Origin of the sequence: Thermomonas sp., assembly GCF_020850895.1 — a bacterium.
Lineage (GTDB): Bacteria > Pseudomonadota > Gammaproteobacteria > Xanthomonadales > Xanthomonadaceae > Thermomonas.
This window is the reverse complement of the sequence record NZ_JADZDS010000043.1, coordinates 1-57,468: the sequence shown is the minus strand read 5'-3', so window position 1 is coordinate 57,468 and position 57,468 is coordinate 1. Positions and strand designations below refer to the sequence as shown.

The window sequence follows — 57,468 nt, the reverse complement described above, 5'->3', positions numbered from 1 at the left end:
TCCGGCGGATCGCCCTCGCCCTGGGTGCTGATGACCAGATACAGCAACGTCTCGCTGGCCAGTTCACGGGTGGCGTAGGCGTCGGTACGCAGCAGCCGCACCGGCAGTCCGGCGGCTTCCAGTTGTGCCAGCAGCGCTTCGGCGGCACGCTTGGCATTGCCGGTCTGGCTGCCGTAGAGGATCGTCGCCGGTGCAGCCGTGGCGACGGCCGGTGCCAGTGCTGCTGCGTTTGCCGGCGCCTGCCCACGCGCCAGCCCGGCCAGGAAGCCGGAGGCCCAGAGCAGGGCCGAGCCGTCGGCATCCACGGCAAAACGCTCCAGCAAGGCGTGTTGGCTGGCGCTGAGCGGTGCTGCGATCCGGTGGGCGGGGACGACGTTCGACATGGCGGGTGCTGCAAGGCTTAAGGAGTGCCGATGCAGGCTAGGTGTCGCGCCACGCGAGGGGAAAGGAATGCGGGCTATGCGTGCATACGATGGCCGCATATGCCGGAGGCGGCAGTTTTGGCCATGGGAATATGCCGGTTCGGAATGCAGCGCGGCGCGGAGGGCCCGCGCCGCGTGCTCAGGGACTTCCGATCAATTCAGCGGTTCCTGCCAGTCTTGGATAGCTGGACTGGCACCTCTTGGATGGAGTTGCTCAGACCGTCTCAAACCGAGGTTGCCGGATCAAGCCGTATCAGGTGACTGGAATTGGCGGGAGCCGGAAGGGACGCTGAATGCGCGTCCCGTGAGTCCGGATCCACGACTACTCTGATTTCCTTCAGCGATGGGGCTCGAACGTCACCGGAACCAGACCGATGGCCTGGACCGCGAGTCCGTTGCGGATCGCCGGCTGGAACAGCCAGCGCGAGAGCACTTGGGTGCGTGCAGCTTCATCCAAGTCCCGGTGCCCGCTGCTGCGTTCGATCGTCACTTGCAACGGGCGTCCGTCGGTATCGACCAGGATGCGCAGCAACACCGTGCCGCCCAAGCCCATGCGCATGGCGCTGCGCGGATAGGCCGGCGGCGGCGCGGTGCGGTAGGCCAGTTGCACGGGTGCCGGTTCGATCGCCGGGCCAATGTCGGTCGCGGTGCCCAGATCACTGGTCGCCGTGCTGTCCAGCGCCGGTGTTTCGACGGAGGTGGTGGGGATCACCGCCTCCGAACTGGCGAGCAAGGGCGCGGGGTCGCGTGGCCGGACCGCGACGTCCCGGTTGTATCTTGGCGGCGGAAGCTGCGTTTGACGGTGCTCAATCGGCACCACCTTGATTTCCTCGGGCTTGGGGATGACCCGAAGCTGCAGGGTCGGCGGCAGCATGGATGTGAGGGATGGCGGTGGTACGGAAATCGGCATCATCACGATGCCGAACAGCAGCAGGTTGAGCGCGATGGCGCTGCTGAGCGCGACGATTCGGCTGGGCTGAGGATGCGGTGCACAGGCCGGGGACGCCAATGCGAAACCGCTTGCACCGGCGTGGGAATGGGCGAGGGCTTGGATCATGGTCGACCTCCTTCCGAACTGGGTGGTGGGGACTTCTATCCATGTAACGCGCGGACGTCCGGAATGGGGTTTGCCGTGTGCCCGTGGTGCGATTCCAACCTGAGACCTGATTCCAATTCCGTCAAGCAGCGGATGTCCGTGAGTGACCGCGACTGCCGGGCGCCTGGGTGAGGGACTGAAGCGCCGCCGGTATCCACCTGTCTGCCGCACCAGCACTGGGTTCCACCCCGGAGTCGAGCGCGTGCGTGGGTCCGTGGATGTCGGTTTGGAGGGCGCCGAAGCGGCTTCCTTGGCTGAACGTATTCCGAACGGGAAGCCCATGTGCCCTCCGATGGCGGGCCGATTAGCTCCCGAGTTCGAACACCACCTCGATGTGGATGTCGAGCTCGGTTTCGCCACCGGCAATCGGCGTTGCACTCTCTGGCGGCGGCGCCGCTGCAAGCCTTGCCATCGGCATCGGCATGCTCCCGCGACTGCCGCCCTCGTTGATGCTGACGATACGACGCACCTTCACGCCCAGTGCCTCGGCGTAGGCTCGAGCCTGCTCCATCGCCGCGTGCACTGCGTTGCGACGGGCTTCTGCATACGCCGCTTCCGGGTGCTCGATGCCGAAACTGGGGCCATTGATCTGGTTGGCGCCCTGCCCGATCAGGGCATCGAGTACGCGACCGAGCCGGGCCAGGTCGTGGATCTTGACCGAGACGGAGTTGCTGGCCCGGTAGCCGACGATGGCCGGGGCCTGATTCTGTTCATAGCGATATTGCGGCTCCAGCGTGATCCGGCTGGTCCTGATGTCGCGTTCTGCAATCCCCGCGGACTTCAGGGCGGCCAACACGGCGTTCATCCGCGTCGCGTTGTCGCGCATGGCGGCATCGGCTGCCGTGGCCTGGGTGACCACGCCTGCAGAGACCGTGGCGAAATCCGGCATGCGATGGGCAGCTCCGGTGGCGGAGACAGTCAAGATGGTGCCTTGCGCCGCGGTGGAAACTTCGGCGGAGGATTGCTGGGCGGACGTGGTCATCGGCGTGAGGCTCGTGAGGGCAAGGGCAAGGGCAAGTGACGGCAAGCGCAGCGACATGGTGGACTCCGGCGTGAAGGGGGGATACAGGCACAGGAATGCAGGGGTATACGCAGCGGTGGTTCGATCGGGGTGATTCGAGCATGCACGACGGTTGGAGGCGGCATGTTGGGCAGGGGGATCGGCTGGATGCAGGGCAGGTGAAACCGTGATGGCGGACATCCGAGCAGGTCCGGCCTGAACGTAGGTTAGGTGCTGCGTGGGTCGATTGTGACCCGGTTCCGTGTGGTGAAGCCCGCTTGCCTTAGACTGCACGCATGCTGCATCTGGCCTCGCGTTCCCCGCGCCGCGCTGAACTGCTGGCCCGGCTCGGGCTGGCCTTCGGCATCCTCGACCTCGATGTTCCCGAGCAACAGGGGAGCAGCGAAACCGCGCACGACTATGTGCGACGGGTTGCCCGGGAGAAGGCCGGGGCTGGATTGCTCGAAGTCGTTGCCGTCCCCGGCGCGGTGGTGCTGGGTGCCGATACCGAGGTGATCCTCGACGGCGAGGTGTTCGGCAAGCCGACCGACGCCGATGCAGCTGCGGCGATGCTGCGGCGCCTGTCCGGACGCACGCACGAGGTCCTCACGGCCTTGTCGGTGGTGACGGCGGGGCGCGAGGCGAGGGCCGAAGCGCTCACGACGGTCGCCTTGGAACGCTTGTCGGAAGACGCGATCACGCGCTACCTGGCCAGCGACGAGTGGCGGGGCAAGGCCGGCGGCTATGCGATCCAGGGCGTATTCGAGGCACATATCGTGCGTCTGGAGGGCAGTTATTCCGGGGTGATGGGGCTGCCGCTGCGCGAAACCGCGGCATTGCTGCGCAAGTTCGGGGTGCTGACGTGAGCGAGGATCTGCTGGTCAACGTCACCCCACGTGAAACCCGCGTTGCGGTGGTGGAAAACGGAATGCTGCAGGAGCTGCACATCGAGCGTGGCAGCCAGCGCGGCGTGGTCGGCAATATCTACAAGGGCAAGGTGCAGCGGGTGATGCCTGGCATGCAGGCCGCGTTCGTCGACATCGGGCTGGATCGCGCGGCCTTCCTGCATGCCAATGACATCTACCGGGCGGTATCGCTCGAGACGGCCGAAACGGGTGTGGAAGGCATGCCGACGCCGCCGATCACCGAATTGTTGCGCGACGGCGCCGAGATCGTGGTGCAGGTCGTGAAGGACCCGATCGGCAGCAAGGGCGCCCGCCTGACCACGGAAATCAGCATCCCCTCGCGCTACATGGTCTTGCTTCCGCGCACCAAGGTGGTCGGTGTGTCGGCGCGGATCGAGGACGAGGACGAGCGCACGCGGCTGCGCGATCAGGTTGCCGGGCTGGCCAGCGGTACCGGCCATGGCTACATCGTGCGTACCAATGCCGAAGGCCAGCCGGCCGAGGCCTTGGCGGAGGATGTCGCCTATCTCGGGCGCGTGTGGGCATTGATCGAACGATCCTCGGAAGGTGCCGGTGTCGGCAGCTGCATCTACGAGGACCTGAGCCTGCCGCTGCGTGCGGTGCGTGACCTGATCCGCCGTGACGTCGACAAGGTCAAGGTCGATTCGCGTGAAACCTGCGAGCGCCTGCGCGAGTTCGCCGCCCGCTACATGCCGGCGTTGGCCGACAAGATCGAGCATTACTCCGGTTCGCGACCGATCTTCGACATGTTTGGCGTCGAGGACGAAATCCAGCGCGCGCTGGACAAGGAGGTGCCGTTGAAATCCGGTGGCTACATGGTGATCGACCAAACCGAGGCGATGACCACGGTGGACGTGAACACCGGCAGTTTCCTCGGCCAGCGCAACCTCGAAGAGACCGTGTTCCGCACCAATCTGGAAGCGGCGCAGGCGGTGGCGCGGCAGCTGCGGCTCAGGAACCTCGGCGGCATCATCATCATCGACTTCATCGACATGCAGGACGCCGAGCACCGCCGGCAGGTGCTGCGCACGCTGGAGAAATCGCTGACCAAGGATCACGCCAAGACCACCGTGCACGATTTCTCGCCGCTGGGGCTGGTCGAAATGACCCGCAAGCGCACCGTCGAAAGCCTGGAGCGCCGCCTGTGCGAGCCCTGCCACGAATGCGGCGGTCGCGGCATGGTGCGCACTGCGGAAACGGTCACCTACGAAATCTTCCGCGAGATCGTGCGCGCGGTACGCCAGTTCGACGCAGCGCGGTTGCTGGTGATCGCTTCGCCCAAGGTGGTGACGCGGATCACCGAGGAGGAGTCCAGCGCGGTTGCCGAACTCGAGGAATTCCTCGGCAAGTCGATCCGCTTCCAGTCCGATGCGCAGTACCTGCAGGAGCAGTTCGATGTGGTGCTGCTCTGAAGTGAAAGTCTACGGCGGTCTTTCCCGCGTTGCGGGCCGGAATCCTCCGCGGACGGAATCGGCAACGTGCGCATGAGGCCTTGGCGCGAATGGCTGTCCGGGTTGCGCCGCCATGGCGTGCATGCTCTGGCCACGTTGCTGGCGCTGCTGGCGCTGGTGAATGGCCTCGGCATGCTGTTGCTTCCGGTGGTCGAGCGCCATCCGCAACGGGTCGCGGAATGGCTCAGCGCACGCGCCGGGCGACCGGTGGCTTTCGACAGCCTGAGTACACGCTGGACCCGGCGCGGGCCATTGCTGCGCGTGGAAGGCCTTCGCGTCGGTGACCCGCGAGACCCGGTGCATATCGGTGCCGCTGAAATCCAGATTGCGCAGTACAGCGGACTCTTGCCCGACCATTCGTTCACCGAGGTCCGGCTACGTGGCTTGGACCTGACCCTGCAGCGCGCTGCCAACGGCCAGTGGCGGGTGCGCGGTTTGCCGGGTCAGCAGGTGGGCGATGATCCGCTGGCTGCGCTGGAGCATTTGGGCGAACTGCAGTTGGTCCAAGCGCGCTTGCGCATACTCGCCACCGAATTGGGCATCGATTTGCGCGTGCCGAAGATCGACATGCGCATGCGGGTCAATGGGTCGCGGCTGCGCCTCGGTGCGCAGGCCTGGCTTCGCGATGACGCGCGGCCGGTGTCGGTCGCGGTGGATTTCGATCGTGGTTCAGGCGATGGCCGGGTGTATGTGGGCACCTATCAGGCAGACCTGCGTGTCCTTGCCGGGACGATCGCCATTGCCGGGGTCGCGCCAGCCGAAGGGGTGGGGAGATTGCGCACCTGGGGCCTGCTGCGCGGGTATCGCATCGTCGGGATTCGGGTCGATGCCGCCCTCCGTGACGTGGTATTGCGCGGTGCTGGCCTTGCCAATGCGCCTGCGGTGACGCGTCGGTGGCCAATGCTGCAGCTTGATGCTGCCTGGTCGGGAACCGTCGATGACTGGCAGTTGCGGGTTCCCGCACTGCGGATCGATGACGGCAGGAAATGGACGCTCGACGGAATCGCCGTGGCCGGTGGACGTCATTTCGCGTTGCGCGCTCGAAGCCTGCAGGCTGCCCCCCTGTTGCAGCTAGCCGCCTTGAGCAATGCGCTTCCACCGGGCATGCGGCGCTGGCTGCGGACAGCGGCACCGGATGCCCTGCTGGAGTCTGTCGATGTCCGCGGAACCCTTGGTGCCAGCTTGCGCGCCAGCGCGCGCATCCGTGGCTTCAGGTTCGATCCAGTCGGGCATGACCCTGGCATGCGCGGGGTTTCCGGCTGGTTGCAGGGCGATCAGGACGGTTTGCGGATGCGCTTCGACCGCACTGCATTGGCCGCGTTCGACTGGCCGGCAGGGTTCGGCGTCGTGCACGAATTCCACATGGATGGCGAGGCCGTGCTGTGGCGCGATGCCGAGGGCTGGACTGTCCGAACGCCTGGGTTGCGGATCGATGGCGGACCTTTGCAGGCGCGTGCGCGTGGCGGGATCAGCTTCCGCAGCGACCGTGGTTCACCGCACTTGGATATCTCCGCCGACATTGGCGACACGCCCATCGCGCTGGCGCATGGCTTCTGGATCCACCACCTGATGCCCAAGTCCACGGTCGCATGGTTGGATGCGGCGTTGCGGGGCGGCACCTTGCGCCGGGTCCACGCGGTCGTCGCCGGAGACCTTGGCGATTGGCCGTTCCGCAACGAGCCGGGCATGGCCGGTGCCGGCGTATTCCGCGCCGAAGCGCAGATCGATAACGGCACGGTGAAATTCCGGCCGGATTGGCCCGCTGTCGAGCACATGGATGCCAACCTCAGCTTCATTGCCGATGGCTTCACGGTCGACGGGCGTGCGCAACTGGCGGGCGTTGGTGTCAGTGCGCTGAAGGCAGGCATCCAGCGATTCAGTGCTTCGGAGCTCAAGGTGGACGCGACGACTGCGGGTGATGCGTCGCGCTACCTCGCGCTGCTGACCGCCAGTCCGCTGCACGAGGACTATGGCGAGGTCATGGATCAACTGCGTGCGGAAGGACCAGCGCGGGCGCGCTTCGGGATGACGCTGCCGCTGGGTCGTGACCAGCCGAATGTCGCCAAGGTCGATGGCGCTGTCGCCTTGGATGGCGTGCGTTTGCGCGAACAACGCTGGAACCTCGATTTCCAGCAAGTTCACGGTGAGGCACGCTATGACCAGGGTGGGTTCATCGCCAACGGGCTGCAGGTTCGCAGCGAAGGGGCCCCTGCGCTGCTGACCCTGCGTGCGGGGCCGCATGTGCAGGATCCGGCGCAGGCATTCGAAGCACAGTTGCAAGCCAAGGCCAATATCGATGGAATGCTGCAGCGCGCCGGAGGCTTGGATTGGCTGAAGCCGTACCTGCGCGGAAGTTCGACGTGGACCACCACGATCGCGGTGCCGCGCGGGTCGGGGGCGCCGGGAAGCCCGGCCGCACCTTCCTTCCTGCGGCTGAGATCTGACCTGGTGGGGACCGAGTTCAACCTGCCCATGCCGTTGCGCAAGCCGGCTGCGCAGGCGCTGGCTGCCGACATCGCCATTCGCCTGCCGTTCGAGCAGGGTGAGGTCGATGCACGCCTGGGTGATCTGCTTGCGCTGCACGCACGCATCCGAGGCGACAAGACTGGACTGCGGATTGAACTGGGAGGTGCCCCGGCTGGGGAGGCTCCGCACCACGGGTTGTTGGTGGGGGGCAAGACCGGTCAGCTTGATGTGCTGGGCTGGACGGGGGCATTGGCCGGAATGAAGAGCGTGGGCAGCATGCCGTTGCTCGGGGCAAACGTCGCGGCCCAGCACCTGCGCCTGCTGGGCGCGGATTTCCCCGATGCACACCTGCGGGCCGAAACCGCAGGTCGCAGCACCCGGGTCACCGTGCAGTCGCCTGGAATCAATGGCGTCCTGCTGGTTCCGGAGCAGGACGGTGCGGTGGTGTCAGGTCGTTTCGATCGCCTGCACCTGCCCGCTCCGGTGGCTGCCAGCCTGTCCCCGCGGGCGGCGAATCCGAATTCCGTGGCCAAGGAAGATGAAACGGCGCAGTTCGATCCGGCGACGATCCCCCCGCTGGCGATCGACGTGGATGAGCTGCGGATCGGCTCGACGCCATTGGGACGTGCACGCTTTCGCAGCTCGCCGACGGCAAGTGGTTTTCGGCTCGATGAGTTCACGACAACGGAAGGCAAGCAGCGGATCAAGGCCAGTGGATCCTGGATCGGTCGCGGGCAGGCTGCGCGCAGCGACCTGAAACTCGATGTGTCAAGCGACGACATCGGCGCATTGCTTGCCGGCCTGGGACTGGGAGGTCAGGTGGCCGGCGGAAAGGGAACCCTGGGCGTGGTGGCGAATTGGCGGGGCGGTCCCGAGCAGTTCGATCTGTTGGGGGTGAACGCGACATTGACCCTCGATGCTCGTGACGGCCGCTTGCTGGAGGTCGAGCCGGGTGCCGGGCGTTTGCTCGGCCTGCTGGGCGTTACCCAACTGCGACGGCGCTTGACGCTGGATTTCAGCGACATCTTCGCGAAGGGGTTTGCCTTCGATCGCATCCAGGGGCAGGCCAGTCTCGCCAACGGTCTGATGCGGACCGACGACCTGAAGGTCCGGGCCCCCGCTGCGGACATGACGGTGCGCGGAAGCACCGATTTGCGCAATCAGCGTTTTGACCAGACGGTGGAAGTCAAACCCCACCCGGGCGGCCTGCTGACGGCCGTGGGCGCACTTGCCGGAGGACCTATGGGGGCCGCCGTCGGGGCCGTGGCCAACGCGGTCCTTGACAGGCCGATGGGCGGGATCGGCGCCAAGACCTATCGTGTCACTGGCCCATGGTCGAAACCAACGGTCGAAGTCCTGCCCCGCGCGGAGCCGACACCCGGGCCAGCGGACGCGCCCGATCCTGCGGCAGCCGAGACGGAAGCGATCGATGCCGAAAAAAGCTGATCATCCTCGACCCGGGATGGCCGCCAAACAGCCGATGACAATGATGAACCCATTACTCCTTGCGCAATCCCGACTCCTCGATCCCACCGGGCTGGGTTTCCCGGATGTCGATCGTGCGTTTTCAGCGCTGCTCGGCCCGGGAGTCGATTGCGGCGACCTGTATTTCCAGCATTCCCGCGGCGAGGCGTGGAGCATGGAAGACGGCATCGTCAAATCCGGATCCCACAGCATCGAGCAGGGCGTCGGTGTTCGCGCGATGTCCGGGGAAAAGACCGGCTTTGCCTATTCCGATGCGTTGGACGCACACGCCCTGATCGCATCAGCGCAGTCCGCGCGCGCCATTGCCCGCGCCGGCCGTAGCCAGCAGCCAAGGGCGCTGGCGCCTTCGACTGCGCGCAGCCTGTATGTCCCATTGGATCCGGTCGATGGGTTGGACAATGCCGCCAAGGTCGAGGCCTTGCGGCGCGTGGATGGCCTGCTGCGTGCGCTGGATCCGCGTGTGCAACAGGTGATGGTGGGTCTCAGCGGCGGCGTCGACACCGTGCTGGTGGCGCGCAGCGATGGCGTGCTGGCGGGTGATGTGCGCCCGCTGGTGCGGATGAACGTGCAGGTGATCGTGGAGCAGGGCGGCCGCCGCGAATCGGGCTATGCCGGCTTCGGTGGGCGCTATTCGTACGCGGAGTTGCTGGCCGAAGGCAAGCCGGAGAAATTCGCCCGCGAAGCCCTGCGCCAGGCACTGGTGAACCTCGAAGCGATCGATGCACCCGCTGGCGTGATGCCGGTGGTGCTCGGCCACGGTTGGCCCGGCGTGCTGCTGCACGAGGCGGTCGGCCATGGACTGGAGGGTGACTTCAATCGCAAGGGCACTAGCACGTTCTCCGGCAGGATCGGCCAGCGCGTGGCCTCACCGGGCGTCACCATCGTCGATGACGGCACCCTCGATGGCCGCCGCGGTTCACTCAACATCGATGACGAAGGCACGCCAACGGCGTGCACCACGCTGATCGAGGATGGCGTGTTGGTCGGCTACATGCAGGACACCCTCAACGCCCGGCTGATGGGGATGGCGCCGACCGGCAACGGCCGCCGTGAGTCGTTCGCGCACCTGGTGATGCCGCGCATGACCAATACCTACATGCGTGCGGGCAGCCACGATCCGGAGGAGATGATCCGGTCGGTCAAGCGCGGCCTGTACGCGGTGAATTTCGGCGGTGGCCAGGTCGACATCACCAGCGGCAAGTACGTGTTCTCGGCCACCGAGGCCTATCTGATCGAGGATGGGAAGGTCACCGCGCCGGTGAAGGGTGCCACCTTGATTGGAAATGGGCCCGAGACCATGCAGAAGGTGGCGATGATCGGCCATGACCTCGCCCTGGATGACGGCGTCGGGATCTGCGGCAAGGACGGACAGAGTGTGCCGGTGGGCGTGGGCCAGCCGTCGTTGCTGATTTCGGAATTGACGGTGGGCGGAACGCAGGCGTGATGTTTCCTTCTCCCTTCGGGAGAAGGTGGCACGTCGCGCCGGATGAGGGTGCGGCGAAACGGTGGAAAGAAAATTGCAGAGAGATTGGAATATTCTTGGACGTTCAAGCGCCCCCGCTTCGCCAAACCCTCACCCCAACCCCTCTCCCGAGGGGAGAGGGGCTATGCCATGTCGCCATTGAATGCGTCGTCCCCATCCTCACTGCCATTCGCCAACAACTCCCGCAACTCCCGATACAGTTCACGGAATGCCCGTGGCGGTTTGTGCTTCGCCTTTTCCTCGCGCGCATTGCGCACCAATTGCCGCAACTTCTGGCGGTTGGCCTGCGGGAACTCCGCAAGCAGCGCCGTGAGCGCATCGTCACCGGCATCGCCGAGCAGGTGATCGCGCAGGGCTTCAGCGCGGTGCATGGCGGCGACCTCGCGCCGCGCGGTTTCGCCGTCCTTGCGCATCGCATCGCGCAGGGCATCCAGCACGGCGCTGTCCAGCTTGCGCATCTGCTTGGCCAGGAACGCCAGTTGCCGTTTGCGCGCGCCATGCGAGGGGATCTTGCGGGTGTCCTCGATGTGCGCGAGCAGCCCTTCCGGTACCGGCAGCAGGGCCAGTTGCGCCTCGCTCAGCGCCACCAATTGTGCGCCCAACTCCAGCACGTCCAGCGCCGCGCGCCGCTGCGCGCTCCGGCTGGGACTGAAGAATTCTCCGGTGTCTTCGTCACGTCCTCGCATTGCGACAGGATAAGCCATTGAACACACAGCAGGCCGATGTGATTGCCACCGCCGTTACCGATGACAGCCGTGCCCGCCAGCAGCACCTGGCTGCCATTGCGCAACAACAGCTGGAGCTTGCCCGCACCGCCGGTGCCAGCCAAGCGGAGGTCACCTGCAGCGAGGACGCCGGGCTTGCGGTCAACGTGCGCATGGGCGAGGTGGAAACGGTGGAAGCCACCCGCGACCGCAGCGTGTCCATCACCGTGTACTTCGGCCAACGCAAGGGCAGCGCCAGCACCGCCGACCTGCGCGAGGACAGCCTGGCTGCCACCGTCGCGCAGGCGTGTGCGATCGCCCGCTACACCGAGGACGATCCGGCGTCCGGCTTGGCCGATGCCGGACTGATGGCCACAACGCTGCACGAATTCGACAGTTGGCACCCGCAGGCGCTCGATGCCGAACGGGCCGTGGATACCGCGCTGGCGGCGGAATCCGCGGGCAGGTCGGTGGATGCGCGGATCGGGAATTCCGATGGTGCGTCGATGAATTCCAATGCGTCGATCAGCGTGTACGCCAATTCCCACGGCTTCCTCGGTGCCGAACGCAGCACCTCCTACAGCATCGGCTGCGCGCTGATTGCGGGCACCGGCGAAGCCATGCAGCGCGATGGCTGGTACAGCGTGGCGCTGGCGCAGGGTGACCTGGAGACGCCCGACGCCGTGGGCCGCAGGGCCGCGCAGCGCACGTTGGATCGACTGGATCCGCGCACCCTGCCCACTGGGCAGGTGCCGGTGCTGTTCTGTGCCGAAATGGCGCGCTCGCTGATCGGCAGCTTCCTCGGTGCGGTCTCGGGCGGAGCGTTGTACCGCCGTGCCAGCTTCCTGCTGGACAGTGCGGGCACACAGGTGTTCCCCGGCTGGTTCACGATCGAGGAAGATCCTTTCCTGCCGCGCGGCTTCCGTTCGGCCTCCTTCGATGCCGAGGGTGTGGCCACGCGTCGCTCGCTGCTGGTCGACGGTGGCGTGGTGCAGCGCTACCTGCTGGGTAGTTACTCGGCGCGCAAGCTGGGACTGCAGAGCACCGGCAACGCAGGCGGCGCGCACAACCTGCAAGTGAGGGCCAATGCCGGCGGCCTCGAGGCCCTGCTGCGCGGCATGGGCACAGGCCTGCTGGTGACTGAGTTGATGGGGCAGGGCGTGAATGCGATCACCGGCGACTACTCGCGCGGCGCGGCCGGCTTCTGGATCGAAAACGGCGAAGTTGCCTATCCGGTGGACGGCATCACCATCGCCGGAAACCTCAAGGCCATGTTCGCAGGCATCGAGGCGGTGGGTGATGACATCGACCCACGCTCGCATGTGCGCACGGGATCGATCCTGGTCGGCCGAATGACGGTGGCTGGCACCGGCTGATGCGCTTGCTCGGCTGATGCCCGGCCTGTCAACCGATGGCAGGACTTGTTCGTTGTCGATCCTGTTCCCGATGGAGCAAGGCCATGACGATCCAGCAGGCCAGTGCCGCCGCCAACCGTTTCGGGCTGGGTGCGCGCGCGGGTGAACTGTCCGCCATCAATGGCGATCCGCGCGGTTGGTTGCTGGCACAACTGGGGTCGCCGCCGCGCATCGCGGCTTTCGACGGGCTGACCGACAGCCCCGGTTATCTGGCGCTGTACGCGCAGGTTCAGCAGCAGCGTCGCGATGCCCGAATGCGGAGGGCGGATGCGCCTGCTGCAGGTGCGGATCGCGGCACGCCGCCGCGGGCGGGTAGGCGCGATGGCCTGCGCCGGGCGCTGATGAACGAACTGCTCGTGCGCCAGGGCGTGGCGGTGGCCAGCAGCGACAGCTTCCGCGAGCGGCTGGTGCGGTTCTGGTCGAACCATTTCGCGATTTCAGTCGACAAGCGTATTGCCTCGCTGTTCGCGGCACCGATGGAGCGCGAGGCGATCCGTCCAAACGCGACCGGACGTTTTGCCGACCTGCTGCTGGCGGTGGAGCGACATCCCGGGATGCTGCTTTATCTGGACAACCAGCGATCGATCGGCGACGACTCGCGGATTGCGATGGGTGCGGCCCGACGTTCCAACCGGCCGCAGCAGGCGCGTCGGCTCGGCCTGAACGAAAACCTGGCCCGCGAGATCATGGAATTGCACACACTGGGCGTGAACGCTGGCTACAGCCAAACCGACGTCGTCGAGTTCGCCAAGGCGATCACCGGCTGGAGCGTGCTGCGCCCAAGGGATCGCATTGGTGCGGGTGGCGGGCTGGGTTTCGTGTTCAGGGCGGCTGCCCACGAACCCGGTGGGCGCAAGGTGTTCGGGAAAACGTATCGTCAGCAGGGAGAAGCGCAGGGGGTGGCGATCCTGCACGACCTTGCCGTCCACCCCGCCACTGCGCATCACCTGTCGTTGAAGTTGGCGCGGCACTTCGTGGCCGACGATCCTCCCGCGGTCCTGGTGGAGCGCATGGCGCGCACCTGGTTGGCCAGCGGCGGGGACATCGCGGATGTCTGCCGTACCCTGCTGGCATCCGACGAAGCGTGGTCGGACCAGGCGCGCAAGTTCAAGACGCCGGATGACTTCATCATTTCCTCCCTGCGCGCTTGCCGACTCGATGACCGGGCCGACATCACCCTGGCCCTGCAGCTTCAGGCACGCTTGGGCCAACCTCCGTTCCAACCGCGATCACCGGCTGGGTTTGGCGACGTCGCCGCCGATTGGGGCGGGCCCGATGCCCTGTACAAGCGCGTGCAGGCTGCGCAGGAGATGGCCGACCGCTTGCCTGCGATGGCAGGGAGCACGCCGCTCCAACTTGGCCAGGCCGTTCTGGGCGGTGCGCTGGACGGGCAGACCGCCACTGCGTTGCGGCGTGCCGAATCGGTGCAACAGGGCGTGGCTTTGCTGTTGGCGAGCCCTGCGTTCCAGTGGAGGGCGTGAGATGCAACTTGATCGACGTGGTTTCCTGAAATTCGGTTCCGGCGCGCTGGCGCTGGCGATACTTCCCAAATTCGCCTTGGCAGCGACTTCGGCGACGGACTCCCGATTCTTGCTGGTGTTGTTGCGCGGCGGACTGGACGGCATGCACCTGTTGCAGGCCCAGGGGGATCCAGCGTTTGCGGCATTGCGTGGCACTTTCGTGCATGCCCAGGGACAGCCTGCAGCGTTGCCTCTGGATGGCGATTTCTCCCTGCACGGCAGTCTGGCTTTCTCCGCCAGCCTGTTCGCACAACGGCAGCTGCTACCGGTGGTGGCGGTGGCGCCGCCGTATCGCCAGCGTTCGCACTTCGAAGCCCAGGATTGCGTGGAGAACGGCACTGCAGGCACCGGCGGCACCTCCGGCTGGCTCAACCGTTGCGTGGCTTCCATGCCGGACAGCAAGGGCTTGGCGCTGTCGGCGGTGATGCCGCTGGCGATGCGCGGCAGTGGCGATGTCTCGACTTGGTCGCCCCCGCTGGCGACCGGAGTGGACCCGATCCTGTGGCAGCAGCTGCAGATGTTGTACGCGGCTGATCCCGCCTTGGCGCCCACCTTTGCAGCAATCGATACCGGGATGGAGGGCACCCCGGCCGGACGTGGCCAGGGAGGACTGCGATTGCCACAGGCGATGGCGGCGGCCGCGAAATTCATGTCCGCCGCCACCGGGCCGCGGATCGGATTCGTCGAGGACACAGGCTGGGACACCCACGGCAATGAACTGGCGGTGCTGAACCGCAAACTCGCCGAGTTGGACGAGGGCTTGAAGGCGTTTCACGGCGGTGCGCAGCCGATCTGGAGGAACACCGTGGTGGCAGTGGTGACGGAATTCGGGCGCACCGCAGCGATCAACGGCACCGGTGGCACCGACCACGGCACCGGCGGTACGGCGCTGCTGGTCGGTGGTGCGGTCAAGGGCGGGCGCATCGCCGGCGATTGGCCGGGGCTGGGTCAATCACAGCTCAACGAAGGGCGTGACCTGCGGACCACCACTGACTTGCGGGCAATGTTCAAGGGCGTGCTACGCGACCACCTCGGGGTTGCCGGCGACGTGCTGGCTGGTCGGGTGTTTCCGGACAGCGTGGGATTGCCGCCCCTGTCGGGTCTGGTCTGATCCATCGATGCAGCTGCAGTAGAGCGAGGGTCGGGCCCGAATCCGCCTTCTGGCTCACGCGGATCAATCACTTCGGTGATCGATCCGCGGCCAACCATCCCTGGTCGGCAGGCAATGCCGACTCAATCAGCGTTGCCCTGGATGCTGAAATTGGCCTGCATTTTTCCGGATTCGCGTTATGCTGTTTGGGCGCGGGCCTGCGCCGACATCGGGGAAACAAACAATGAATGAGACCACTGCACCTTCTGAAGACCGTTCGCTGGCAATGCTGACCCACCTGTCCGGCATCCTGCTGGGCTTCATCGTCCCCCTGATCATCTGGCTGACCAACAAGGACAAGGCCGAGAAAGCGTGGCTGATCGAACAGTCCAAGGAAGCATTGAACTTCCAGATCATGATCGCGATTGCCTATGTCGCCTGCATGATCCTGGCGATCATCATCATCGGCGGCTTGTTGATGCCGGTTGTGTGGCTGGTCAACCTCGTCTTCTGCATCCTTGCCGGCGTCGCCGTCAACAAGGGCGAAAACTATCGCTACCCATTCTCGCTGCGTCTGATCAAGTAAGCGTTCCGATCCGGTCGTGCCGGAACAGCGCCGACGGCCGCGAGGCTGTCGGCGTTGTCGTTGGTGCGGGAGGGAGGGGCACTGCACGCAGGCCTGGCGGAGAATCGGGCAGCGGTTTGCATGGGAGCGCGGTGACCCGGGTTTCATGGCGATCGCACCAGGTCGATCAGGCAGCCGCGGGTGTCGCAGGGTCAATTCGGCCGGATCATCGTCGCCCCCGTTCCTCGTGGATGCGTTCCGGAAGGTGGGGCTTGCCGCCCCTCGTGCATCCCATCAGGATCGGTTGGTGCCGAAATGAATCCGGCCGCGGGTGAGCGGCCGGATTCGATCCTTCAACCTGCCGGAGTCAACGATCGAGATAGGCCTGCAGGTCCTTGTAACCACTCTTGTCCAAGGCATCCAGCCGCTTGTCCAGCGAGGGATGGGTCTTGTACAGCCCGGCCATGCGTGGCGAGGAGGAGCCCTCCGAAGCCATCTTCTGCAGCACGACGTACAGTTCCAGTGGGTTGAAACCGCCACGGGCGAGGTAGATGCCGGCCGCTTGGTCGGCGCGGTATTCAGCGTTTCGGTCGAGTTGGGTCATCATGATCGCCGCGCCATTGCGCTCGATGAAGTCGCGCGCAAGGCTGCCGGCCAAGCCGCCGCCGGTGTTGACCTGACTCATCACCACCTCGCGCCCGGCCGCCTGGAGTTCCTGCTTGCGGATCACTTCGTAATGATCGCGCTGGACGACGTGGCCGAGTTCGTGGCCCAGCACTGCGGCCACCTCTGCGTCGCTTGACAGCAGGTCGTATAGGCCGCGCGTGATCAGGATGTAGCCGCCGGGTGCGGCGAATGCATTGATTTCACCATCATCGATCACGCCGAACGTCCACGGCAGGTCCGGCCGGCTGGTCTGGGAAGCCAGCCAGCGGCCAATCAGGTTGACACGATGCTGGATGGCCCGATCGTTGACCAATGGCGCCGCGCCCAAGACCCGCCCGGCGATCAACGGCCCGAGCTCGAGTTCTTCCTGCAGGACCTCGGCATCGGATTTGCCGACGATGGCGTCGCTGTGGTTCGAGGCTGCCCTTGCCGCGCTACCGGAACTGCCCGGAAGGAAGGACGAGAGTGCCCCTCCGAGGGCGCGCAGGCCGGTACGGGCGCCGCTGCGCGACGTTTGGCTGCTGGCCTGGTTCTGGCTCGGCTTGAACTCGCTGGCGTACGGCACCGACGTGGCCACCCAATGGTTGCGCGCCGCCGCGCTGTTGGCTTCATCGATCGAGACGCGGTAGGACTCCATGAGCGCGAGTTGTTCGGCATCGAAGTTGGCTGCCTTCAGCTTGCTTTCGTCGAGGCCGCGCACGCTCGCGGTTTCGGCCGTTCGGCCGCCGCCGGATCGGCCGGAGAACAACGCCGCCGCACTGCCGCCGCTGTCGTTCCTGCCGTAGGCAATCCGGATTTCATTGACGCGCACGTAGCCGGTTTGGCCATCGGCGAGGGCCAGTTTGAACCACAGGCCTTCCTGGCCGATGACGTTGACACTGGCCCTGTTGTTGAGGGTGGTGACGGTGGGTGCGCTGAAGGAGGCGGTTGCGTGGACGTCAACCTTGGGCTTGACCACGGTGGCCGGGGAACCGGCCTGTGCAGCCATCAGTACTCCGGACACTGCGAGCGTGACGCTGGCGAGGACCATGCGTGCGATTGCGTGTTTCATGGATCTTCCTTGTCTCGTGGCGGTTCGAGGTCGAAATCGAGTGTGTGTGCCGACTTGATGGTGAGGGCGTTGTCGGCGACCAGCGGGTATTCGTCGTTGTTGTTCAGGTCTTGGCCGAGGAGTTCGCGCAGGCGCAGGCGCTCGCCTCGGCTGGTGCTGTCATCATCATCGTCTATCTCTGCAACGGAAATACATACCAGAACCCGGCCATAGTCTTCCAGTCGCAAGTCACCCCCATTCAGGTGGCGATGCAACTTGTCCAGCTCGAGCTTGGCCTCGGCCAGGGCATCCTTGGTGGTGTCTCCGGTCCAGATCAGGACCATGAGGTCGTCGAGGATGGCGTGCAGCCAACTCTTGCGCTCGACGATGCCCTCGACCATCACTGCCTTGCTGCCGGAGTAGATCATGCGCCGCAGCAGGCGGCGGTATTCGCGCCGTCCGCGCAGCGCGGCGAAGGCATCCAGATCCGGATTGGCGACGAAGCGCAGTCGCGCCATCGACAGGCTGGCGTGTTTCTGCGGGTCGTATTCATCGCGGTAGTCGTTGTTGCCGACCGCGTGGCCGCGTTGCACCGAAGCATACGAGCGGCACAGCCCGAAACAGAGGCTGATGAAGCCGATGGAGGCGAAAACGTCGAGGAAAATGCCGAAATAGGTCAATCCGATGCAGGCGACCAGCAGGATCAGCAGGTTCACGGCGAAGAAGATCGCATCCATGTCCTCATGCGGCTCGCCGCGCCAAAATGCATAGCAGGTCAGGATCACCAACAGAGCGGCCAGCATGTATTTGAACGAAGGCGGCGGCATCCAGATCGCGCTGTCATGGATCAGGGCGTCGGTGGCCTCGGCCCACACTTCGACCCCAGGCATGGAGGAATTCAGCGGCGTCGGCTTGCTGTCGCTGATCCCGGAAGCGGTGTAGCCCACCAGTGCGACGGTGCCGCGCAGGTTCGGAGGTGCCTGCGTCCTGTCGCCACAGACGCGTTCGCCGGCAAGCAGGTTGGCAGCGCTGATGTAGGGGATCTTGGAATGTTCGCGCCAGTTCACCCGTACCGAGGCGGGATAGCTGTCTGCGGGCCGGTGCTGCAGGCGGGTGGCGATCCGCAGCGGCAGTGTGGGCAGGCCCCAGTCCCCGATCTCAGCGCGCAAGGGCACGTCGCGCAGGATGCCGTCTTCGCCGCGATTGACGTTGGTCAGCGCAGAGTTGCGGGTCATGGCCGCGCCGTAGGGCAGCAGGATTGCGACCTTGGGCCCGGGCGCAGTTGCCTCCGGGGTGAGCCGAAACGCGCCCGGGACCTGTGCGGCATGGAGTGGGGAGACTGGGTCAAAAGCCTCGTTTTGGCGTGCGGACGCGAACATGAACCGCCCGTTGCTCCCGGCTGCGATGGCGTCCAGCATGCCGTCGCCGTCCGGGTCGGCAGGGTTGCGGTCGATGAACTGCACGTCGACCCCGATCGCCTTGACCCCGGCACGGTCCAGTGCGTCCAGCAGGTCGGCATGGACCGACCGCGGCCACGGCCAGACCCCGATGCCCTGCGCGCGCGTCCATTCCAGCGAACAATCGTCAATCTCGACAACCACGGTCTGGTTGGACGGCTTTGGCTCAGCCGGACGCCAGCGGAGAATGGTGTCGAAGACGCTGTCCTCGGCAGAGTTCAGGTTGCGGTTATTCCCGTAGTCCCATCCCAGCCAGCCGATTGCGGCGAACGCGAGCAGTGGATAGAACGCGAACTTCAGGCGCAGGGCGAGGCGCGTCAGCGGACGCCGGTAGCCGCGTTCGACCCGCGACCAGGTTTCCATGAACCACACCGCCAACGACGCGATGGAGGCGTCGAAGCTGTCCTGCAGGTGGCGGATGCGTTTCTTCTGCGCCATGGTTTCAGTCCATCAGTGGCTGCGTTCGACCACCTGTCGTGCCAGTTTGGACAGGGCGGTGGCCTGGATGCCGGCGTCCGAGAGCGACTGCTGCATCACTGCCAGCAGGTGCACGAGGCGGTCGCGGCTGGCATGGATCCCCAGCAATGCGGGAAAGGTTTCCTTGCCTTGGGCAACGTCCTTGCCGGCGGTCTTGCCCAGCAGGTCGCTGTCCCCTTCGACGTCGAGCAGGTCGTCGCGGATCTGGAAAGCCAGGCCCAGCGCGTCGGCGTAGCGATCCAAGCTGTCGCGGGTGGCGGCGTCAACGCCTGCGGCGAGTGCGCCGAGTCGGATCCCGCAGCGCAGCAGCGCTCCGGTTTTCAGTGCGTGCATGTGCTCCAGTGCGGCCAGTCGCTGGGTGGATGGCGACCCAGGGTCCGCAGGGGGCTTCGGTTCATGGCCGCCGGTCGCGTCGATGTCCAGCGCTTGTCCACCACACATGCCGCCTGCGCCTGCGGCCTGCGCGAGTTCGGCCAGCATGGCGCAGCGCCGCTCTGAAGGGAGGGGTGCGCTGGCGAGCGTTTCGAAGGCCAGCGCCTGCAGGGCGTCGCCGGCCAGGATTGCGGTGGCCACGCCGTAGGCGACGTGCACGGTTGGGCGGCCGCGGCGCAGTGTGTCATCGTCCATCGACGGCAGGTCGTCGTGGACCAGCGAGTAGCAATGGATGAGTTCGACAGCCGCGGCGACGTGGTCCAGATCCGCTTCGGCCATATCGAAGGCTGTTCCGGTGGCATAGACCAGCAGCGGACGCACGCGCTTGCCGCCGGCGAGGGTTGCGTGCCGCATCGCGGCATGCAGGCGTTGCGGCGTGTGTCCCGGGGCGTCGAGGAGGCGTCCGAGCGTCGCTTCGATCCGGTTGCCCCAGCGCTCGAGGGAGCCTTCAGCCATCGCGGCCGGGATCGAAGTTGCGGGCGTCTTCGGGTGCAGCAGGATCGGCCAGCGTGCGCACGCGCTGTTCCGCTTGTTCCAGCGCCGCCTGCAGGCGCCGGTAGAGTTGTACGCCGCACTCGTAGGCGGCAAGCGATTCTTCCAAAGTCATGCCGCCGGTTTCCATTTTCCCGACCAAGTCCTCCAATGCCTGCATCGAGGCTTCGAAATCGGCAACTGGGGACGGTTCGGGATGGGAGCGCTTGGCCATGATTGGATTCTAATACGTCCGTCGGCTTGGTCAGGCGCGCTGCCATCGGATTCGTGCGGGGCTCTCCGGGTCAGCACCGAGCATGCGCGCCAGTCGATCCGAGACCAACTGGTCGCCAGCGGCAAGGATTTCACCGTCGGCAGCGACCAGGAGGGGCAGCCTGGCGCGCGCCCACGGCGGAAGCTGGAGTGCCTGCAGCAGGTGTTTCAGGCTGCTCGAATGTGTGCGTCCGGGCAGGCGAATGCGTTCCCCCCCGTGCCGCGTGCGGATCTGGATCGGGGCATCGAGTGCCGTGTTCCCTTCCAGGATGAGTTGACTGCCGTCCGGTAGCGTCAACGGGCAGCGACCGTCCCAGGCAAGTGTCCAGGCAACCGGCGCGGACGATTGCGCACTGCCTGCGTGCAGGCTGTCGCACCAGCGGGAAATTGTCGCGCCGTGCCAGGTGTAGCTGGGTTGGCGATCGCGCGGGCCAGGGACCACTTCTCGGAGCACGCGCGCCACGCCGTTGTCGGACAGCGGTGGCAGGCCCAGCTCGTGCATCCACAGGCGCAGTACACGGGCCTGCGCTTCGGGCCCAAGCGCGAGCAGTTCCGGGATCGCGATGCGATCAGGCGCGGTGGGCCGGACTTGGGCAAGGTTGGCGTGATCCAATGCCAGCAGGAGCCGACTGGCGTTGCCGCTGTGATGCGCACTTCGCGCCAGGGCGGCGTCAGCGTGCGGCCAGCGCTCGCGAAGCAGCGGCAGCACACGGTGGCGCAGGAAGTTGCGGTCATGGCGGTCATCCGCATTGCTGGAATCCTCGATCCAGCGCAAGCCATGCTCCTGGGCGTAGGCGCGCAGGGCGGTGCCGGCGGTGTCCAGCAGCGGGCGCCACAGGTGGCCTCGGTGGAAGGGTCGCCATTGTTGCATTGCGCCAAGCCCATCCGTGCCGGCGCCTCGCAGGGCGCGGAGCATGAAGGTTTCCGCCTGATCGTCGCGATGGTGGGCGAGGGCGAGGATGGCAGCAATGTCCAGCGCCGCGGCAAATGCACGTTGTCTGGCCGCGCGCGCTGCCCCTTCTAGACCGAGGCCGGATGAACGGTCCACTTCGACCCGAACGACCTGCAACGGCACGCCCAACGCAGTGCATGCGCGCAGGCAGTGGTCTGCCCACGCGTCTGCCGCAGCGTGCAGGCCGTGGTGGACGTGGATCGCGCCGAGGCCGGTTGCGCGGATCCCTGGATCCGTGGCGAGCAGATGCAGGAGGACCGTGGAGTCCATCCCGCCGCTGAAGCCCAGCAGGATCGGTGCACGTCTCGGGGGCTCGGGCAATCGCATGGTGAAAGTGTAAGCGCGGGTTTCGACCCGCCACGTCATGCCGCCTTCAGGATGCGATGTCGTAGGCGCCGTAGCCGCGCAGGCGCCGGTAGCGACGCTCCAGCAGGGTATCGACCGGGGTGCTTGCAAGGGCGTCGAGTTCGTTCAGCAGCACCGCCTTGAGTCGACGCGCCATCTGCACCGGGTTGCGGTGGGCACCGCCAATGGGTTCGCGCACCACCTTGTCGATCAGCCCCAGCGCGTGGAGGCGCTGGGCAGTCATGCCGAGTTGTTCGGCAGCTTCCTTGGCCCGTCCGGCATCGCGCCACAGGATCGAGGCGCAGCCTTCCGGTGTGATGACCGAGTAGGTGCTGTATTCCAGCATCAGGGTGCGGTCGCCCACCCCGATGGCCAACGCGCCGCCGCTGCCACCTTCGCCGATCACCGTGCACACGATCGGCACGCGCAATTCCGCCATCTCCAGCAGGTTGCGGGCGATCGCCTCGGACTGGCCGCGTTCTTCGGCATCGATGCCGGGCCACGCGCCCATGGTGTCGATGAAGGTCAGCAGGGGCAGCCCGAACCGTTCCGCAAGCTTCATCAGGCGCAGCGCCTTGCGATAGCCCTCGGGCTTGGGCATGCCGAAGTTGCGTTTGACCTTGGTCTTGTTGTCGCGGCCTTTTTCATGGCCGATGACCACGACCGGGCTTCCATCGATCCGGGCCAGGCCACCGACGATGGCATTGTCATCGGCAAACGCGCGGTCGCCGGCCAGTTCCTGGAATTCGTCGCACATCACCCGCAGGTAGTCCAGCGTATAGGGGCGCTGCGGGTGGCGGGAAAGCTGCGAGATCTGCCACGGGGTCAGGTCGCGGAAGATCGCCGCAGTGCGCTTGCGCAGCTTTTCCTGCAGGGCGTGGACTTCGGCATCGACATTGACTGCGGTGCCACTGCCGGCAAGTCGCAATTCCTGGATCTTGGTTTCCAGGTCGGCGATGGGCTGCTCGAAGTCGAGGTAATTCGGGTTCATGGCAGGATTTTACCAGTCACCCGCAATGCAGCGCCTGCCTGGCGTGCGGGTTGGTTTGGCAGGGGTCCCGGGTCAGCCAGCGTCGGCCCATGGCCTCGTAAAATGCAAACTGACCTTGTCGACGCCTGGGAGGTCGCGAAGGATGGCCGGGAGGGATTCGTCCATGCACAGCCCATGGCCGGCGTCGAGCCTAAGCCTGCCGATGCCGGCGTTGGTCATGGCCTCGATCAGGACCGGGGTGGTGCCGGCGTGGCCCGCCAGGATCCGTTCGAGTCCCTTCAGCGACTGGGGTTGACGCAAATCGATGCGGATCGCCACCCGTTGGGCGTGGCCTTTGCACAGTTGCGAGAAATCCCAGCAATGGCTGGCACGGAGAGCATAGCCTTCGTTGAAGCTGTCTTCGCGGAGTCCGCCTTCCACGACCAGGATGCGATCGCGCGTCAGCAGTGGCGCGTACTGCGTCCAGGCCTCGTCGATGAACGTGCACTCCACCCGTCCCCGGCCGTCCTCCAATTGCACGGCGGTTTCCGTTTCGCCGCGCTTTCGGATCGCGATCACTTGCCCGGCGACGTGGGTGTGCACCGATGGCCGCCGGTTGCGCCCCTCGTTCTGGCGGAAGCCCTGTGCGCCGCGCTCCCACAGGGCTTCCAGCGCGGACAGGTCATGGCCCACCAGTTTCACCAGATCCTCGTGATAGGGATCCATCGGATGGCCGCTGAGGAAATGCCCCAGCGTGTCGCGCTCACGTGCCAGCTTTTGCGCCAACGGCCATTCGCCGGTCTCCGGCAAATCGATGTGGATGTCGCTGCCGCCACCGCCACCGAACATGTCGAACATGCCGCTGTTCCTGTTTCGCGCCATCTGTTCGGTGGCTTTCAGCACTTCGGGCAGTTGCAGCATCAGCGAGGCACGGTTGGCGGCCAGAGCATCCATCGCCCCGGCATGGATCAGCGCCTCCAGCGTGCGCTTGTTCATGCCGCCGGCGGAAACGCGCTGGCAGAAATCGGATAGGTCACGGAATGGCCCGCCGTCCTTGCGTGCGCTGGAAATCGCATCGCACACGCCATGGCCCACGCCCTTCACCGCGCCCAGGCCATAGCGGATCGTGGCCTCGTCGATGGCCTCGAACATGTAGCCGGAGGCGTTCACATCCGGTGGCAGCAGGGTCAAGCCGAGCATGCGCGTCTCGTCGACGAAGCCCACCACCTTGTCGGTCTTGTCCATGTCCGAGGACAGCGTGGCCGCCATGAACTCGGCTGGAAAGTGCTTCTTCAGCCACGCCGTCTGGTAGGCGACCAGCGAGTAGGCGGCAGCGTGCGATTTGTTGAAACCGTAACCTGCGAACTTTTCCATCAGGTCGAAGATTTCGTCGGCCTTTGCTGCGCTGACCCCGCCCTTGGCCGCGCCCTCGCGGAAGATCTCGCGGTGCTTGGCCATCTCGGCCGGCACTTTCTTGCCCATCGCGCGGCGCAGCAGGTCGGCGCCGCCCAGCGTGTATCCGCCGACGATCTGCGCCATCTGCATGACCTGTTCCTGGTAGACCATGATGCCGTAGGTCTCCTGGAGCATGGCCCGGGTCCGTGGATCCGGGTACTCGAACTCCTCGCGCCCGTGCTTGCGCGCCACGAACGACGGAATCATGTCCATCGGGCCGGGGCGGTACAGCGCGTTCAGTGCAATCAGGTCTTCGAAGCGGTCGGGCTTGGCGTCCTTCAGCGCGCGCCGCATGCCGTGGGATTCGAACTGGAACACCGAGCCGGTATTGCCGTTGGCGAACACGTTGCGATAGACGCTGGCATCGTCCAGCGGAATGGTGGTGATGTCGATGTGTGCGGCACCGTCCTTGGCGCGACGTGCGTTGATCGCCTTCACCGCCCAATCGATGATGGTCAGCGTGCGCAGGCCGAGGAAGTCGAACTTCACCAGCCCGACCGCTTCGACGTCGTCCTTGTCGAATTGGGTGACTGGATTCTTGCCCAGGGTGCCTCGGTCGTGTTCAGCGTACAGCGGGCAGAAATCGGACAAGGACGAGGGCGCGATCACCACGCCGCCGGCATGCTTGCCGGCGTTGCGGGTCAGGGCTTCCAGTTGCAGTGCAAGGTCGATCAGGTCGCGGACTTCTTCCTCGTCCTGATAGCGTCGGATCAGTTCGAGCGAGGCTCGCTCGGGATCCATGCCATCCTTGCCTTCGCCCATCGCATCCTTCAGCGTGATGCCGAGGACGTTGGGAATGAGCTTGGCGATGCCATCGACCATGCCGTAGCCGAGGCCGAGCACGCGGCCACAGTCGCGTAGCACCGCTTTCGCCGCCATCGTGCCGTAGGTGATGATTTGCGACACGCGGTCGCGGCCGTACTTGCGCGCGACGTAGTCGATGACTTCATCGCGCCGATCCATGCAGAAATCGATGTCGAAGTCGGGCATCGACACGCGTTCCGGGTTGAGGAAGCGTTCGAACAGCAGGTTGTAGGGCAGCGGGTCGAGGTCGGTGATCTGCAGCGCCCACGCGACCAGCGAGCCGGCACCGGAGCCGCGGCCGGGGCCGATCGGGATGCCCTGGTGCTTGCCCCACTGGATGAAGTCGGCCACGATCAGGAAGTAGCCGGGGAAGCCCATCTTGATGATCGTGTCCAGCTCGAAGTCCAGTCGTGCGATGTAATCCTCGCGGGTCTTGCCGGGAGCCAGTGGATTCTTTTGCAGGCGGGCTTCAAGGCCAGCGTGTGCTTCGCTGCGGATCCAGCTTTCCAGGGTTTCATCCGACGGCACCGGATAGGCGGGCAGGAAGTAGGTGCCCAGCTTCAACTGCAGATTGCAGCGCTGCGCCAATGCCACCGTATTGTCCAGCGCATCTGGCACGTCGGCGAACAGTTCGACCATGGCCTCGGTCGAGCGCAGGTTTTGCTGCGGGCTGTAATCGCGCGGCCGTCGTGGATCGTCCAGTACGCGCCCGGTCGAAATGCAGACACGGGCCTCGTGCGCATCGAAGCCGGCGGCATCGAGGAAGCGCACGTCATTGCTGGCGACCACCGGCAGGCCGAGCTTGCCGGAAGCGTGCAGGGCGAATTGGTTGAACGCCTCTTCCCCTTCGCGGCCGGTGCGTGTGAGTTCCAGATGCAGGTCCTCGCCGAACACGCTCCGCCAATGCCCGAGTTGTGCCTCGGCCAGGTCGTCTCGACCTGACAAGGCCAGACGCCCGGCCAGGCTGTTGCGTCCTGCGATCGCGAACAAGCCGGCATGATCACCCTGCAGCCAATCCGGATCGATCGCCACGCAGTCGCCATGTTGGCCTTCCAGCCAGGCGCGGCTGAGCAGGCGCGACAGGCTCAGATAACCCGATTGATCGCGGCAGAGCAGGGTCAGCATGGACGGCGCATCGCCACCGTTGGCCACCAGCACATCGGCGCCGGCGATCGGCTTGATGCCCACGTTCTCGGCCGCCTTGTAGAACTTGACCAGGGCGAACAGGTTGTTGCGATCGGTGACGGCCAGCGCAGGCAGCTGCAATTCGACCGCGCGGCTCAGCAGGTTGGGGCGATCACCGGCCTTTTCCGGGCGCGCGTCGTCGGGCTTCTCGGGCACGCGGATGGTGGAATCCACGAGCGAGAACTCGGTGTGCAGATGCAGGTGGACGAAACGTGCGGGCATCGCGTCGGCGCGTGTTGAACCCGCAGAGTAGGGCGCGGGGACGGACCGGGCAAGGCTTGACAGTGGCGTGAAGTGCAGCCGGGTCAGTCGGGCAAGGGCAATCCCGGCAAGACGCCCTGTGTGGGCCGGGTCGCCATTGCCGCGCGCACCGGCGCGAAGCTGCGCCGATGCTGCGGACAGGGGCCAAATTCGCGCAGGGCAGCAAGGTGGGCCGGGCTGGGGTAGCCCTTGTGACGGTCGAAGCCGTACTGCGGGTAGTGTGCGTGCAGTTCGCACATACGGGCGTCGCGCGTCACTTTGGCGAGGATCGAGGCGGCCATGATGCTGCGGTCGCGCGCATCACCACCCACCCAGGCTTCGGCTGGACAGGGCAAGTCCTTCGGCAACTTGTTGCCGTCGATGCGTGCGCAGTCGGCGACATGGGCGACGCCGAGCAAGGCTTCGCGCATGCCGTGCATCGTCGCCTGAAAAATATTGCGACGGTCGATTTCGTCCGCCTCCACGAACACGATCTTCCACGCCAGTGCGCGTTCGAGGATGCGCGGATACAGGGCCTCGCGTTGTTTCTCACTCAGGACCTTGGAATCATCCAGCCCGTTCACCGGGGTGCGTCCGGCTGCGAAGACCACGGCAGCCACCACCACCGGCCCGGCCAACGGCCCGCGCCCGGCTTCGTCGATACCTGCAATGAAGCCCCTCTCCCCCGGGGAGAGGGGTTGGGGTGAGGGTCGGGACTGGCTGTGATCAACCACGGCTCAGAAAACTCAGCTCGACTTGCCGACCAGCAGTTCCGTCACGGCCTCCGCCGCCCGTTGCGAGGCATCGCAGCGCAGCTGTTCGTGCAGGGCAAGAAAGCGCGGCTGCAGCGCGGCAACCGCCTGCGGGTCGCGAAACCAATGCAGCAGCGCGGCGTGCAGATTTTCCGGCGTGCACGTGTCCTGCAGCAATTCCGGAACCAGGGCTTCGCCTGCCAGCACATTGGGCAGACTGACATGCGTGGACTTGAGCAGTCCGAACAGTTTGACGATGCGGTAGGTCAGTGCGGAAATGCGATGGCCAATCACCATCGGGCGTTTGCACAGCATTGCCTCCAGCGCGGCGGTGCCCGATGCCAGCAGCACGCAATCGCTGGCGATCATGCTCTGCTGCGCCTGTCCGTCGATGATCCGGAACGATGCCGCATCGCCAAGGATGGTGTCGATGGCGGCACGGCACTGTGCATTCGCGGCAGGCACCAGCACGCGCAGGCCGGGTATGTCAGCTGCGAGACGACGCGCTGCTTCGGCGAAGTCCGGCAACATGCGGCGGATTTCGCCCAGCCTGCTGCCGGGCAGCAGGGCGAGGATCGGTGTGTCGGTTTCTTCACCCAATGCAGCGCGCGCGGCCGAGCGGTCCGGCTGCAAGGGGATCGCATCAGCCAGCGGATGGCCGATGAAACGGGCATCCACACCATGTCGCGCATAGATCGGTGGCTCCATCGGGAACAGGCAGAGCACGCGGTCGGCGCTTTGCCCGATCTTCGCGGCACGGCCCTTCCGCCAAGCCCAGATCGACGGGCTGACGTCATGCACGGTGCGCACGCCGCGCTGCTTCAGCCAGCGTTCGACGCCGAGGTTGAAGTCGGGTGCGTCAATGCCGATGTAGACGTCGGGTTTCCAGTCGAGGACGCGTTGGCGAAACTGCTTGCGCAGACGCAGCAGGCGCGGCAAATGCGCCAGCACTTCGGCCAAGCCCATCACCGCAAGCGCGCTGGCATCAAACCAGGTCTCCATGCCGGCGGCACGCATACCGGGGCCGCCGATGCCGGCGAATTGCGCATCGGGGAATCGCATGCGCAGTGCGTCGATCAATCCTGCGCCAAGTTGGTCGCCCGAGGTTTCACCGGCGCAGAGAGCGAAGCGCCTGGGTTCGGGATTGGGAATTGGGAATTGGGGATTCGAAGAAGATGGATTCACGTCATTCCTGCCTTTCCGAATCCCCAATCCCGCATCCCCAATCCCGGCTTCACCGCAGCAACGGCCGTTCGCTGGCGTCGATGAAATCGAGGAAGGCACGCACATCGTCGCTGCCTGCGGCGATTTCGGCCAGTTCGGCCTTGGCCTCGTCGAGCTTGGCCTCTCCCATGTACAGCGCACGGTAGGCGCGTTTGATCGCGGCGATGCGCTGCGCATCGAAGCCACGCCGCTTCAGGCCTTCGGCATTGATCCCGCGCGGGCGTGCGTATTTTTCCTGCGCGACCATCAGGAATGGAGGCACGTCGCCATTGACGAAGGCGCCCATGCCGATGAAGGCGTGGTCACCGATCCGACAGAACTGATGGACGCCGGTGAAGCCGCTGAGAATGACATGGTTGCCGACCACCACGTGCCCGGCGAGGGTGGCGTTGTTGGAGAACACGCAGTCATCGCCGACGATGCAGTCGTGGGCGATGTGGCTATAGGCGAGGATCCAGTTGCGGTGACCGATGCGGGTGATACCGCCACCGTCGCCGGTACCACGGTTGATGGTGACGAATTCGCGGATCGAATTGCCGTCGCCGATTTCCAGCTCGACCCGCTCGCCACGGTATTTCTTGTCCTGCGGTTCGCCGCCGATCGCGGCGTGGCCGTGGAAGATGTTGTCGCGACCGATCCGGGTCGGGCCTTCGATCGTGCAGTGCGGGCCGATGCGGGTGTTGTCCCCGATGGCGACCTCCTGCCCGATCACCGCGAACGCACCCACCTGCACGCCATTGCCCAGGCGTGCATCGGCCGCGATCACGGCGCTGGGGTGGATGCGACTGGTGGTCATGGCAGGCGCAGGCTCAACCGCGCGCCGCGGCGCACAGGATTTCCGCGCAGGCCACTTGCTGGCCATCCACGCGGGCGATGCCGACGTACTGGGCCATGTTGCGGATCCGCCGCTTCAGTTCGACATCGAGTTCAAGACGATCGCCTGGCACCACCATCCGGCTGAACTTGGCATTGTCCACCTTGACCAGATAGAAGGTCTCGGTCAGCGGATCGGAGGGATTGCGCGACAGTTGCGAGAGCAGACCACCGGCTTGGGCCAGCGCCTCGATCACCAGCACGCCCGGCATCACCGGCTTGCCGGGGAAATGGCCCTGAAAGAAGGGCTCGTTGCAGCTGACGTTCTTGTAGGCCAGCACGCGCTTCTCCGGCTCCAGTTCGACCACGCGATCGACCAGCAGGAAGGGATAGCGGTGCGGCAGCAGGTATTCGATGGCGGCGGTGCCAAGCGGAAGCGACAGATCGGGAGTCGTGCTCATTCGTGGTCCTTGGCATCGCCCGCCCGTCGGCGGGCGATGCGGTCGAGTTGTCGGAACCGCGCGGCATTCTTGCGCCAGCTGCGGTTGTCCATCAGTGGGGTCCCGGAGGAATACTCACCAGGGACGTTGATCGAGTGGGTGACCAGCGACATGGCCGTGATGACCACGCCATCGCACAGTTCAAGATGGCCCAGGATGCCGGCACCACCGCCGATCAGGCAACGGCGACCAATGCGGGCACTGCCGGCCACCGCCGAGCAGCCGGCCATCGCGGTATGCGCGCCGATATGGACGTTGTGGCCGATCTGGATCTGGTTGTCGAGGCGCACGTCCTGTTCCAGCACGGTGTCGTCCAAGGCGCCGCGGTCGATGGTGGTGTTGGCGCCGATTTCGCAATCGTCCCCTACCACCACGCCGCCCAATTGCGGCACCTTGATCCAGCGCCCGGCATCCATCGCAAGGCCGAAGCCGTCGGCGCCGAGCACGGCGCCGGGATGGATCAGGACGCGCTGGCCCAGCCGTACGCGCGTGACCAGGGTCGCACGCGCCACCAACAGACACCCATCGCCGACCTCGCAATCCGGGCCGATCACGCAGCCAGGCCCAATCGTCGCGCCAGCGCCGATCCGGCTACGCGCACCGACAGTCGCATGCGGGCCAATGCTGGCGGTGGGGTCGATCACTGCCGTAGCGTCGATCACTGCGGTCGGATGGATGCCGGGAATCGATTCCTGCCCCGGGGCGAACAGGGCGGAGATCTTCGCAAAGGCGACATAGGGATTTTCGGTCAGCAGGGCAGTCCCTGCAAACACATCCGCGTCTGTTGCGCACAGCACGACGGTGCCGGCGTGGGTGTGCGCAAGCTGGGCCCGGTAGCGTGGATTGGCCAGGAAGGACAGCTGTTCCGGGGTCGCGCTGGCCAAGGCGGCAACCCCGGTGATGGTCCGGTCCGCGCCGCGCAAGGTGAGCCCGAAGCGCTCGGCCAGGGCGGCTGCGGTCAGCGCCGGTGGTTTCATCTCGGCAGGTCGTTCAGAGCTGGGAGCCCGCATAGGTGAACTGCAGGCGTTCGAGCTGGTCGCCGGGGCGTGTGCGCACCGGGATCGCGTAGCTGATCGACAACGGCCCCATCGGGGAGCGCCAGAGCATGGAGATGCCGACCGAAGCGCGCAGGTCGTTGGCGCGGAAATTCCTCCAGCCGTCGTACACGTTGCCGAAATCGAGGAACGCGGAGAACCGGGCCGAAGGGCTGTCGATGAGCTTCGGGAAGATGGCTTCGATCGAGCCTGCGAACAACATCGAACCACCCAGCGGCTGCCGGTAGCCGGTTGCGGCGACGTAGGCCGGCCCAAGGGTGTTGTCCATGAAGCCACGGACGCGCCCGCTGGAATTGATGCCGCCCGCGTAGAAATTCTCGAAGAACGGCAGGCCAGCGGCGACGGCCACGCGCTTGAAATCCGGTGACGTCGTCAGACAGGGATTGCTCGGCGGTGGTGGAGCAGGCGGTGGCGGTGGGTTCGGATTGTCCGGGGTTGGCGGCGTCGGTGGCGTCGGCAGCGTGTAGCAGACGTTGCGGGCGTAATCCCTGCCGTAGGAGTCGCCGAATCCCACCGTCATGGCGGTACGAAGCACCAGGTTCGGGTTCAGCGGCCAGTATCTGGCGAAGTCGTACTGGATCTTGTAATAGCCGACCGTCGATCCCGGCAAGGTGAGCTCCGCAGTCAACGCATGGGAACTTCCGGTCACCGGCATCAGGTAATTGTTGCGGGTGTCGCGGGACCACGATCCTTGCATGCGGAAGGAGCGGAACGTGCGTTCGCCGATCGCAAACAGGTAGTCCATGATGGGCTGGGGCGTGGTACCGGCGAAGGCGTCGATCTGGTTGGTGTCCGCGCCGATCATCAGCGACACCGTGTCGCTCTCGCTCAGCGGGATGCCCAGCAGCACTTGGAATGCGCCGCTGTTCGAGGAGTACTGGGCGACGTTGTAGTTTGAATAGTCAAACTCCCGCCACCAGATGTTGTAGCCGAGCGAGAGGCCATCGTCCGTGAAGTAGGGATTCATGAACGAAAAGTCGTAGCGCTTCTGGTAGGCGCTGGTCGAGATGGCGACCGACAGCATGTTGCCGGTGCCCAGGAAGTTCTTTTCGGACAACTGCAGGGACAGGTTGACGCCGGAGAGCTGGGAATAGCCGAATCCGGCCGAAATGGTGCCGGAATTGGTTTCCTTGACCGTGTAGACGACGTCGACCTGGTCAGTGGTTCCCGGGACAACGGTCTTCTCGACGCTGACTTCCTCGAAGTAGCCCAGTCGGTCCAAGCGCACCTTGCCGCGGTCGATGGCTGCCTGCGAATACCAGCTACCTTCGAACTGGCGCATCTCGCGGCGCAGCACCGGGTCGGCGGTGCGGGTGTTGCCCTTGAACACGATCCGGCGCACCGTCACCCGCGGGCCGGGCTGGATCTGGAAATCGACGGCCACGGTGCGCTTGTCACGATCGATGCGCGGAACCGGATTGACCTGGGCGAAGGCGTAGCCGATGTTGGCAAGGCGGAGGGAAATCGTCTTGGTGGCAAACTCCAGCTGCGCGCGCGAGAAGGTCCCGCCCGGGCGGATGTATCCGACCATCGATTCGATTTCTTCCTTCGGGAGGATGGTGTTCCCGGAGACGGTGATCTCGCCGAAGTTGTAGACCTCGCCTTCGGTGATCCCGGCAGTGATGTACATGTCGTTGCGGTCGCCGCTGATCGCGACCTGGGCCGAATCGAGGTTGAAGTCCACGTAGCCGCGGTTCAGGTACCAAGACGTGAGCCGTTCGATGTCGCCGGAGAGTTTTTCGCGCGAATACTGGTCGTCGCGCTTGTACCAACTCAGCCAGTTCGAGGTATGGGACTCCCAGCTCTCCGTGATCTCTTCCTGCGGGAACGTGTCGTTGCCGATCAGGTTGATGTGGCGGATGCGCGCCGCCTTGCCTTCCTTGACCGTGATGGTCAGGTTGATGCGGTTGCGGTCGAGGCGTTCGATCGTTGGCGTGATCTCGACGTTGTACTTGCCGCGGTTGTTGTACTGGCGATTGAGTTCCTGGGTCAGGCGGTCGAGGTTGAGCAGGTTGAAGGTTTCACCCTCGGAGAGGCCGATTTCCTTGAGGCCCTTGAGCAGGTCCTCGGTCTTGATGTCCTTGTTGCCGGTCAGGGTCAGCTTGTTGATCGCAGGCCGTTCGATCACCGTGACCACCAAGATGTTTCCCTGGCGATCAAGCCGGACATCCTCGAAGAACCCGGTCTTGTACAGGGCGCGCAGTGCCTCTGCTGCCTTGGCCTGGTCAATGGTGTCGCCGCGCTCGACCGGAAGATAGGTGAACACGGCGCCGGCGCCGATCCGCTGCAGGCCGTCGATGCGGATGTCCTGGACCGTGAACGGCGAGAACGGCACATTCGGCGTCGGCGTTGGTGCCGCGGGCGCCGGTGGCGTGGACGTCGTCTGGGCCCAGGCAGGAATCGAAAGCGCCGAGGCCAGTGCAATGGCCAGGAGACGGCGGGATGGGGCTCGGGTCATTCGAAACGTCCTGTTTGGTGCAGCTATGTTCGGGGAGGCCACGCGGTGCGGGGCGTCGGGTGAATGGATCACGACATCATGCTCAGGATGTCATTGTAGAAGGCCAGTCCCATCAATCCTGCGATCAGCACAAGACCGATGTACTGGCCCATGGCCTGGGCGCGTTCGCCCAATGGGCGGCCCTTGGCAAGCTCGATAAGGTAATACAGCAGGTGCCCCCCGTCCAAGACCGGGATCGGCAGGAGGTTGAGCAGGCCGAGGCTGACCGAGAGCAGGGCGAGGAATTCGAGGAACCATGCCGGGCCGCGGGCGGCGAAATCATTGGCCGCGCGGGCAATCGTGACTGGTCCTGAAACGGTGTTCCGCACCGCAATCTGGCCGCTGACCGCGCGGCTGATCATTTCCACGATCAGCGCACTCTGGAAGACGGTTTCGCGGGCCGCGGCCGGAATTGCGGCAATCGGCCCGAGGCGCAGCACGGCGTCGTGCGGCATCTCGACCGGTACGCTGCTGAGAATCCCGAGGTACCAGCGAGCCTTCCCGGAAGCGTCCACCCCGCGTTGCGGGGTCAGCTCCAGGGCAAGCCGCTGGCCGTCGCGTTCGACCTCGATCATTCCTGGGCCGCCGCGCAGTCCAAGCCGCTCGACCTGGGGGGCAATGTCCTCGTAGCTGGAGATCGGCGTGCCGTCGATCGCGGTGATCCTGTCACCTTCCGCCAGCACGCCCCAAGCTGGGGTGCTCTCTTTCACGCGGCCAATGATGGCCGGCATCAGCAGATGCCGCGGAAGCAGGCCGATCTTTGCCAACGCCTGGGTTTCATCCATCTGTGCCGGCAGGTCCTGCAATGCCAGTTGGCGTGTCGTGTCGAGGCCGCCCGGTGTGCGGATGGCCAAGGTCACGGGCTTGCGGTCGAGCGCAGCGACCGACAGGGCGATGCCCAACTCGCTCCAGGTCGGCGTTTGCCGTTCCCCTACCGCCGTGATGCGATCTCCCGGGTGCAAGCCTGCTTGGGCGGCGATGCCCTTGGCGTATCCCACCACCGGCGCGTAATCCGGACGACCGACGACCAGCATCGCCCAGAGCAGCAGGAAGGCCAGCAGCAGGTTCGCCAACGGGCCGGCCGCAGCGATCGCGATCCGTTGCCAGACCGGCTTGCGGTTGAATGCCAGGGCAACCTCCGATTCGGCAACATCGTCCTCGCGCTCGTCCAGCATGCGCACATAGCCGCCGAGTGGAATCGCGGCGATCACATATTCGGTGCCATCGCGCCCGCGGCGCGACCACAGCGGCTTGCCGAAGCCGACCGAGAAGCGCAAGACCTTCACCCCGCAGCGGCGTGCCACCCAGAAATGACCGAATTCATGGAAGGTCACCAGCACGCCCAAGGCAACCAGCAGCCACCAGACCGAGCCAAAGAACTCATTCATGCCCGTCGCCTCGCATGGATGCGCGAACGGGCAATCGATCGCGCCGCACGGTCGGCGTCGAGCAGGGGATCCAGGGTGTTGGCACGGGCGGGTGGAAGGGCGTCCAAGACTGCGGAAATGGTATCGGGAATGTCCAGAAAACCGATGTCGCCCTGAAGGAAGGCTGAAACGGCTTCCTCATTGGCGGCGTTGAGCACCGCCGGGGCCGTGCCACCCGCTGCCAGCGCGGTTGTTGCCAGCCGCAGGCAGGGGAACGCGTCGAGGTCGGGTTGCTCGAAGTCCAGCCGCCCGCCCTGGCTGAGCAGGTCGAGCGCGGACACGCCGGAGCTGATGCGCTGCGGCCAACCCAAACCCACCGCCAGCGCGGTGCGCATGTCGGGCAGGCCCAGTTGCGCCAGCGTGCTGCCGTCGGCGAAATCCACCATGGCGTGGACCAGTGACTGCGGGTGCACCAGCACGCGGATGGCGGCACCCGGGATCCGGAACAGGTGGTGGGCTTCGATGACTTCGAGGCCCTTGTTCATCAGCGTGGCCGAATCCACCGAGATCTTCGGCCCCATCGACCACTTCGGGTGGGCCACGGCTTGCGCCGGTGTGACCTTGGCCAAGGCATCGCGGGTCCAGCCCCGGAACGGACCGCCCGAGGCGGTCAGGGTGATCCGCGTCGGTGTCGACGTGCCGTCGCCCAAGCACTGGAACACGGCGTTGTGCTCGCTGTCGATCGGCACGATGGTGGCGCCCGCGGCCTCGGCTGTGCGCATCAGCAGTTCACCGGCGAGGACCAGCGATTCCTTGTTGGCCAGCAGCAACCGTTTGCCAGCGCGTGCAGCCGCCAAGGTCGATGACAGGCCGACCGCGCCGACGATCGCGGCCACCACGATGTCGCAGGCGGCACCTGCCGCAAGTGCGGCAATGGCGGCGTCGCCGGCATGCGCCTCGGTCGCGAGTCCGGCGTCGCGCAGGCCGTCGCGCAAGCAGGCGTAAAGGCGAGGATCGGCGATGACTGCATGCTCGGGCCGGTGCGTGCGGCACAGCGCGAGCAATGCGTCCACCCGCGTGCCGGCCGCGAGCACGCTGGCGCGCACGCTGTCCGGGTGACGGGCGATCACATCCAGCGCGGACGCGCCGATCGAACCGGTGGCACCGAGCACGGCAACCTTGCGCATCATCAGAATCCGAGCCAGGCCTTGCCGACCGCGAACACGGGGAGTGCCGCGAGCAGGCTGTCGACGCGATCGAGGATGCCACCATGCCCGGGGATCAGGGTGCCGGAATCCTTCACCCCGGCGTGGCGCTTGAGCAGGCTTTCGAACAGGTCGCCGGCGACCGAGAACAGCACCGTCACCATGGCAATCAGGATGACGCCCGCCAACTTGCGGGTCGGAACCTCCAGCAGCAGGGCCCCGGCAACGGCGACCAAGGCCGCCAGCACGAGGCCGCCAACCAAGCCTTCCAGCGACTTGTTCGGGCTGATGCGTGGCGCCAGCTTGCGGCCGCCGAACCATTGGCCACTGAAGCGCCGGCCGGCGAAATACGCGCCGCTGTCCGCGGCCCAGACCAGCAGCAGCGCCAGCAGCAGCCAAGCGTGACCATGGGGTGTCCCGGCGTGGATCAGCGCCAGTGCGCACCAGGCCGGGACCACGGCTGCGGTGGCGGCAACCAGTTTGAAGACGCGAGCCTGGCTTCCGGCTCGCGAAGCGAAGTCATAGTGAAGCATCCACAGCAGGGACAGCAGCCACCAGATGACGCCGAGCATGGCGGTCAATTCGAACAAGGGCAGCGCGCTGGTCCGCGACGAGCGCGAAGCCCAGACCAGGGCCACCATCAGTGCCAGGTTGCAGGCCAGCAGGACGGTGCGGGCGAGGGTGTCCTCGATGTTGACCAGCTTCAGCCATTCCCACAGCGCCAGCAGGCACAGCAGCGCACTGAGCAGCATCAGCCAGGCGGTGGGTAACAGCAGGACAGCTGTAATGGCCGCCGGGGCCATCACCAGTGCGGCGAGGACGCGGGTTTTCGTCATGGCGCCTTCGCTCCGTCTTTGGCCTGGATCTGTTCGCTGGTCAGGCCGAATCGACGTTCACGCGCCGCGTAAGCGTCGAGTGCCGACTGCAGCAGGACAGCATCGACATCAGGCCACAGGACTTCGGTGAACCACAGTTCGGTGTAGGCCAGCTGCCAGAGCAGGAAATTGCTGATTCGCAGTTCGCCACCCGTACGGATGAACAGGTCGGGCGGTGGCAGGTCGGCGAGTGCCATGCGCGACGACAGCGCCGTCGCATCGATCTGTTCCGGCTGCAGCCGGCCTGCGGCGACTTCGCTGGCCAATTCGCGTGCCGCGCGTGCGATGTCCTGCTGGCCGCCGTAGCTCGCCGCGATGTTCAGGTGCAGGCGCGCGTTGCCGGCGGTCCGGATTTCGGTGGAATGCATGCGCTCACGGATTCCGGTGGGAAAACGTTCGCGTTCGCCGATGAAGCGCAGCCGTACGCCAAGGCGTGCCAATTCGTCAACCTCACGATCGAGTGCGCCGATGAACAGCCTCATCAAGCCGCTGACTTCATCGCTCGGACGGTCCCAGTTTTCGCTGGAGAACGCGAACAGAGTCAAGGCGCCGATCCCGCGCTGGAGACAGAACTCCACGCAGCGCTTGACCGCGCGGGCCCCGGCGCGATGGCCGATCAGACGTGGGCGATGCCGTGCCTGCGCCCAGCGGCCGTTGCCGTCCATGATGATGGCGATGTGCTGTGGCACCGCGCCGCTCGCCCGATCGCCCGACGGTATGGTTCCCGGCGCGGCCAACGCGTCAGTCAAGGAAACACTCCCGTCGAAGGCAAGGCTGCAACGCTTTCACGGATCACCAATCCCGAATCCCGAATCCCCAATCCCGGCTCCTCTCAGACCGACATCAACTCGGTTTCCTTGCCCTTGATCACGTCATCCACCTCCTTGATCGCGGCGTCGGTGATCTTCTGGATCTCGACCTCGGCGCGCGCGCTGTCGTCTTCGCTGATCTGCTTGTCCTTCAGCAATTCCTTGACGTGGTGGTTGGCATCGCGGCGGATGTTGCGGATCGCGACCTTGGCGTCCTCGCCTTCACCATGCACGACCTTGGTCAGGTCGCGGCGGCGCTCTTCGGTCAGGGCCGGGATGTTCAGGCGGATGGTGGTGCCGGCGGTGTTCGGGGTCAGTCCGAGGTCGGAGGCCAGGATCGCCTTTTCGACCGCCCCGACCATCTGCTTTTCCCATGGCACGATCATGATCGTGCGCGCGTCCCCGATCGAGACGCTGGCGACCTGCGACAGTGGCACGTCCGAGCCGTAGTAGTTGACCTTGATGCTGTCGACCAGGCCGGTGTTCGCACGCCCGGTACGGACCTTGACGAGGTTATGGCGCAGGGTTTCGATGCTCTTGCCCATGCGCGACTGGGCGTCTTTCTTGATCTCGTTCAGCATGGCCGCGTTCTCCGAAGTTCCGCAAACGGGCCATTATAGGCGGGCTTGGGCGAACTCAGCCCGGGCCACCCACCAGAGTGCCGATGTGTTCACCGCGCAGGATGCGCAACAGCACGCCGGGCTGGGCCATGTCGAAGATCCGCAGGGGCAGCTTGGCGTCACGGCAGAGCGCGAAGGCGGCGGTGTCCATCACCCGCAGGTCGTGGCGGATCACATCGTCGTAGCTCAGGTTATCGAGTTTGACCGCGTCCGCGTGTTTTTCCGGGTCCTTGTCATAGACCCCGTCGACCTTGGTGGCCTTGAGCAGCAGGTCGGCGCCAATCTCGATCGCGCGCAGCGCCGCGCCGGAGTCGGTGGTGAAGAACGGGTTGCCGGTGCCAGCGGCGAAGATCGTGATGCGGCCCTTTTCCAGATGCCGAATGGCGCGGCGGCGGATGTAATCCTCGCAGACGTCGTTGATCTTGAGCGCGCTCATCACCCGGCACTTGGCGCCGGCCTTCTCCAGTGCATCCTGCATCGCCAGCGCATTGATCACCGTGGCCAGCATGCCCATCTGGTCGCCGGTGACACGATCCATGCCGCCGGCGGCCAGCCCGGCGCCGCGGAAGATGTTGCCGCCACCGATCACCAGCGCGATCTCGGCGCCTGCGTCACGGGCCTCGATGACCTCGCGCGCCAGTCGGCCCAGCACCTTGGGATCGATGCCGTAATCCTCGTCCCCCATCAACGCCTCGCCGGAGAGTTTCAACAGCACGCGGCGATAGGCGAGTTCGGACATGGGGCACCGGACGGACGAAAGGAAGGCGCGCGAATTCTAACGGAAAGGCCGCGCTCGCGATGGCGCGACAGCGCGGCGCGCTTCTAACCCAGCAGGATCCATGCCGTGATCAAGGCCAGCAACGCAAGCGGATACAGGCTGGCACGGTCGAACAATTTCGCGGCGCGGCGGCCTTCATGGGAACGCAGCAGTTGCACGCCGGGGATCAGCAGCAGGACCACGCCGATCGCCAGCATCCCGAGCTGGAAGCGCAGTCCCAGCCCGAGTTCGGGCGCAGCCATCCGCGGCAGGAGCCAGCCCAGCGCCAGCGTGGCCAGCAGGGCGACCACCACCACCCGGCCGGCCACCTTCTCACCGAACACCAGCGGGATCGTGCGCGCACCGACGCGGCGGTCTTCCTCGACATCGTTCCAGTCGGCGGGCACGTTCTGGCCGCCGATTTCCCAAGCCATCAGCCAGGCCACCATCAGCCCCAACAGGGCCGGGTCCGGGCGTGGCACCACCGCCAGCACTGCCGCCACCGGGCCCAGCGATTTCACCACGCCGCTGACCAGCACCCGCCACCAGCTGACCTTGAACAGCAGGCAGTAGACGGTTTCCAGGATCGGCGCGGCCAGCACCACCCAGACCAGCAGCGGGTTGAGCCAGTACGCGCCGATCAGGGCGATCACAAACCAGGCCGAGAACCAGGCGATCCCCTTGCCGAGGCTGAGCTTGCCCTGGGCGATGGGGTAGCGCAGGTCGGAGGCTTCCACCGAATAACCGGCGTTGGGGCCGGCACCGGCGAATTTCTCGCGGTCGACCTTGACCCCGATGATGTCGTTCAGCGCGTACAGCGCGGTGTAGCCGGCCAGCGCGGTCAGCAGCGCCACCAGCAGCACCGGCCAGCGCGGGAAGTGGCCAAGCCACAACAGCGCGGCGAAGCCCGGCATGGCGATATCGAGCACGCCGTGGGTGGAGCGCGACAGGGCGAGGAAGCTGCGCATCCGGCTCAGGCCTGCTTGACGTAGCTCATCATGTAGTTCACGTCTTCCTTGCCTTCGGCCACCTTGAAGCGCTTGTTCAGCGGATTGAACATCAAGCTGGCGCTGCGCAGGTGGGTGAGGCCGGCGGCCTGCGCCCATTGCCGCAGTTCGCTGGGGCGAATCAGTTTTTCGTACTGGTGGGTGCCTTTCGGCAGGATCCGCATCACGTATTCGCCGCCAACGATGGCGAACAGCCAGGCCTTGAAGCTGCGATTGATTGTCGAGAAGATCACGTGGCCGCCGGGCTTGAGCAGGCGCGCGCAGGCGTCGATGATCGCGGCCGGATCGGGCACGTGTTCAAGCATTTCCAGGCAAGTGACGACGTCAAACGTGCCGGCTTCCAGTTCGACCAGCTCCTCGACCCGCTGCAGCCGGTAGTCGATCGACAAGCCGCTTTTCTCGGCGTGCTGGCGGGCCACCGCGAGGCTCATCTCGGATTGGTCGATGCCGATCACCTGCGCGCCGGCCTTGGCCAGGGTTTCGGTCAGGATGCCGCCGCCGCAGCCGACGTCGACCGCCTTCGCGCCTTGGATGTTCTCCACATGATCGAAGGTGAACTGGCTGCGCAGCGGGTTGATGACGTGCAGCATGCCCATCTTGCCGGTGGGGTCCCACCAGAGTTGGGCGACGCGGTCGAACTTGCTGACTTCGGAACTATCGACGTTCGCAGCTTGATTCATGGTTGACCTGGAGGCGGGTGTGCAGGGCCGGCACCGTGGCTTCGAGCTCGTGGCGGGCGATATCGTTGAGGAAGGTGCAACTGCCGATGCCGTTGGGCACCGGCACGCGCTGCAAGCCATTGCGGTGCTCGATGCGGTCGAGCAGGGAGCGCCACATCACCTCGGCATCGAGGACGCCGGGGTCGAGGTCGATGCCCAGGCTTGCGACCAGCCCGAACACGCGCTCAGCCTGGCGTTGCCCCAGCAGGCCGCGGCTCAGCGCGAGTTCGGTCGAGACCAGCACGTCGAGCAGCACCGCCTCGCCGTGCAGCAGGTGCTGCTCGTGACGCGTCTCCAGCCCGTAGCTGAAGCTGTGGCCGAAGTCGACCTTGCGCGCCAGCTGGTCCTCGTGCAGGTTCGGTTCCAGTTCGGTGAGCATGCCCTGGATCGCGGCGTCGAGGATGGCGTCGCCGGCGGTATCCAGGAACGCGGTTTCGATGCAGCGCGCGCCGTCACGTTCGAGCCGGGTGAACAGGTCTGCGTCGCAGACCACCGCCAGCTTGACGATCTCGCACACGCCGTTGCGCAGGTGGCGGGCGGGGAGCGTGCGCAGGAAGTGCTTGTCGAGCAGGACCGCAGCGGGCGGCTCGAAGCTGCCCAGGCGGTTCTTGTTGCCGTTGAAGTTGATCCCGGCCTTGATCCCGAGCGCCGCGTCGATGTAGCCCATCAGTGTGGTGGGCACCTTGATGTGCGGGATGCCGCGGCGGTAGGTGGCGGCGACGAAGGCGACCACGTCGGTCAGCACGCCGCCGCCGATGGCGATGATGGGCTCGTCGCGGCGGTGGATCGGGAAGCCGTCGAGCTCGCGCAGGATGTCCTGGTAGAGGTCGATCGTTTTGTGTTCTTCGCCGCCCGGGAACACCACGACACGCGCTTCGATGCCGTGGTGCGCGAACCAGTCGCGGATCGCCTTGCCATGCAGGCGGTCCACATTGGCATCGACCACCACGAAGCGGCGACCGCCGTCGCTGCGACCGTAGTCGAGCAGGCGGCGATTGTCGGCATCGAACAGGCCCGCCGCCTTGATCACGTCATAGGCGATCGGGCGCTGGGTGCGCACCTGCCAGCGGTCGGCGCGGGTAATCATGCGGCGTCCAGCCAGTGTGCGCGGCGGGCGAGGATTTCCCGCGCCACCCGCTGCGCATCGGCAAGGCTGTGATTGCGCCAGTGGCCGCATTGTTCGATGTTGGCGTAGGGCACGGCCGTGGCCGCCTGCATCTCCTCGAGAATGCGCGCGAGGCAGGCGCACAGCACTTCGCTGCGGCCCTCGTTGACGAAGCCGAGGTAGAAGCCGGTCTGGCAACCCATCAGGCCGACCGAGACGAAGTGCTCGGGCAGCAGGCGCTGGAAGCCTTCGAGCAGGAAATGTTCGACCGAATGCAGCTCGGTCGAGGTGAGGAAGGCATCGGCATTCGGCAGGCGAATGCGCAGGTCGACGCAGTAGAGCGCGTCCCCGTGCTCGCCCAGCCGCGCCGAGCGCAGCTTGACGCTGGGCGCCTTGAACCGGCGGTGGTCGAGTTCACCGACCAGCCCTTCTGGCCAGCCGAGGGAGGCAACGTCGATCATGGTTCGCCCTCAGCGCCCACCATTGATCGCCGCGAGATGGCGGTAGCTGTCGTCCAGCGCTTTCTGCCAGCCTTCGACGTGGTGGTACAGCTCGACCGAGCCGTAGCCTTGGAAACCGCCGGCCTCCAGCGCCCGGAAGCTGCCGGCCAGATCCAGCGTGCCTTCGCCCGGGATCTCGTGGAAATGCACGATGCCGGTGAGGGTATTGGCCACCATCCTGTCGATCAGGACCGGGCCTTTCACGCCGCGCAGGTGGCCGAGCACCGGACGGGCGCGCTCCAGCACGTCGTAGCTCAGGCCGGGCATCGAGATCAGGTAGGTGAACAGCTCGTCATCCAGCGGCGAGGCGCCGGCATACAGGCTGGAATAGGGCACGACCTGCAGGTCGGCGCTGACGCCAGCGCGTTGCAGCAGGGCGTCGATCCGGGCCTTGCGGGCCACCGACGGGGCTTCGAGCGGGAAATGGATCGGATGCGTGCGATCCAGCAACAGGAAATCGGCCGTGTCCGGGAAATGCACCAGCGTGCTGGCGAAATTCAAATCGGGAGCAAGCGCGTCGTGGTCGTGGACGATCTTCAGGTTGTAGCCTTTGCGGGCGTCGGAGATGTGCAGGTAGCGCGCCTGCGGCGCGGCGGCACGCAGCGCACCGATGTAGTCGGTTTCCGAACAATAGGCGTGGCAGATGTCGATATGCAGCTTGAACTTCTCCGAGCCGACTTTTTCCAGCAGATCGAGGCCCTGCGCCATGGTCTCGATGTACATGCCGGGCTCCGGCTCGATCAGCAGGGTGATGTCCTCGTCATCGCGGATTTCGCGCAGGCATTCGCGAATGGAATCCACCAGCAGCGCGGTCGGGTCCACCTCCGGATGCGCGACGTGGTCGTCGCGGATGAAGCCGCTGCCGAAGGTGACCAGGTTCACGCCCAGCTTGCGGGCGACGTGGATGCCGCGCTTGACGAGGTCGATCCGGCGCATCCGCGCGGCCTTCTCCAGCGCCATCAGCGACGGCTCGTGGGGGCGGTGCGGGTCGAAGAAGTGCGAAGCGGTGGCCACGCAGCAGGCCTGGACCCGGCGTGCGTCCAGCCGTTGCTTCACGACATCGAGATAGGCGTCGTCGATGTCGAACGGGTTGAACTGGTCGCGATGGAACGAGATTTCGATCCCGGCGTAACCGGCGCGATCCACCGCATCGATCGCGTCGAGGAAGTCGAGGTTGGTCAAACCGAAGGTGCTGTAGCTGAGCTGGATCGCAGACATGACGAATCCTGATCAAGGCCGCCCATTTTATACGGTCGCGCCGGGGCGTGCTTTGACGTGGGACAGGCGTGGCCGGGGCGCTGGGGCTGCCCTGGACGCTGGGCCGCTCATGCCATTCAGCCATGTCGCCAGACAGCGGCAAGTCCGCCGCGGGGCGCCGGCTTGCTGTACAGTCGCAGATTGATGCTGCAGTGCGCCATCCGGCGTGCCGGCGACCCGTGACGCCTCCCCCTGAACGTGAATACCTTCGGCCAGCTGCTGCGCGTCACCACCTTCGGCGAATCGCACGGGCCGGCGATCGGCTGTGTGCTGGACGGCTGCCCGCCGGGGATCGCCATTGCGCCGGAAGATTTCGTCCATGACCTGGCGCGGCGTGCCACCGGCAAGAGCCGCCACACCTCGGCGCGGCATGAGGCCGACGCGGTCGAAATCCTGTCCGGCGTGTACGAGGGCATCACCACCGGCACCCCGATCGCGCTGCTGATCCGCAATACCGATGCCCGCAGCCGCGATTACGCGAAGATCGCTGACCAATTCCGGCCCGGTCACGCCGACTACACCTATTGGCAGAAGTACGGCATCCGCGACCCGCGCGGTGGCGGCCGCAGCAGCGCACGCGAGACCACGATGCGGGTGGCGGCGGCGGTGATTGCCAAGAAATGGCTGGCGCCGCGTGGCGTGACGGTGCGCGGCTGGCTATCGCAGATCGGCCAGATCGTGCCGACCGGGTTTGATGCCAATGCGATCGAGTCCAACCCGTTCTTCTGGCCGGATTCCGCGCAGGTGCCGGAGCTCGAAACCTATATGGACGCGCTGCGCAAATCCGGCGATTCGGTCGGCGCGCGGGTGACGGTGGTGGCCGATGGCGTGCCGCCGGGCTGGGGCGAGCCGATCTACGGCAAGCTCGATGCAGAACTGGCGGCGGCGATGATGTCGATCAACGCGGTCAAGGGCGTGGAGATCGGCGACGGGTTTGCCGCCGTGGCGCAAACAGGCAGCGAACACCGGGACGTGATGACCACGATGGGCTTCCTGTCCAACCATGCCGGCGGCATCCTCGGCGGCATCTCCAGCGGCCAGCAGATCAGTGTGTCGGTGGCGTTCAAGCCCACCTCCAGCCTGCGCCTGCCAGTGGCCGGGCTGGACGTGGACGGCAACGCGGTCGAGATCGTCACCACCGGCCGCCACGACCCCTGCGTCGGCATCCGCGCCACCCCGATTTGCGAGGCGATGCTGGCCTTGGTGCTGATGGATCAGGCACTGCGCCACCGCGCCCAGTGCGGGGATGTCGGCGAGATCACGCCGAGGATTCCAGCCGCCAGCGCGATGCCCGACCCCAAACGATAGCGGCGCATCGCCAAGCAGGCCCATTGGGCAGCGACGCGCCGCAAGGATTGTGTGAACACCCTGACATGCAGGCGCGGTCTGCGCCGCAACTACAAGGCAAACAATCAGATGAGCAAGCAATACAAGGTAGCCGTGGTCGGCGCGACCGGCGCGGTGGGTGAAACGATGTTGTCGATCCTCGCCGAGCGCAAGTTCCCCGCCAGTGCCGTGGTGGCGGTGGCCAGCGAGCGTTCGGCCGGCAGCCGGGTGGCCTTTGGTGACGATGAGCTGGTGGTGCAGGATTTGGCCACGTTTGATCCGTCGTCGATTGATATCGCGCTGTTCTCCGCCGGCGGCGCGATCAGCAAGGAGTACGCGCCGAAATTCGCCGCCGAGGGCGCGGTGGTGATCGACAATTCCTCCACCTTCCGCTACGACGACGACGTCCCACTGGTGGTGTCGGAAGTGAACCCGGATGCGGCCAAGGCGCGTCCACGCGGGATCATCGCCAATCCCAATTGTTCGACCATGCAGCTGATGGTGGCGCTGGCGCCGATCCACCGCGCCTACGGCATCGAGCGGATCAATATCGCCACCTACCAATCGGCATCGGGCGCGGGTCGGTCCGGCATGGAGGAATTGGGCCGGCAGACAGCCCAGTTGCTGAGTTTCCAGGACATCGAGCCGAAGAAATTCCAGGTCCAGATCGCCTTCAATCTGATCCCCCAGATCGACGACTTCCAGGACAACGGCTTCACCAAGGAAGAGATGAAGCTGGTCTGGGAAACCCGCAAGATCCTGGACGACCCGACCATCGGCGTGAACCCGACCGTGGTGCGGGTGCCGGTGTTCTACGGGCATTCCGAGGCGGTGCATATCGAGACCCGCGAAAAGATCACCGCCGACGCAGCGCACGCGCTGCTGGCGAAGTCGCCGGGCGTGGAAGTGGTCGATGAGCGCAAGCCGGGCGGCTATCCGACCCCGGTCACCCACGCTTCCGGCAAGGATGCGGTGTTCGTCGGTCGCATCCGCGAGGACTTGTCGCATCCGCGTGGGCTTGACCTGTGGGTGGTGTCCGACAACATCCGCAAGGGTGCGGCGCTCAATGCCGTGCAGATCGCCGAGTTGCTGGTGGCCGACGGGCTGGCGCCGAAGGCCGACGCCTCCTGAGCCACGAACAATCGCCCTTGCGTGCCGCTGCCGATGGGCTGCGGCGCGGATCGGGCGATGCGTGCGTGCGGTCATGCGTGCGATCATCGAACAGCAATGGATTCGTGACGGCCATTGCATCGATGGACTGGACCTGTGTCGGGAATGCGCGACAATCTGCTAGAGTCGACGCGCAGCCGCAATGACGGAGCCTATGTGATCGGATTTTTGCGCAAAACAGCGATCGCCGCGCTGTTGATGGCGGCGGCCGGCAATGTCTGGGCATTGGGTCTGGGCCAGATCCAGGTCAAGTCGAAGCGCAATCAGCCACTGGTGGCTGAAATCCCGATCATTTCCACCACACCAGGTGAACTGGCCGCTCTGCGGGCACGCATGGCCTCGCCCGAGACCTTCCGGCGGATCGGCCTGCCGCCCCCCACCGGCGCTGCGGCGGATCTCCAGTTCAGCCTTGGCAGCGATGCCCACGGCCGGCCGGTGATTCGTGTCACCAGCATCCGGCCTGTGGATCAGGCGGTGCTGAATTTCCTGATCGAGGTCGATTGGGGCGAAGGCAAGCTGGTTCGCGAATATTCGGCCTTGGTCGATGCGCCGAACACCACCAGCGCACTTCCGCAGGCGAATGTGCAGATGGCGACGGTCGCACCGTCCAACCTCGTGCAGCGCCCGGACCTGCCGGCTGCCGCAGCGACTGCATCTGAGCAAGCGCCAGTGCAATCGGAACCGGCACAGCAACCGGAGCCGGTTGCGAGCACGCCGCCAGCACCGACACCCGCCAGTGCGGAGGGGGCTGAAGGGCAGGCAAATGCCGTGGACGTGGCGCCACCTGCGGAGGCACCGCCGCCACCTGCGCCGATGCCAGCTGTGCCGGTGGAGGCGGCTCCCGCTCCACCGGTTGCAGCGGCGAGTTCGGACGCCAGCCAGTACGGTCCGGTCAAGCGCGGCGAAACCCTTTCGACAATTGCCAGCGGCCTCGGCCTGCGGGCCACCTACAGCCTCGACCAAACCATGTTGGCCCTGCTGCAAGCCAATCCGGATGCGTTCGTTGGCGACAACATCAACCGCCTGCGTCGTGGTTCGGTGCTGCGGATCCCCGAGGGCGGGGAGGTGGCGAGGATCACGGCTGACGAGGCCACTGCGGTGGTCCATCAGCAGATGCAGGCCTGGCGCCAGGCGCAGCGAACCGTGTTGCAGCCCGAGTCGACTCCCGGCCTGACCGCCGGCAACCAGCCATCAACTGCGGCCGCAACTGCCGCGAGCGCTGCTGCAGCCCCGTCCGGACGAATCGCGAGCCCCGCTGGGCGCCCGGCGTCGGCTCCGTCAAGGCGAAGCGAGGCGCGTCTGCATATCGTTCCGCCGTCGGGCAACCAGCCTGCGACGGGGGCAAATACTGGAACCGGCAATGGCGGTGGGGGAAGCATGTTGCAACAGGAGTTGGCCCAGCGTGACGAAGAGATTGCCGCTAAAACCGCTGAAGTCAGCGAGTTGAAGGAGCGCGTCGCCGAATTGGAACGGATTCGCAACGAGCAGCGGCAGTTGCTGGCGATGAAGGACACCGAGCTTGCGGCCGCCCAGCATCGACTGGCCGCCGCGAACCAGGCAACGGCAAATCCGGCGACGGCAGCGGCACAAGCCCCGGCGGGAGAACATTCCGACAACGGGATGTATTACCTGGGTGGAGGCATTGGTGGCGCGCTGTTGGTGGGTGCGCTGGTCTGGTTCATGCTCAGGCGACAAAAGCCTGGAGAGCCGGCACCGGTTCGGCGTCGTGGCCTGGATCACGAAGCGCTGGCGGCGAGCATGCGGCAGATCGACAGCAAGCGGTCCAGTGCGCGCCCGCAAGATTCCACCCCGGCGTCCTCCGGGGAGAAGGCGGCAACGCCAACGCCAACTGCGCCCGTGCCCCCTGCGCCAACCTCTGGAGGGCGCACCGATGCCCCTGCGTGGCATTCCGGCTGGGTGATGAAGGAGCCCGCCTCCCGACAGGGCGGTGCGGGCCAGAATCCGGCAGCGGGAGAGGAGCCAAAGGCAACACCCGCTGTTTCGACAGCGCAGGCGACAGCACACGGTTCGGGTGAAGGCGGCAGTGAACCCCCGGCACGCGCCAGTGCCGAACAGCGCTTCAAGCTGGTCGACGCCTTCCTCGACATGGGCGATCGCACGTCTGCCGAACAGTTGCTCGCCGAATTGCTGAACGACGAAGACGACGCGGTGAGCGAAAAGGCCGGCAAGATGCTTGCACGGATCATGGGCTGACCGCGCACGGGCGAGTATGCGGTACGCGCTGGGGATCGAATACGACGGCAGTGGGTTTTCGGGCTGGCAACGGTTGAGCCAGCCCGGAAGCGCGGAGCCTGATGGCAGCCTGCAGAACGCGTTGGAATCTGCATTGTCTCGGGTGGCCGATGCCCCGGTGACGACCGTTTGCGCCGGCCGCACCGATGCCGGCGTGCATGCGCGTTGCCAGGTGGTGCATTTCGACAGCGACGCCCAGCGCACACAGCGCAGTTGGATCCTTGGCACCACCGCCAACCTGCCGCCGACGTTGGCAGTGCGCTGGTGCGTGCCGGTGGACGCCGAGTTCAATGCGCGGTTCTCCGCACGCGCACGCCGCTATCGCTATCGCATCCTCAACCGCAGCGCGCGGCCGGGCCTTGCGCGCCAGTTCCTGGGCTGGGAGCCCTTGCCACTGGATGCCGATGCCATGCACGCCGCAGCGCAGGCCTTGCTCGGCGAACGGGATTTCTCCGCGTTCCGCAGCACCCAATGCCAAGCCACCCACGCGCGCCGCAACCTGCAACACATCAATGTGGTCCGCATGGACGACGAGGTGGTGGTCGAAGTGCAGGCCAATGCCTTCCTGCATCACATGGTGCGCAACCTCGTGGGTTCGCTGTTGCTCATCGGGCGCGGCGAACGCCCGGTCGACTGGATGGCAGAGGTGCTGGACGGGCGTGATCGCACTGCCGCTGGCCCCACCGCGCCGTCGGCCGGATTGTTGTTCCTCGGGCCGCGCTATCCGGTCGCGTGCGGCCTGCCGGCCGAGGTCACGCTGTGAGCCGGACTCGGATCAAGCTGTGTGGCATGACCCGCGCCGAGGACGTGGCGCTGGCGGTTGCGTTGGAGGTCGATTTCATCGGGTTGATCTTCGCCGAACGCAGCCCACGCCGTGTGGCGCTTGAACAAGCAGCGGCCCTGCGCGCCCTGCTGCCATCGACCACAGCGGTGGTGGCGCTGTTGATGGACAACCCGCGCGCCGACGTCGACGCGGTTGTTTCGCGCGTGCGACCGGACGTGCTGCAGTTCCACGGCGGCGAGGACAATGGGTTTTGCACGAGCTTCGGCCTGCCGTTCTGGAAGGCCATCGCGATGGGCGAGGGTGGCGACCCCTTGCCCGCGATGGCGCGCCATCCCGCTGCCGATGGATTCGTGCTCGATGGCCATGCTGCCGGCGAGGCAGGAGGCAGTGGGCGGCGCTTCGACTGGGACCGTTTGCCGCGGGATGCCGAGCGCCCGATCCTGCTCGCGGGTGGATTGACGGCAGGCAATGTCGGCGTTGCGGTCAGGGCAGCCCGGCCCTGGGGGGTGGATGTCGCCAGCGGGATTGAATGTGCACCCGGGATCAAGGACCCGGAGGCGATGCGACGCTTCGTCGCCGCGGTGCGCGCCGCCGATGTTGGCGCGGCTGACCCGACGATCGGGTAGGCTATGCGGGTGAAGTCCTCCCATCGCCCACGCGCACCCTTCGGCCGCTCGCTGCGGCGTTGGCGGCGCGTGCCTGCGGCGGCCGTCAGATAAGCAGCGAACGGGCGTTCGCCCAAGCACTGCCTGCGCGAGCGCGTTCGCCGCACTCGCAACCCGTCTGAATGACGCTTCCGGAGTCACCACATGACCGTCCTGCCTGACCAGTCCGCGCCCGCCGCGGCGATCGACTACCACGCCTATCCCGACGCCGCCGGTCATTTCGGCCGCCACGGCGGCCGCTTCGTCGCCGAAACCCTGATCGGCCCCTTGCAGGAACTGGCAGCCGCCTACGATGCCGCGCGGGTCGATCCGACCTTCATCGCCGCGTTCGATCACGACCTCAAGCACTATGTCGGTCGGCCCAGCCCGATCTACCACGCCCAGCGCCTGTCACGCGAGGTCGGCGGCGCGCAGATCCTGTTCAAGCGCGAAGACCTGAACCACACCGGCGCACACAAGATCAACAACACCATCGGCCAGGCCCTGCTCGCCAGTCGAATGGGCAAGACCCGGATCATCGCCGAGACCGGTGCCGGCCAGCATGGTGTGGCCAGCGCCACCGTGGCCACCCGGCTGGGGCTGGAATGCGTGGTCTACATGGGTGTGACCGACATCGAGCGGCAGAAGATCAATGTCCATCGGATGAAATTGCTGGGTGCGACGGTCGTCCCGGTCACCAGCGGCAGCGCCACCCTCAAGGACGCGCTCAACGAGGCGATGCGCGACTGGGTGACGAACGTGCGCGACACCTTCTACATCATCGGCACCGTCGCCGGCCCTGACCCGTACCCGCGCATGGTGCGCGATTTCAACGCGGTGGTTGGGCGCGAGGCGCGCGCGCAGATGCTGGCCGACTACGGCCGCCTGCCGGACGTCATCACCGCCTGCGTCGGCGGCGGCAGCAATGCCATCGGCCTGTTCCATGCCTTCCTCAATGACCCCGACGTGCGCATCGTCGGTGCCGAGGCGGCCGGTGACGGCATCGAGACCGGGCGTCATGCCGCCTCGCTTGCCGCTGGCCGGGTCGGGGTTTTGCACGGCAATCGGACCTATGTGATTTGCGATGACGATGGCCAGATCATCGAGACCCATTCGATTTCCGCAGGTCTCGACTATCCCGGCGTTGGCCCCGAACACGCCTTCCTGAAGGACACGGGACGTGCCGAGTACATTGGCGTCACCGACGCCGAGGCGCTGGCCGCCTTCCATCGTCTGACCCGCAGCGAGGGGATTCTGCCGGCGCTGGAATCCAGCCACGCGGTGGCGCAGGCGATCAAGCTGGCGGAAGGCCTGCCCAAGGACGCGCTGGTGCTTTGCAATCTGTCCGGCCGCGGCGACAAGGACGTGCACACGATTGCTGCGCGCGAGGGGCTTGCGTTGTAGCAGGTAGGTCGGACGTCGGATTTGGACCTCGAAGGGAATTGCGCGACAATGCGCGATTCCCCACCGCACATCCAGCAGGAGCCGGCCATGGCCGAAGACACTCAGGCGCAGCCCGCCAATGCGGCTCAAGCCGCACAACAAAACAACAATGGCACGATCGACCCGGCGTTCATCGATGCCGTGAATGAATATCTCACCGTCGCCGACGCCCAAGCCCAGAAAGTGGGCCCGGGAGGCCCCGGACTGGCGATCCAGTTCGCCGCCGCACGATTCAACGCCCATCACTTCCTGATGGCCGTCAAGCCGATGTATGCAGCGCAGGAGCGCAAGAACTTCCTCGACCAGACGACCGAGGTCTTCCGCAAGATGCTCAACCAGCATCTGGATGGGATCGGGGAGGAACGCGGCATCGACGTCGGGGAGTCCGAATTGGCGGCTGAATACGCGGCCGCAGGGCTCAAGGTCGGGCGTGAGAAAGACAGCGCTGCGAAAACCCCCGCGGAGGGCTATGTCGCTGCAGCCCGGCCTACGCCACCTGCCGCCAACGCAGAATGACCCGACTTGGGCAACGACTTGGCGCGCTGCGTGCGTCCGGTCGCAAGGCGCTGGTGCCGTTCATCACGGCAGGCGACCCTTCGCTCGAAGCAACGGTATCGGTCTTGCATGCCTTGGCCGATGCCGGTGCGGATGTGATCGAGTTGGGCGTGCCGTTCTCCGACCCGATGGCTGATGGCCCGGTGATCCAGCGCAGCTCCGAGCGTGCGCTGACGCGTGGCGCCGGACTGGGCTACGTGCTGGGCTGTGTGCGCGAATTCAGGCAGCGCGACCGGGACACCCCGATCGTGCTGATGGGCTACCTCAATCCGGTCGAGGTCCACGGCGTGGATGCATGCGCGGCCGAGGCATCGGAAGCGGGCGTCGACGGCATGCTGCTGGTCGATCTCCCGCAGGAAGAGGCAGGAGCCTATCGAGCTGCTTTTTCTGCACACCGATTGGAACTGATTACCCTGGTCGCGCCGACAACGCCCCGGGATCGTCTGGAACGCCTGTGTGAACAGGCGGAGGGCTATCTCTATTACGTCAGTTATGCCGGCGTCACCGGAGCCGCAAGGCCGGACGCCAGCGAAATCGGGCAGCATCTCGAGGCGATGCGCGAATGGGCACGGGTTCCGGTGCTGGTCGGGTTCGGGATCCGTGATGCCGAAAGCGCGTCGGCGATTGCGGCCCGTGCCGACGGCGTGGTGGTGGGCAGTGCACTTGTTTCGGCCTTGGCCATGGCCTCACCTGGGTCGGAAGGCGTGGTGGCCGCGGAATTCCTGCGTCCCCTCCGCGCAGCGCTCGACAACGTCGCGCGCTAGACTTCCGAACGCCCGACCGAAACCGAGACTGGTCGAATTCGATGAGTTGGCTCAAGAAACTGATGCCTAGCACCGGCATCCGCACCGAGGCAGGCGGCGAGCGCAAGCGCAATGTCCCCGAGGGCCTGTGGGAAAAGTGCGCCAACTGTGGCGTGGCGCTGTACCGGCCAGAGCTCGAAGAACACCTCGAGGTGTGCCCCAAGTGCGGGTTTCACATGGCGATTCGCGCGCGCACACGGCTTGCGGCATTGCTGGACGAAGGCGAGGTGCGGGAAATCGGCGCCAGCCTCGGCCCGATCGACGTGCTCAAGTTCAAGGATCAGAAAAAATATGCGGACCGCATCAAGGCGGCGCAGAAATCCACCGGCGAGCGCGATGCCTTGGTTGTCCTCGAGGGCAAGCTGGCTGGCCATGACCTGATTGCAGCAGCGTTTGATTTTGCCTACATGGGTGGATCGATGGGTTCGGTGGTCGGAGAGCGCTTCACCTTAGGCGCCGAGCGTGCGCTGGAGTTGCGCTGTCCGTTTGTCTGCTTTACCGCCAGCGGTGGAGCGCGCATGCAGGAAAGCCTGCTGTCACTGTTGCAAATGGCCAAGACCTCGGCGGCATTGGGCCGATTGCGTGCCGCGGGCCTGCCGTTCATTTCCGTGTTGACCCATCCGACCACCGGCGGAGTATCCGCCAGCTTCGCAATGCTGGGCGATCTCAATATTGCCGAGCCTGGCGCCTTGATCGGGTTTGCCGGCCAGCGCGTGATCGAGCAAACCGTGCGCGAAAAACTCCCGGACGGCTTCCAGCGCAGTGAATTCCTGCTCCGGCACGGCACGGTAGACCAGATCGTCGACCGACGTGAACTGCGCAATCGCCTGTCGCGGTTGTTGGCATTGCTGATGAAGCAGCCTGTCCCAAACGGAGGGGCAGCATGAGCCAGCGTAGGTATTTCGGGACCGACGGCATCCGCGGAAGGGTTGGCGAAGCGCCGATTTCGGCAGATTTCGTACTTCGCCTTGGCAATGCCTACGGCCATGCACTTGTCGCCGAGGCGCGCTCACTTCCGGAATGGCGCAAGCCCATGGTGGTGATCGGCAAGGACACGCGCATCTCGAATTACATGTTCGAAGCTGCGCTGGAAGCCGGCCTGGTGGCTGCCGGGGTGGACGTGCAGCTGATGGGGCCGATGCCGACCCCGGCGGTTGCGCACCTGACCCGTTCGATGCGCGCCGACGGTGGCATCGTGATTTCCGCCTCGCACAATCCACACCACGACAACGGCATCAAGTTCTTTTCCTCGCTCGGTGAAAAACTCGATGATGCCACCGAATTGGCCATCGAAGCCGCGCTCGAGCAGCCGTTCTCCACCGTTCCCTCGGAGCAGTTGGGCAAGGCCGTACGCACCCGCGATGCAGTGGGACGTTACGTCGAGGCCTGCAAGAATTCGGTACCCAAGGATTTCCATCTCAACGGCCTGCGGATCGTCGTGGATTGTGCGAATGGCGCGACCTACCAACTCGCGCCCTTGGTGTTGCGCGAACTGGGTGCACACGTCGATGCAATCGGCATCGAACCCAACGGACTGAACATCAACGATGGCGTCGGGTCGACGCATCCCGAATTGCTTGCCCTGCGGGTGCAGGAAACCGGTGCTGACCTGGGCATTGCCTTTGACGGCGATGGTGATCGCGTGCTGCTGGTCGACGGCAATGGACAGGTACGCGATGGTGACGGAATTCTCTACCTGCTGGCTTGCGATTGGCAGGACTCCGGTCGCCTGCGTGGGCCGGTGGTCGGCACGCTGATGACCAATTTCGGTTTGGAACAGGCGTTGGCCGCTCGCGGAATTCCCTTCCTGCGCGCCAAGGTCGGTGATCGCCATGTCCACCAGCAGCTGCTGGTGCACGGCGGCGTGCTGGGTGGCGAAGCCAGTGGGCACATCCTGTGTCTGGATCGCGCCAGCACGGGCGATGGCATCGTCAGCGCACTGCAGGTGCTGGACGTCCTGCAAAGGTGCGGTTCGGATCTTTCGACGGCACTGGCAGGCCTGCGCAAGGTGCCGCAGAAAACCGTCAATGTGCGATATGACGGCAAATGCCAGCCGACCGAGACGGACAGTGTCAAGCTTGCGCTGGCGCAGGCCCAAGGCATGGTCGAGGGCAGGGGGCGTGCGTTCCTGCGCCCATCGGGGACGGAGCCGGTGGTGCGGGTCACGGTGGAAGCCGATGATGTCGCATTGGTCGATTCCACCTTGCTGGCGCTCGCGGAGAGTGTGCGGGCGGCCGTTGCATGAGTGATGCACCGCCCCCCATGGCGCGGGGGCTTGGCAGAGGATGACATGCCCATGACTTCACCAATCCCAACCTTTGATATTCGCCGTTTCAGCCATCCCTCCAGCCCTTCCGAACGCCAGGCGTTCGTGGACGCGTTGGGCGCGGCCTACCGAGAATGGGGTTTTGCCGGCATTCGCAACCACGGTATCCCGCAGGCACGGATCGATGCCGCCTATGCCGCGTTCCGCGAATTCTTCGCCTTGCCCGTCGACACCAAGATGCGTTACCACCTTGCCGGCAGTGGAGGCGCCCGCGGTTACACCCCGTTCGGCGTTGAAACAGCAAAGGATTCCAACCACTTCGACCTCAAGGAGTTCTGGCACATCGGTCGGGACATTACGGATGACTCGCAGTATTGCGACGTGATGCCGAAGAACCTGTGGCCCGATGAAGTCCCGGCGTTCCGGAGTGAGGGCTACCGCCTTTACCGGGACTTGGACGCATTGGGATCAAAGGTGCTCTCCGCGCTGGCGCTGCATATCGGCCTGCCAGCCGACTGGTTCGCAGACAAGACCAACTGCGGTAATTCGATCCTGCGTCCGCTGCACTATCCGCCAATCCCGGAAGGCGACATTCCCAACATCCGTTCCGGCGCCCACGAGGACATCAACCTGATTACCCTGCTGGTCGGCGCCAGCGCTGAAGGCTTGCAGGTGTTGTCACGTCAGGGCGAATGGGTGCCGTTTACGGCCGATGCCGACACCATCGTCGTCAACATCGGCGATATGCTCCAGCGCTTGACCAACCATGTCTATCCCTCGACCACCCACCGCGTGGTCAATCCCCTGGGGCCGAAAGCGCGCGAGCCGCGCTATTCGGTGCCGTTCTTCCTGCACCCGAACCCGGACTTCCTGATCGACGTGCTGCCTTCGTGCATCACGCCGGACACTCCCAAGCGCTACCCTGAGCCAATCACTGCGCAGGCGTATCTGGAACAACGCCTCCGCGAAATCAAGCTGATCTAACCAGAGCGCGCCGCGGACACCGGATCGGTTGTGGCGGCGTCAACCCGCGCCGAGTCGGCTGTGCCGCGCAGGCTCTGTGCGGTCGGCATCGGCCGCCGAGTGGGACTTTGTCGTGGCGTCTCTTCCACGCGGCGCGGTCCCGTCAGGGGCGTCCTCGCGTGGGCATCCCCGCGTCCACCGGCAGGCTGCCGCAGTCGGCGGTGGCGCAATGGATCATGGCTGCATTGTCGACCAGCAGGCGATTGAGCCAGTTCGACACCCGCCCGTCATTGGACCCCTGCAGTCGAGGTACGGTTCGACTTGCGGTCGGGCAATGCAAGCAATATCGGGAATGGGTGGTCGACGCCGGAAATATGCACATCGACCTGACGGTTGATAGACTCATGATTTGAGCGCCGAAGGATACCCATGCGTCGCACGATCGTCGCCGGAAACTGGAAGCTGAACGGCACCCGCGCTTTTGCTGCGGCACTCGTGACAGAGATAGCAGCCGCCGCAGATTCGGTAGGGGCGGTTGAGCTGGTGATCCTGCCGCCCTTCCCTTACATCGGGAAGCTGGTTGCCAGATTTGCCGGGTCTGCCCTGTCATTTGGAGCACAGGACGTGAGTGAGCACGCAGAGGGCGCGTTCACCGGCGAAGTCTCAGCAGCGATGCTGGCGGATATCGGTGCACGCCATGTCCTGGTCGGGCATTCAGAGCGACGCCAATACCATGCCGAATCAAGTGAGCTGGTGGCTCGCAAGTTCGAAGCAGCACAGCATGCCGGTCTGGTCCCGATCCTATGCGTAGGCGAAAGTTTGGAACAGCGGGAATCTGGCCAAACCGAATCCGTGATCGCGGGACAGTTGCAGCCGATCTTGGATCGTGTCGGAACCATCGCGTTTGCCCGAGCCGTGGTGGCTTACGAGCCGGTCTGGGCAATTGGTACCGGCCGTACCGCCAGCCCGGAGCAGGCGCAGGACGTCCATGCATTCATTCGTGGCCAGATCGCGGCTGGAGATGCTACAATCGCCGGCTCGCTGCCAATCCTGTACGGGGGCAGCGTCAAGCCCGGCAATGCGTCCAGCCTGTTCGCGCAGGCCGATGTCGATGGTGGCCTGATCGGCGGCGCCTCACTGGTGGCTGCTGATTTCCTGGCCATTGCCCGGGCTGCCTGACCCGAAGGAAACGTTTCATGCTGATGCAGTTGGTCAACATCCTGTTCGTGCTGATCGCCATTGCGATCATTGCCCTTGTATTGCTGCAGCAAGGCAGTGGTGCACAGGCCGGATCGGGATTCGGCGGCGGGGCTTCGGCCACGGTCTTTGGTGCCCGTGGCTCCTCCAGTTTCCTGAGCAAAAGCACGAAGTGGCTGGCGGTTGCGTTCTTCGTGATCAGCCTCGGCATGGCGATGTACGCAAGCAGGCAGGCGAATCGAACCGGACCAGCCGGGGCCCCGGATCTGGGCGTCATGGCGCAACAGGGACCGGTGGGAACCGCACCGACGGTGCCCGCGGGCATGCCGCAGATTCCAACCGCACCCGCTCAACCGGCGACGGCAGAATCGGTGCCTGCACAGCAGCAGATGCCTCCTCCTGCTGCCGTTCCTGCCGCCGTTTCCCCAGCGACAGGCGCAACTGCACCGACTACGCCGACGCCTCAGCAGGGTCAATGACGACAGAGAATTCAGATCCGTATGGCCCGCACTGCGTTGCGAGCAAAAAACACAAAGCCCAGGTGGCGGAATTGGTAGACGCACTACCTTGAGGTGGTAGCGGCTTAGGTCGTGGGGGTTCGAGTCCCCCCTTGGGCACCATT

At 65.5% G+C, this 57,468-nt stretch carries 49 protein-coding genes and 1 tRNA gene (1 of these 50 only partly in view); 22 read left to right on the top strand and 28 right to left on the bottom strand.

The window, feature by feature from the left end; genetic code table 11:
* The 3 genes from IT472_RS04130 to IT472_RS04120 form a co-directional block, all read right to left on the bottom strand.
* On the bottom strand, positions 1-383 hold part of the coding region annotated (locus tag IT472_RS04130) for a flavodoxin domain-containing protein (RefSeq protein ID WP_297178801.1) (this coding region is incomplete at its 3' end). 359 nt of the annotated region lie to the left of the window's left edge; 383 of 742 annotated nt are visible.
* Positions 384-759: 376 nt separating this feature from the next.
* Positions 760-1,479 (bottom strand): energy transducer TonB, encoded by a 720-nt coding sequence (locus IT472_RS04125; RefSeq protein ID WP_297178798.1) that lies wholly within the window; start codon positions 1,477-1,479, stop codon positions 760-762.
* 343 nt (positions 1,480-1,822) lie between these two features.
* Positions 1,823-2,557, bottom strand: a complete 735-nt coding sequence (locus IT472_RS04120) for an SIMPL domain-containing protein (RefSeq protein ID WP_297178795.1) — start codon at positions 2,555-2,557, stop codon at positions 1,823-1,825.
* Positions 2,558-2,814: 257 nt separating this feature from the next.
* On the opposite strand from IT472_RS04120, the gene IT472_RS04115 reads away from it, so the two are divergent.
* The 4 genes from IT472_RS04115 to tldD all read left to right on the top strand — a co-directional run bounded on the left by IT472_RS04115 (position 2,815) and on the right by tldD (position 10,290).
* Positions 2,815-3,384 carry a Maf family protein gene (locus IT472_RS04115; protein ID WP_297178792.1) on the top strand — a complete coding sequence of 190 codons (570 nt, stop codon included), beginning with the start codon at positions 2,815-2,817 and terminating at the stop codon, positions 3,382-3,384.
* Positions 3,381-4,856: a ribonuclease G gene (gene rng, locus IT472_RS04110; protein ID WP_297178789.1), complete on the top strand. Its 1,476-nt coding sequence runs from the start codon at positions 3,381-3,383 to the stop codon at positions 4,854-4,856. The genes IT472_RS04115 and rng overlap by 4 nt, the downstream gene beginning before the upstream one ends.
* A gap of 72 nt (positions 4,857-4,928) precedes the next feature.
* On the top strand, positions 4,929-8,807 hold the full coding sequence (locus tag IT472_RS04105; protein WP_297178785.1) for a YhdP family protein: 3,879 nt from the start codon (positions 4,929-4,931) through the stop codon (positions 8,805-8,807).
* 34 nt (positions 8,808-8,841) lie between these two features.
* The gene (tldD, locus tag IT472_RS04100; RefSeq protein WP_297178814.1) at positions 8,842-10,290 is read left to right on the top strand and encodes a metalloprotease TldD; all 1,449 of its coding nucleotides are present in this window, start codon (positions 8,842-8,844) and stop codon (positions 10,288-10,290) included.
* 161 nt (positions 10,291-10,451) lie between these two features.
* Here the strand turns inward: tldD and yjgA are convergent, their stop codons facing one another.
* A complete protein-coding gene (gene yjgA / locus IT472_RS04095) occupies positions 10,452-11,015 on the bottom strand; it encodes a ribosome biogenesis factor YjgA (RefSeq protein WP_297178782.1) in 564 nt (187 codons plus the stop codon).
* Between the two features lie 38 nt (positions 11,016-11,053).
* Here yjgA and pmbA point away from each other — a divergent pair, with 38 nt between their 5' ends.
* The 4 genes from pmbA to IT472_RS04075 all read left to right on the top strand — a co-directional run bounded on the left by pmbA (position 11,054) and on the right by IT472_RS04075 (position 15,644).
* Complete coding sequence (pmbA, locus tag IT472_RS04090) at positions 11,054-12,409, top strand: metalloprotease PmbA (protein ID WP_297178811.1); 1,356 nt, start codon at positions 11,054-11,056, stop codon at positions 12,407-12,409.
* 83 nt (positions 12,410-12,492) lie between these two features.
* Positions 12,493-13,929 (top strand): DUF1800 domain-containing protein, encoded by a 1,437-nt coding sequence (locus tag IT472_RS04085; RefSeq protein ID WP_297178779.1) that lies wholly within the window; start codon positions 12,493-12,495, stop codon positions 13,927-13,929.
* Between the two features lies 1 nt (position 13,930).
* Positions 13,931-15,079: a DUF1501 domain-containing protein gene (locus IT472_RS04080; protein ID WP_297178776.1), complete on the top strand. Its 1,149-nt coding sequence runs from the start codon at positions 13,931-13,933 to the stop codon at positions 15,077-15,079.
* Between the two features lie 223 nt (positions 15,080-15,302).
* Entirely contained in the window at positions 15,303-15,644 is a 342-nt protein-coding gene (locus tag IT472_RS04075; protein WP_297178773.1) for a DUF4870 domain-containing protein, read from the top strand.
* A 346-nt stretch (positions 15,645-15,990) separates the two neighbouring features.
* Here IT472_RS04075 and IT472_RS04070 read toward each other — a convergent pair whose 3' ends face one another.
* The 24 genes from IT472_RS04070 to IT472_RS03955 form a co-directional block, all read right to left on the bottom strand.
* Positions 15,991-17,340 (bottom strand): M48 family metalloprotease, encoded by a 1,350-nt coding sequence (locus IT472_RS04070; RefSeq protein ID WP_297178770.1) that lies wholly within the window; start codon positions 17,338-17,340, stop codon positions 15,991-15,993.
* Positions 17,337-19,214 carry a CHASE2 domain-containing protein gene (locus tag IT472_RS04065; protein ID WP_297178768.1) on the bottom strand — a complete coding sequence of 626 codons (1,878 nt, stop codon included), beginning with the start codon at positions 19,212-19,214 and terminating at the stop codon, positions 17,337-17,339. The genes IT472_RS04070 and IT472_RS04065 overlap by 4 nt, the downstream gene beginning before the upstream one ends.
* A 12-nt stretch (positions 19,215-19,226) precedes the next feature.
* Complete coding sequence (locus tag IT472_RS04060; RefSeq protein ID WP_297178765.1) at positions 19,227-20,141, bottom strand: farnesyl diphosphate synthase; 915 nt, start codon at positions 20,139-20,141, stop codon at positions 19,227-19,229.
* Positions 20,134-20,391, bottom strand: a complete 258-nt coding sequence (locus tag IT472_RS04055; protein WP_297178762.1) for an exodeoxyribonuclease VII small subunit — start codon at positions 20,389-20,391, stop codon at positions 20,134-20,136. Before IT472_RS04055 ends, IT472_RS04060 begins: the two co-directional genes overlap by 8 nt.
* Before the next feature lie 30 nt (positions 20,392-20,421).
* Positions 20,422-21,708: a tRNA lysidine(34) synthetase TilS gene (tilS, locus tag IT472_RS04050; RefSeq protein ID WP_297178759.1), complete on the bottom strand. Its 1,287-nt coding sequence runs from the start codon at positions 21,706-21,708 to the stop codon at positions 20,422-20,424.
* Between the two features lie 46 nt (positions 21,709-21,754).
* On the bottom strand, positions 21,755-22,717 hold the full coding sequence (locus IT472_RS04045) for an acetyl-CoA carboxylase carboxyltransferase subunit alpha (protein ID WP_297178756.1): 963 nt from the start codon (positions 22,715-22,717) through the stop codon (positions 21,755-21,757).
* Between the two features lie 72 nt (positions 22,718-22,789).
* Positions 22,790-26,362 (bottom strand): DNA polymerase III subunit alpha, encoded by a 3,573-nt coding sequence (dnaE, locus tag IT472_RS04040; protein WP_297178753.1) that lies wholly within the window; start codon positions 26,360-26,362, stop codon positions 22,790-22,792.
* Between the two features lie 83 nt (positions 26,363-26,445).
* The gene (locus IT472_RS04035) at positions 26,446-27,051 is read right to left on the bottom strand and encodes a ribonuclease HII (protein ID WP_343231806.1); all 606 of its coding nucleotides are present in this window, start codon (positions 27,049-27,051) and stop codon (positions 26,446-26,448) included.
* A gap of 75 nt (positions 27,052-27,126) precedes the next feature.
* The gene (lpxB, locus tag IT472_RS04030; protein ID WP_297178748.1) at positions 27,127-28,422 is read right to left on the bottom strand and encodes a lipid-A-disaccharide synthase; all 1,296 of its coding nucleotides are present in this window, start codon (positions 28,420-28,422) and stop codon (positions 27,127-27,129) included.
* Positions 28,367-29,152 (bottom strand): acyl-ACP--UDP-N-acetylglucosamine O-acyltransferase, encoded by a 786-nt coding sequence (gene lpxA / locus IT472_RS04025; protein WP_297178744.1) that lies wholly within the window; start codon positions 29,150-29,152, stop codon positions 28,367-28,369. Before lpxA ends, lpxB begins: the two co-directional genes overlap by 56 nt.
* Positions 29,153-29,165: 13 nt before the next feature.
* On the bottom strand, positions 29,166-29,630 hold the full coding sequence (fabZ, locus tag IT472_RS04020; protein ID WP_297178741.1) for a 3-hydroxyacyl-ACP dehydratase FabZ: 465 nt from the start codon (positions 29,628-29,630) through the stop codon (positions 29,166-29,168).
* The gene (lpxD, locus tag IT472_RS04015) at positions 29,627-30,646 is read right to left on the bottom strand and encodes a UDP-3-O-(3-hydroxymyristoyl)glucosamine N-acyltransferase (protein WP_297178739.1); all 1,020 of its coding nucleotides are present in this window, start codon (positions 30,644-30,646) and stop codon (positions 29,627-29,629) included. The genes fabZ and lpxD overlap by 4 nt, the downstream gene beginning before the upstream one ends.
* A 13-nt stretch (positions 30,647-30,659) precedes the next feature.
* Positions 30,660-33,182 (bottom strand): outer membrane protein assembly factor BamA, encoded by a 2,523-nt coding sequence (gene bamA / locus IT472_RS04010; RefSeq protein ID WP_297178735.1) that lies wholly within the window; start codon positions 33,180-33,182, stop codon positions 30,660-30,662.
* Positions 33,183-33,250: 68 nt separating this feature from the next.
* Positions 33,251-34,609 carry an RIP metalloprotease RseP gene (gene rseP, locus IT472_RS04005; protein WP_297178733.1) on the bottom strand — a complete coding sequence of 453 codons (1,359 nt, stop codon included), beginning with the start codon at positions 34,607-34,609 and terminating at the stop codon, positions 33,251-33,253.
* On the bottom strand, positions 34,606-35,775 hold the full coding sequence (dxr, locus tag IT472_RS04000) for a 1-deoxy-D-xylulose-5-phosphate reductoisomerase (RefSeq protein ID WP_297178730.1): 1,170 nt from the start codon (positions 35,773-35,775) through the stop codon (positions 34,606-34,608). The genes rseP and dxr overlap by 4 nt, the downstream gene beginning before the upstream one ends.
* A 2-nt stretch (positions 35,776-35,777) precedes the next feature.
* The gene (locus IT472_RS03995) at positions 35,778-36,629 is read right to left on the bottom strand and encodes a phosphatidate cytidylyltransferase (protein ID WP_297178727.1); all 852 of its coding nucleotides are present in this window, start codon (positions 36,627-36,629) and stop codon (positions 35,778-35,780) included.
* Positions 36,626-37,387, bottom strand: coding sequence for a polyprenyl diphosphate synthase (gene uppS, locus IT472_RS03990; protein ID WP_297178808.1), 762 nt, complete (start codon positions 37,385-37,387; stop codon positions 36,626-36,628). Before uppS ends, IT472_RS03995 begins: the two co-directional genes overlap by 4 nt.
* 113 nt (positions 37,388-37,500) lie before the next feature.
* Positions 37,501-38,058, bottom strand: a complete 558-nt coding sequence (frr, locus tag IT472_RS03985; RefSeq protein ID WP_297178725.1) for a ribosome recycling factor — start codon at positions 38,056-38,058, stop codon at positions 37,501-37,503.
* Positions 38,059-38,113: 55 nt separating this feature from the next.
* Positions 38,114-38,836: a UMP kinase gene (gene pyrH / locus IT472_RS03980; RefSeq protein ID WP_297178722.1), complete on the bottom strand. Its 723-nt coding sequence runs from the start codon at positions 38,834-38,836 to the stop codon at positions 38,114-38,116.
* Between the two features lie 83 nt (positions 38,837-38,919).
* Entirely contained in the window at positions 38,920-39,822 is a 903-nt protein-coding gene (locus IT472_RS03975) for a UbiA family prenyltransferase (protein WP_297178719.1), read from the bottom strand.
* 5 nt (positions 39,823-39,827) lie between these two features.
* The gene (ubiG, locus tag IT472_RS03970; protein ID WP_297178716.1) at positions 39,828-40,541 is read right to left on the bottom strand and encodes a bifunctional 2-polyprenyl-6-hydroxyphenol methylase/3-demethylubiquinol 3-O-methyltransferase UbiG; all 714 of its coding nucleotides are present in this window, start codon (positions 40,539-40,541) and stop codon (positions 39,828-39,830) included.
* Complete coding sequence (locus tag IT472_RS03965) at positions 40,516-41,667, bottom strand: sedoheptulose 7-phosphate cyclase (RefSeq protein ID WP_297178713.1); 1,152 nt, start codon at positions 41,665-41,667, stop codon at positions 40,516-40,518. Before IT472_RS03965 ends, ubiG begins: the two co-directional genes overlap by 26 nt.
* Entirely contained in the window at positions 41,664-42,146 is a 483-nt protein-coding gene (locus IT472_RS03960) for an S-ribosylhomocysteine lyase (RefSeq protein ID WP_297178710.1), read from the bottom strand. Before IT472_RS03960 ends, IT472_RS03965 begins: the two co-directional genes overlap by 4 nt.
* Positions 42,147-42,155: 9 nt before the next feature.
* Complete coding sequence (locus IT472_RS03955) at positions 42,156-43,403, bottom strand: sugar phosphate isomerase/epimerase family protein (protein ID WP_297178707.1); 1,248 nt, start codon at positions 43,401-43,403, stop codon at positions 42,156-42,158.
* A gap of 231 nt (positions 43,404-43,634) precedes the next feature.
* Between IT472_RS03955 and aroC the strand changes: the two genes are divergently transcribed.
* The 14 genes from aroC (at position 43,635) to IT472_RS03885 (ending at position 57,466) form a co-directional block, all read left to right on the top strand.
* Complete coding sequence (aroC, locus tag IT472_RS03950; protein ID WP_297178805.1) at positions 43,635-44,750, top strand: chorismate synthase; 1,116 nt, start codon at positions 43,635-43,637, stop codon at positions 44,748-44,750.
* Between the two features lie 108 nt (positions 44,751-44,858).
* Positions 44,859-45,899 carry an aspartate-semialdehyde dehydrogenase gene (locus tag IT472_RS03945; RefSeq protein WP_297178703.1) on the top strand — a complete coding sequence of 347 codons (1,041 nt, stop codon included), beginning with the start codon at positions 44,859-44,861 and terminating at the stop codon, positions 45,897-45,899.
* Positions 45,900-46,043: 144 nt separating this feature from the next.
* Entirely contained in the window at positions 46,044-48,152 is a 2,109-nt protein-coding gene (locus IT472_RS03940) for a FimV/HubP family polar landmark protein (RefSeq protein ID WP_297178700.1), read from the top strand.
* A 16-nt stretch (positions 48,153-48,168) separates the two neighbouring features.
* Positions 48,169-48,954, top strand: a complete 786-nt coding sequence (gene truA, locus IT472_RS03935) for a tRNA pseudouridine(38-40) synthase TruA (protein WP_297178697.1) — start codon at positions 48,169-48,171, stop codon at positions 48,952-48,954.
* Between the two features lie 26 nt (positions 48,955-48,980).
* Positions 48,981-49,601, top strand: a complete 621-nt coding sequence (locus tag IT472_RS03930) for a phosphoribosylanthranilate isomerase (protein ID WP_297178694.1) — start codon at positions 48,981-48,983, stop codon at positions 49,599-49,601.
* A gap of 183 nt (positions 49,602-49,784) precedes the next feature.
* Positions 49,785-51,023, top strand: a complete 1,239-nt coding sequence (gene trpB, locus IT472_RS03925) for a tryptophan synthase subunit beta (protein WP_297178690.1) — start codon at positions 49,785-49,787, stop codon at positions 51,021-51,023.
* Between the two features lie 87 nt (positions 51,024-51,110).
* On the top strand, positions 51,111-51,578 hold the full coding sequence (locus IT472_RS03920; protein WP_297178687.1) for a DUF3144 domain-containing protein: 468 nt from the start codon (positions 51,111-51,113) through the stop codon (positions 51,576-51,578).
* Complete coding sequence (trpA, locus tag IT472_RS03915) at positions 51,575-52,381, top strand: tryptophan synthase subunit alpha (protein ID WP_297178684.1); 807 nt, start codon at positions 51,575-51,577, stop codon at positions 52,379-52,381. The genes IT472_RS03920 and trpA overlap by 4 nt, the downstream gene beginning before the upstream one ends.
* A gap of 41 nt (positions 52,382-52,422) precedes the next feature.
* On the top strand, positions 52,423-53,307 hold the full coding sequence (gene accD / locus IT472_RS03910; protein ID WP_297178681.1) for an acetyl-CoA carboxylase, carboxyltransferase subunit beta: 885 nt from the start codon (positions 52,423-52,425) through the stop codon (positions 53,305-53,307).
* The gene (gene glmM / locus IT472_RS03905) at positions 53,304-54,665 is read left to right on the top strand and encodes a phosphoglucosamine mutase (protein WP_297178678.1); all 1,362 of its coding nucleotides are present in this window, start codon (positions 53,304-53,306) and stop codon (positions 54,663-54,665) included. Before accD ends, glmM begins: the two co-directional genes overlap by 4 nt.
* Positions 54,666-54,716: 51 nt before the next feature.
* Positions 54,717-55,670 carry a 2-oxoglutarate and iron-dependent oxygenase domain-containing protein gene (locus IT472_RS03900; protein WP_297178675.1) on the top strand — a complete coding sequence of 318 codons (954 nt, stop codon included), beginning with the start codon at positions 54,717-54,719 and terminating at the stop codon, positions 55,668-55,670.
* Positions 55,671-56,078: 408 nt separating this feature from the next.
* Complete coding sequence (tpiA, locus tag IT472_RS03895; RefSeq protein ID WP_297178672.1) at positions 56,079-56,828, top strand: triose-phosphate isomerase; 750 nt, start codon at positions 56,079-56,081, stop codon at positions 56,826-56,828.
* Positions 56,829-56,845: 17 nt separating this feature from the next.
* Positions 56,846-57,325, top strand: coding sequence for a preprotein translocase subunit SecG (secG, locus tag IT472_RS03890; RefSeq protein WP_297178669.1), 480 nt, complete (start codon positions 56,846-56,848; stop codon positions 57,323-57,325).
* Positions 57,326-57,381: 56 nt separating this feature from the next.
* Positions 57,382-57,466: transfer RNA gene (locus IT472_RS03885), tRNA-Leu, on the top strand.
* Positions 57,467-57,468 lie beyond the last annotated feature (2 nt).

Excerpts from the sequence above, each read along its gene's own strand:
- IT472_RS04125 (WP_297178798.1), bottom strand. The coding sequence starts at position 1,479 with ATGATCCAAGCCCTCGCCCATTCCCACGCCGGTGCAAGCGGTTTCGCA.
- IT472_RS04120 (WP_297178795.1), bottom strand. The coding sequence starts at position 2,557 with ATGTCGCTGCGCTTGCCGTCACTTGCCCTTGCCCTTGCCCTCACGAGC.
- IT472_RS04115 (WP_297178792.1), top strand. The coding sequence starts at position 2,815 with ATGCTGCATCTGGCCTCGCGTTCCCCGCGCCGCGCTGAACTGCTGGCC.
- IT472_RS04105 (WP_297178785.1), top strand. The coding sequence starts at position 4,929 with ATGAGGCCTTGGCGCGAATGGCTGTCCGGGTTGCGCCGCCATGGCGTG.
- tldD (WP_297178814.1), top strand. The coding sequence starts at position 8,842 with ATGACAATGATGAACCCATTACTCCTTGCGCAATCCCGACTCCTCGAT.
- yjgA (WP_297178782.1), bottom strand. The coding sequence starts at position 11,015 with ATGCGAGGACGTGACGAAGACACCGGAGAATTCTTCAGTCCCAGCCGG.
- IT472_RS04085 (WP_297178779.1), top strand. The coding sequence starts at position 12,493 with ATGACGATCCAGCAGGCCAGTGCCGCCGCCAACCGTTTCGGGCTGGGT.
- IT472_RS04080 (WP_297178776.1), top strand. The coding sequence starts at position 13,931 with ATGCAACTTGATCGACGTGGTTTCCTGAAATTCGGTTCCGGCGCGCTG.
- IT472_RS04075 (WP_297178773.1), top strand. The coding sequence starts at position 15,303 with ATGAATGAGACCACTGCACCTTCTGAAGACCGTTCGCTGGCAATGCTG.
- IT472_RS04070 (WP_297178770.1), bottom strand. The coding sequence starts at position 17,340 with ATGAAACACGCAATCGCACGCATGGTCCTCGCCAGCGTCACGCTCGCA.
- IT472_RS04065 (WP_297178768.1), bottom strand. The coding sequence starts at position 19,214 with ATGGCGCAGAAGAAACGCATCCGCCACCTGCAGGACAGCTTCGACGCC.
- IT472_RS04060 (WP_297178765.1), bottom strand. The coding sequence starts at position 20,141 with ATGGCTGAAGGCTCCCTCGAGCGCTGGGGCAACCGGATCGAAGCGACG.
- IT472_RS04055 (WP_297178762.1), bottom strand. The coding sequence starts at position 20,391 with ATGGCCAAGCGCTCCCATCCCGAACCGTCCCCAGTTGCCGATTTCGAA.
- tilS (WP_297178759.1), bottom strand. The coding sequence starts at position 21,708 with ATGCGATTGCCCGAGCCCCCGAGACGTGCACCGATCCTGCTGGGCTTC.
- IT472_RS04045 (WP_297178756.1), bottom strand. The coding sequence starts at position 22,717 with ATGAACCCGAATTACCTCGACTTCGAGCAGCCCATCGCCGACCTGGAA.
- dnaE (WP_297178753.1), bottom strand. The coding sequence starts at position 26,362 with ATGCCCGCACGTTTCGTCCACCTGCATCTGCACACCGAGTTCTCGCTC.
- lpxB (WP_297178748.1), bottom strand. The coding sequence starts at position 28,422 with ATGTGCGTGCCTTCCTCGATTTCATCGACGCCAGCGAACGGCCGTTGC.
- lpxA (WP_297178744.1), bottom strand. The coding sequence starts at position 29,152 with ATGACCACCAGTCGCATCCACCCCAGCGCCGTGATCGCGGCCGATGCA.
- fabZ (WP_297178741.1), bottom strand. The coding sequence starts at position 29,630 with ATGAGCACGACTCCCGATCTGTCGCTTCCGCTTGGCACCGCCGCCATC.
- lpxD (WP_297178739.1), bottom strand. The coding sequence starts at position 30,646 with ATGAAACCACCGGCGCTGACCGCAGCCGCCCTGGCCGAGCGCTTCGGG.
- bamA (WP_297178735.1), bottom strand. The coding sequence starts at position 33,182 with ATGACCCGAGCCCCATCCCGCCGTCTCCTGGCCATTGCACTGGCCTCG.
- rseP (WP_297178733.1), bottom strand. The coding sequence starts at position 34,609 with ATGAATGAGTTCTTTGGCTCGGTCTGGTGGCTGCTGGTTGCCTTGGGC.
- dxr (WP_297178730.1), bottom strand. The coding sequence starts at position 35,775 with ATGCGCAAGGTTGCCGTGCTCGGTGCCACCGGTTCGATCGGCGCGTCC.
- IT472_RS03995 (WP_297178727.1), bottom strand. The coding sequence starts at position 36,629 with ATGACGAAAACCCGCGTCCTCGCCGCACTGGTGATGGCCCCGGCGGCC.
- frr (WP_297178725.1), bottom strand. The coding sequence starts at position 38,058 with ATGCTGAACGAGATCAAGAAAGACGCCCAGTCGCGCATGGGCAAGAGC.
- pyrH (WP_297178722.1), bottom strand. The coding sequence starts at position 38,836 with ATGTCCGAACTCGCCTATCGCCGCGTGCTGTTGAAACTCTCCGGCGAG.
- IT472_RS03975 (WP_297178719.1), bottom strand. The coding sequence starts at position 39,822 with ATGCGCAGCTTCCTCGCCCTGTCGCGCTCCACCCACGGCGTGCTCGAT.
- ubiG (WP_297178716.1), bottom strand. The coding sequence starts at position 40,541 with ATGAATCAAGCTGCGAACGTCGATAGTTCCGAAGTCAGCAAGTTCGAC.
- IT472_RS03965 (WP_297178713.1), bottom strand. The coding sequence starts at position 41,667 with ATGATTACCCGCGCCGACCGCTGGCAGGTGCGCACCCAGCGCCCGATC.
- IT472_RS03960 (WP_297178710.1), bottom strand. The coding sequence starts at position 42,146 with ATGATCGACGTTGCCTCCCTCGGCTGGCCAGAAGGGCTGGTCGGTGAA.
- IT472_RS03955 (WP_297178707.1), bottom strand. The coding sequence starts at position 43,403 with ATGTCTGCGATCCAGCTCAGCTACAGCACCTTCGGTTTGACCAACCTC.
- IT472_RS03945 (WP_297178703.1), top strand. The coding sequence starts at position 44,859 with ATGAGCAAGCAATACAAGGTAGCCGTGGTCGGCGCGACCGGCGCGGTG.
- IT472_RS03940 (WP_297178700.1), top strand. The coding sequence starts at position 46,044 with ATGCGCGACAATCTGCTAGAGTCGACGCGCAGCCGCAATGACGGAGCC.
- truA (WP_297178697.1), top strand. The coding sequence starts at position 48,169 with ATGCGGTACGCGCTGGGGATCGAATACGACGGCAGTGGGTTTTCGGGC.
- IT472_RS03930 (WP_297178694.1), top strand. The coding sequence starts at position 48,981 with ATGACCCGCGCCGAGGACGTGGCGCTGGCGGTTGCGTTGGAGGTCGAT.
- trpB (WP_297178690.1), top strand. The coding sequence starts at position 49,785 with ATGACCGTCCTGCCTGACCAGTCCGCGCCCGCCGCGGCGATCGACTAC.
- IT472_RS03920 (WP_297178687.1), top strand. The coding sequence starts at position 51,111 with ATGGCCGAAGACACTCAGGCGCAGCCCGCCAATGCGGCTCAAGCCGCA.
- trpA (WP_297178684.1), top strand. The coding sequence starts at position 51,575 with ATGACCCGACTTGGGCAACGACTTGGCGCGCTGCGTGCGTCCGGTCGC.
- accD (WP_297178681.1), top strand. The coding sequence starts at position 52,423 with ATGAGTTGGCTCAAGAAACTGATGCCTAGCACCGGCATCCGCACCGAG.
- glmM (WP_297178678.1), top strand. The coding sequence starts at position 53,304 with ATGAGCCAGCGTAGGTATTTCGGGACCGACGGCATCCGCGGAAGGGTT.
- IT472_RS03900 (WP_297178675.1), top strand. The coding sequence starts at position 54,717 with ATGACTTCACCAATCCCAACCTTTGATATTCGCCGTTTCAGCCATCCC.
- tpiA (WP_297178672.1), top strand. The coding sequence starts at position 56,079 with ATGCGTCGCACGATCGTCGCCGGAAACTGGAAGCTGAACGGCACCCGC.
- secG (WP_297178669.1), top strand. The coding sequence starts at position 56,846 with ATGCTGATGCAGTTGGTCAACATCCTGTTCGTGCTGATCGCCATTGCG.